The organism is Sphingopyxis granuli (assembly GCF_001559015.1).
Taxonomy (GTDB): Bacteria; Pseudomonadota; Alphaproteobacteria; order Sphingomonadales; family Sphingomonadaceae; genus Sphingopyxis; species Sphingopyxis granuli.
On the sequence record NZ_CP012199.1, the window covers coordinates 221,413 to 279,083 of the forward strand.

Annotated in this window: 45 protein-coding genes (2 of these 45 only partly in view); 22 read left to right on the top strand and 23 right to left on the bottom strand. The window is 67.0% G+C overall.

What is annotated here, in order from left to right; genetic code table 11:
* From SGRAN_RS01070 to SGRAN_RS01085, 4 genes are all read right to left on the bottom strand, one after another.
* Positions 1-1,834, bottom strand: partial view of a hypothetical protein gene (locus SGRAN_RS01070; RefSeq protein WP_037485793.1) — the 5' portion only. It extends 374 nt beyond the left edge of the window; only the first 1,834 of its 2,208 coding nucleotides appear in the window; its start codon is at positions 1,832-1,834; its stop codon lies beyond the left edge, outside the window.
* Complete coding sequence (locus SGRAN_RS01075) at positions 1,831-3,618, bottom strand: hypothetical protein (protein WP_067179944.1); 1,788 nt, start codon at positions 3,616-3,618, stop codon at positions 1,831-1,833. Before SGRAN_RS01075 ends, SGRAN_RS01070 begins: the two co-directional genes overlap by 4 nt.
* Positions 3,615-5,006 (bottom strand): tyrosine-type recombinase/integrase, encoded by a 1,392-nt coding sequence (locus SGRAN_RS01080; RefSeq protein ID WP_081796380.1) that lies wholly within the window; start codon positions 5,004-5,006, stop codon positions 3,615-3,617. The genes SGRAN_RS01075 and SGRAN_RS01080 overlap by 4 nt, the downstream gene beginning before the upstream one ends.
* 154 nt (positions 5,007-5,160) lie before the next feature.
* Positions 5,161-5,928: an ArdC family protein gene (locus tag SGRAN_RS01085; RefSeq protein WP_455363799.1), complete on the bottom strand. Its 768-nt coding sequence runs from the start codon at positions 5,926-5,928 to the stop codon at positions 5,161-5,163.
* Positions 5,929-6,209: 281 nt separating this feature from the next.
* On the opposite strand from SGRAN_RS01085, the gene SGRAN_RS01090 reads away from it, so the two are divergent.
* The 10 genes from SGRAN_RS01090 (at position 6,210) to SGRAN_RS21425 (ending at position 19,536) form a co-directional block, all read left to right on the top strand.
* Positions 6,210-6,806, top strand: coding sequence for an AbiEi antitoxin N-terminal domain-containing protein (locus SGRAN_RS01090; protein WP_013912751.1), 597 nt, complete (start codon positions 6,210-6,212; stop codon positions 6,804-6,806).
* Positions 6,799-7,815 carry a nucleotidyl transferase AbiEii/AbiGii toxin family protein gene (locus tag SGRAN_RS01095; protein ID WP_012561404.1) on the top strand — a complete coding sequence of 339 codons (1,017 nt, stop codon included), beginning with the start codon at positions 6,799-6,801 and terminating at the stop codon, positions 7,813-7,815. Before SGRAN_RS01090 ends, SGRAN_RS01095 begins: the two co-directional genes overlap by 8 nt.
* 16 nt (positions 7,816-7,831) lie before the next feature.
* Positions 7,832-8,614 (top strand): HamA C-terminal domain-containing protein, encoded by a 783-nt coding sequence (locus SGRAN_RS01100; protein ID WP_067179946.1) that lies wholly within the window; start codon positions 7,832-7,834, stop codon positions 8,612-8,614.
* Positions 8,601-12,119 (top strand): DEAD/DEAH box helicase, encoded by a 3,519-nt coding sequence (locus tag SGRAN_RS01105; protein WP_067179949.1) that lies wholly within the window; start codon positions 8,601-8,603, stop codon positions 12,117-12,119. Before SGRAN_RS01100 ends, SGRAN_RS01105 begins: the two co-directional genes overlap by 14 nt.
* A gap of 172 nt (positions 12,120-12,291) precedes the next feature.
* Positions 12,292-13,146, top strand: coding sequence for an RNA polymerase sigma factor (locus SGRAN_RS01110; RefSeq protein ID WP_237233670.1), 855 nt, complete (start codon positions 12,292-12,294; stop codon positions 13,144-13,146).
* Positions 13,143-13,721: a hypothetical protein gene (locus SGRAN_RS01115; protein WP_067179952.1), complete on the top strand. Its 579-nt coding sequence runs from the start codon at positions 13,143-13,145 to the stop codon at positions 13,719-13,721. The genes SGRAN_RS01110 and SGRAN_RS01115 overlap by 4 nt, the downstream gene beginning before the upstream one ends.
* Position 13,722: 1 nt before the next feature.
* Entirely contained in the window at positions 13,723-17,124 is a 3,402-nt protein-coding gene (locus SGRAN_RS01120) for a UvrD-helicase domain-containing protein (protein WP_067179955.1), read from the top strand.
* A gap of 81 nt (positions 17,125-17,205) precedes the next feature.
* Positions 17,206-17,952, top strand: coding sequence for a multiubiquitin domain-containing protein (locus SGRAN_RS01125; protein ID WP_067179958.1), 747 nt, complete (start codon positions 17,206-17,208; stop codon positions 17,950-17,952).
* Complete coding sequence (locus tag SGRAN_RS01130; RefSeq protein WP_020697697.1) at positions 17,927-19,099, top strand: ThiF family adenylyltransferase; 1,173 nt, start codon at positions 17,927-17,929, stop codon at positions 19,097-19,099. The genes SGRAN_RS01125 and SGRAN_RS01130 overlap by 26 nt, the downstream gene beginning before the upstream one ends.
* Complete coding sequence (locus SGRAN_RS21425; protein ID WP_237234044.1) at positions 19,099-19,536, top strand: DUF6527 family protein; 438 nt, start codon at positions 19,099-19,101, stop codon at positions 19,534-19,536. The genes SGRAN_RS01130 and SGRAN_RS21425 overlap by 1 nt, the downstream gene beginning before the upstream one ends.
* A gap of 125 nt (positions 19,537-19,661) precedes the next feature.
* On the opposite strand, the gene SGRAN_RS01135 is transcribed toward SGRAN_RS21425, so the two are convergent.
* The 5 genes from SGRAN_RS01135 to SGRAN_RS01155 form a co-directional block, all read right to left on the bottom strand.
* Positions 19,662-21,017: a tyrosine-type recombinase/integrase gene (locus tag SGRAN_RS01135; RefSeq protein WP_067179962.1), complete on the bottom strand. Its 1,356-nt coding sequence runs from the start codon at positions 21,015-21,017 to the stop codon at positions 19,662-19,664.
* Positions 21,018-21,278: 261 nt separating this feature from the next.
* The gene (locus SGRAN_RS01140) at positions 21,279-22,421 is read right to left on the bottom strand and encodes an alpha/beta hydrolase family protein (protein ID WP_067179966.1); all 1,143 of its coding nucleotides are present in this window, start codon (positions 22,419-22,421) and stop codon (positions 21,279-21,281) included.
* A 12-nt stretch (positions 22,422-22,433) separates the two neighbouring features.
* Complete coding sequence (locus SGRAN_RS01145) at positions 22,434-23,006, bottom strand: VOC family protein (protein WP_067109407.1); 573 nt, start codon at positions 23,004-23,006, stop codon at positions 22,434-22,436.
* A gap of 22 nt (positions 23,007-23,028) precedes the next feature.
* Positions 23,029-24,309, bottom strand: a complete 1,281-nt coding sequence (locus tag SGRAN_RS01150; protein ID WP_148650770.1) for a cytochrome P450 — start codon at positions 24,307-24,309, stop codon at positions 23,029-23,031.
* A gap of 16 nt (positions 24,310-24,325) precedes the next feature.
* On the bottom strand, positions 24,326-26,500 hold the full coding sequence (locus tag SGRAN_RS01155; RefSeq protein WP_172709597.1) for a TonB-dependent receptor: 2,175 nt from the start codon (positions 26,498-26,500) through the stop codon (positions 24,326-24,328).
* Between the two features lie 316 nt (positions 26,501-26,816).
* Between SGRAN_RS01155 and SGRAN_RS01160 the strand changes: the two genes are divergently transcribed.
* Positions 26,817-28,205, top strand: coding sequence for a sulfatase-like hydrolase/transferase (locus tag SGRAN_RS01160; protein WP_148650771.1), 1,389 nt, complete (start codon positions 26,817-26,819; stop codon positions 28,203-28,205).
* Positions 28,206-28,230: 25 nt separating this feature from the next.
* Positions 28,231-29,034, top strand: coding sequence for an enoyl-CoA hydratase/isomerase family protein (locus tag SGRAN_RS01165; protein WP_067186778.1), 804 nt, complete (start codon positions 28,231-28,233; stop codon positions 29,032-29,034).
* On the opposite strand, the gene SGRAN_RS01170 is transcribed toward SGRAN_RS01165, so the two are convergent.
* The 4 genes from SGRAN_RS01170 to SGRAN_RS21430 all read right to left on the bottom strand — a co-directional run bounded on the left by SGRAN_RS01170 (position 29,025) and on the right by SGRAN_RS21430 (position 33,493).
* Positions 29,025-29,495, bottom strand: a complete 471-nt coding sequence (locus SGRAN_RS01170) for a MarR family winged helix-turn-helix transcriptional regulator (protein WP_067109418.1) — start codon at positions 29,493-29,495, stop codon at positions 29,025-29,027. The genes SGRAN_RS01165 and SGRAN_RS01170 overlap by 10 nt on opposite strands.
* A 118-nt stretch (positions 29,496-29,613) precedes the next feature.
* Positions 29,614-30,855 (bottom strand): cytochrome P450, encoded by a 1,242-nt coding sequence (locus SGRAN_RS01175; RefSeq protein WP_067179975.1) that lies wholly within the window; start codon positions 30,853-30,855, stop codon positions 29,614-29,616.
* 28 nt (positions 30,856-30,883) lie between these two features.
* Positions 30,884-32,395, bottom strand: a complete 1,512-nt coding sequence (locus tag SGRAN_RS01180) for an AMP-binding protein (protein ID WP_067179978.1) — start codon at positions 32,393-32,395, stop codon at positions 30,884-30,886.
* A gap of 120 nt (positions 32,396-32,515) precedes the next feature.
* Positions 32,516-33,493, bottom strand: a complete 978-nt coding sequence (locus SGRAN_RS21430; protein ID WP_082737032.1) for a flavin reductase — start codon at positions 33,491-33,493, stop codon at positions 32,516-32,518.
* Positions 33,494-33,588: 95 nt separating this feature from the next.
* On the opposite strand from SGRAN_RS21430, the gene SGRAN_RS01190 reads away from it, so the two are divergent.
* Positions 33,589-34,824: an acyl-CoA dehydrogenase family protein gene (locus SGRAN_RS01190; RefSeq protein WP_148650772.1), complete on the top strand. Its 1,236-nt coding sequence runs from the start codon at positions 33,589-33,591 to the stop codon at positions 34,822-34,824.
* Between the two features lie 385 nt (positions 34,825-35,209).
* Here SGRAN_RS01190 and SGRAN_RS01195 read toward each other — a convergent pair whose 3' ends face one another.
* Positions 35,210-35,875, bottom strand: a complete 666-nt coding sequence (locus SGRAN_RS01195; protein WP_067179984.1) for a TetR/AcrR family transcriptional regulator — start codon at positions 35,873-35,875, stop codon at positions 35,210-35,212.
* A gap of 199 nt (positions 35,876-36,074) precedes the next feature.
* Here SGRAN_RS01195 and SGRAN_RS01200 point away from each other — a divergent pair, with 199 nt between their 5' ends.
* Positions 36,075-38,402: a TonB-dependent receptor gene (locus SGRAN_RS01200; RefSeq protein ID WP_067179987.1), complete on the top strand. Its 2,328-nt coding sequence runs from the start codon at positions 36,075-36,077 to the stop codon at positions 38,400-38,402.
* A gap of 54 nt (positions 38,403-38,456) precedes the next feature.
* On the opposite strand, the gene SGRAN_RS01205 is transcribed toward SGRAN_RS01200, so the two are convergent.
* The 4 genes from SGRAN_RS01205 to hemC form a co-directional block, all read right to left on the bottom strand.
* Positions 38,457-39,596: a CaiB/BaiF CoA transferase family protein gene (locus tag SGRAN_RS01205; RefSeq protein ID WP_067179990.1), complete on the bottom strand. Its 1,140-nt coding sequence runs from the start codon at positions 39,594-39,596 to the stop codon at positions 38,457-38,459.
* An 82-nt stretch (positions 39,597-39,678) separates the two neighbouring features.
* Positions 39,679-40,593 (bottom strand): mitofilin family membrane protein, encoded by a 915-nt coding sequence (locus SGRAN_RS01210; protein ID WP_067179993.1) that lies wholly within the window; start codon positions 40,591-40,593, stop codon positions 39,679-39,681.
* 9 nt (positions 40,594-40,602) lie between these two features.
* Entirely contained in the window at positions 40,603-41,301 is a 699-nt protein-coding gene (locus SGRAN_RS01215; protein WP_067179996.1) for a uroporphyrinogen-III synthase, read from the bottom strand.
* Entirely contained in the window at positions 41,298-42,251 is a 954-nt protein-coding gene (gene hemC, locus SGRAN_RS01220) for a hydroxymethylbilane synthase (protein ID WP_067180000.1), read from the bottom strand. The genes SGRAN_RS01215 and hemC overlap by 4 nt, the downstream gene beginning before the upstream one ends.
* A 467-nt stretch (positions 42,252-42,718) precedes the next feature.
* Here hemC and tsaD point away from each other — a divergent pair, with 467 nt between their 5' ends.
* The 3 genes from tsaD (at position 42,719) to SGRAN_RS01235 (ending at position 46,374) form a co-directional block, all read left to right on the top strand.
* Positions 42,719-43,753, top strand: coding sequence for a tRNA (adenosine(37)-N6)-threonylcarbamoyltransferase complex transferase subunit TsaD (gene tsaD, locus SGRAN_RS01225; protein ID WP_067186782.1), 1,035 nt, complete (start codon positions 42,719-42,721; stop codon positions 43,751-43,753).
* Positions 43,750-44,742, top strand: coding sequence for an NAD(P)H-dependent glycerol-3-phosphate dehydrogenase (locus SGRAN_RS01230; protein ID WP_067180003.1), 993 nt, complete (start codon positions 43,750-43,752; stop codon positions 44,740-44,742). The genes tsaD and SGRAN_RS01230 overlap by 4 nt, the downstream gene beginning before the upstream one ends.
* Positions 44,743-44,832: 90 nt before the next feature.
* Positions 44,833-46,374, top strand: a complete 1,542-nt coding sequence (locus SGRAN_RS01235) for a lipopolysaccharide biosynthesis protein (RefSeq protein ID WP_404950391.1) — start codon at positions 44,833-44,835, stop codon at positions 46,372-46,374.
* An 18-nt stretch (positions 46,375-46,392) separates the two neighbouring features.
* On the opposite strand, the gene SGRAN_RS01240 is transcribed toward SGRAN_RS01235, so the two are convergent.
* The gene (locus SGRAN_RS01240) at positions 46,393-47,391 is read right to left on the bottom strand and encodes an adenosine kinase (RefSeq protein WP_067180006.1); all 999 of its coding nucleotides are present in this window, start codon (positions 47,389-47,391) and stop codon (positions 46,393-46,395) included.
* 107 nt (positions 47,392-47,498) lie between these two features.
* Here SGRAN_RS01240 and SGRAN_RS01245 point away from each other — a divergent pair, with 107 nt between their 5' ends.
* Both SGRAN_RS01245 and SGRAN_RS01250 read left to right on the top strand, forming a co-directional pair.
* Positions 47,499-48,194 (top strand): EI24 domain-containing protein, encoded by a 696-nt coding sequence (locus SGRAN_RS01245; protein ID WP_067180009.1) that lies wholly within the window; start codon positions 47,499-47,501, stop codon positions 48,192-48,194.
* Complete coding sequence (locus tag SGRAN_RS01250) at positions 48,191-48,568, top strand: hypothetical protein (protein ID WP_067180012.1); 378 nt, start codon at positions 48,191-48,193, stop codon at positions 48,566-48,568. Before SGRAN_RS01245 ends, SGRAN_RS01250 begins: the two co-directional genes overlap by 4 nt.
* A gap of 118 nt (positions 48,569-48,686) precedes the next feature.
* On the opposite strand, the gene queG is transcribed toward SGRAN_RS01250, so the two are convergent.
* The gene (queG, locus tag SGRAN_RS01255) at positions 48,687-49,751 is read right to left on the bottom strand and encodes a tRNA epoxyqueuosine(34) reductase QueG (RefSeq protein ID WP_067180015.1); all 1,065 of its coding nucleotides are present in this window, start codon (positions 49,749-49,751) and stop codon (positions 48,687-48,689) included.
* A gap of 67 nt (positions 49,752-49,818) precedes the next feature.
* Between queG and SGRAN_RS01260 the strand changes: the two genes are divergently transcribed.
* The 3 genes from SGRAN_RS01260 (at position 49,819) to SGRAN_RS01270 (ending at position 53,895) form a co-directional block, all read left to right on the top strand.
* Positions 49,819-50,775, top strand: coding sequence for an ABC transporter ATP-binding protein (locus tag SGRAN_RS01260; RefSeq protein WP_067180018.1), 957 nt, complete (start codon positions 49,819-49,821; stop codon positions 50,773-50,775).
* A complete protein-coding gene (locus SGRAN_RS01265; RefSeq protein WP_067180021.1) occupies positions 50,772-52,010 on the top strand; it encodes an ABC transporter permease in 1,239 nt (412 codons plus the stop codon). The genes SGRAN_RS01260 and SGRAN_RS01265 overlap by 4 nt, the downstream gene beginning before the upstream one ends.
* 628 nt (positions 52,011-52,638) lie before the next feature.
* A complete protein-coding gene (locus SGRAN_RS01270; protein WP_067180023.1) occupies positions 52,639-53,895 on the top strand; it encodes a cytochrome P450 in 1,257 nt (418 codons plus the stop codon).
* Between the two features lie 36 nt (positions 53,896-53,931).
* On the opposite strand, the gene SGRAN_RS01275 is transcribed toward SGRAN_RS01270, so the two are convergent.
* The 3 genes in view from SGRAN_RS01275 to SGRAN_RS01285 are tightly spaced (at most 4 nt apart) and all read right to left on the bottom strand, a layout consistent with a single transcriptional unit that may run on beyond the window.
* The gene (locus SGRAN_RS01275; RefSeq protein ID WP_148650773.1) at positions 53,932-55,725 is read right to left on the bottom strand and encodes a hypothetical protein; all 1,794 of its coding nucleotides are present in this window, start codon (positions 55,723-55,725) and stop codon (positions 53,932-53,934) included.
* Between the two features lie 4 nt (positions 55,726-55,729).
* On the bottom strand, positions 55,730-56,152 hold the full coding sequence (locus tag SGRAN_RS01280; RefSeq protein ID WP_067186785.1) for a GtrA family protein: 423 nt from the start codon (positions 56,150-56,152) through the stop codon (positions 55,730-55,732).
* 4 nt (positions 56,153-56,156) lie between these two features.
* Positions 56,157-57,671, bottom strand: the 3' portion of a protein-coding gene (locus SGRAN_RS01285) for an NAD(P)/FAD-dependent oxidoreductase (protein WP_067180030.1). 12 nt of this gene lie beyond the right edge of the window; only the last 1,515 of its 1,527 coding nucleotides appear in the window; its start codon lies beyond the right edge, outside the window; the stop codon is at positions 56,157-56,159.

The following is a 57,671-nucleotide window of genomic DNA, read 5'->3' on the forward strand; positions in this document are numbered from 1 at the left end:
GGTCGGCAATCATGGCTGGAAGCGGTGACAGATCGGCGGCGTCATCCAGCGCTGCTCCCACGCGGTATGCAGCAGGGCCGCCAAGGCGCGCGCCACCTTGCCGCTCGTCGAAATAGACAAGGATATCGTCGATCTGGCCGAGTGCCCGCTGCGCCTCGACTTCGCCGCGAAAACCCGACCGGCTGCTCCCGGCATAGCCTTCGAACGCGGCGACACTGGCGTGCTTGTACTGGATCATGCCGGCAATCGTGCCGAAGGGGCGGTTGGCGATATGCCAGGCGATGGTGCGGCGAAACTGCCGGGTGGTGATCCGCCATGGCACCCCGGCAGGGCCTAGGGGAATGACCGGGGCAATATCTGAACCGAACCGATCGTTGAGATGGTCGCGGAAGCGGTTCAGTTGCCGGACAATCTCCGAGGACACATGGGTCTTGGTGTTGACCCTGAGCGCGAGGACCGGCCACAGCGTCGTGGTCCCGCGTGCGCGTCCGGCCCGCGCGGACAGCTGCTCGAGCACGGCCACCGCTTCGGCGACCGGTGCAATCGTCACCCACTCGGCCTCCTCGCCGCGACCGAGCTTGCCCTTGTAGGCGATCGACCGGATGCGGTGGCGAAGGATGGCGCCGTCTTCGGCCCTGACCACTTGCAGGCAACCGCGCTGCATGGCCTGCAACTCGCTGTCGCGCATGCCCGAGAGGTAGGCGCAAACGACATAGGCCGCAGCCTGAAGCATGGCTTCCTCCAGCGCGAGCGCCTTCGCATCGAAGCGAGGCCGCCATGGCAAGCTGCTCGTCGGGTCGAGCGATATCGGCGTATCCATGCCGCCATCTTCCGTGCCCAGCTCGTCGATGGCAGCCGCAATCAGGTCCGGCGCACCGGTGGTCAGTCCAAGATGCATGGCCGGCTCGGACTGTGCATCGATGCCGGCGTGCAGGTGCATCAGATGGTAGTTTATCGGCGGCGTGACCTCGCCGGTCCGCTGATCGGTCCGCGTCGTACCATTGTGGGAGTTGGTCCAGATGGGAATACCGCGGCCTTGTCGCCGCAAGGTTGCTATGTATGCGTTGAGGCGCCGGCGCTGCCGCGCTCGCCGGATGATGGGATCGAGTCCGGCCTCCTGTGCGAGCAACCGGTTGCGCCTCGCTTCGAGGCGATCAAGCTCCCCGCGCGCGGCAAGGATATCGCCAGAAAAGTGGGTCACGTAGCGCAGCGACCAGGCCAGAAGCGGCGTGATGATCTCTTCGGGAATGCGCGGCGTCCGGTTCTCGCCGGCGATGTGCCTGGCACCTGCCACAGAGTACGTGTTGCGTTCCGGCCATGGCTCAAAGGAAAGGCGCGCAGTCGGCAGGTGCCGACGCAGTTCGTGGAGGTCGAAGATCACGCGCAGCAAATCTGCAGCTGCCACCGGACGCAGCCCGGCGGTGCGCAACGAGCGCGCAAAGCGGTCGACGAGTGGCTGATCGACCGGTGAAAGATCGAAACGGCCAAGCTCCGCCTTCACGAAGTTGAAAAAGCGCAGGGCCCGGTTCGCCTCGCCCCGCACCGCCGCCGGCTCAAGCTTGCGGCGATGCCCTGGCAGGTCGGTGTTGAGCCGTGCATGGAGGAACTGGCGCAGCGCATCGGCAATGGCGGGATCTTCGATGCCGCCGAAATGCACGGTGACGTGGCAGCGCCTTGCATTGTCGCGAAACACGCCGGGCGAGAGGTCCCAGCTCGGATCGCCGTAGCACGAGAGGTCCGCACGATCGAAGCCGGGGCGCAGGGCCCCGGAAATAAGCACCGGCAAGGCATCACGATCATCGGTCGCTGTGGTCTGTGACGCGATGGCAGTCATGCCCGTGCCTCAGGCGGAAGGTAGAGCGCGGGAGGATGAGTTGCGATCTGCGTGCGGGCCTGCGCCACAACGTCATCGCCGAAAGCGGGCAGGATCTGACGGGCGATGCGTGCATGGGCATGGCCGAACTTGGCGGCCCACTCGGCCTGGCCCATCGCGGTGCGTTGCTCGTCGATGAAGGCCAGGAACGCGAGGATGGCGGGCAGCTTGCGCGCGGTAATGACGGCGTTGCGGCAATCGAGGCAGCCCCAGAACGGTGTCGGGCATGGCGATCCGGCGGTGCTAAACGGACTGGTATAGAAACCGGCGCAGCTCGCGAGCCAGACGTCCTGCTCGCCGTCGAGCAGCGCAATGGTATCGTCAGTGCCGCGGAAATCGGGGTCTGTAACGGAATCGCGTAGCTGCGCTTCCTCAAGCGGTGGCAGTAGCCGCGGACCTGCAACAGCTTCCTCAAGAGCATCTACGACGGTCTGCTCGTGCAATGGCCGCAGCGACGGGACATCGGCGTAATGCCGCGCGGCAATCTCGACCGTATGCCCGACAGCAAAGCGGGTCATGTGTCCTTCGGTCTTGAGGTACCAAAGGGCCTTGTGCGTCTTGCGCAGCTGGGAGAGGCGCAGATAGAGCGGCGTGCCTGCATCATCGACGATACCGTGCCGAGCAGTCCAGGCGTCGATGGTCGAGCGGGGATGGCGAATGCCGTCGGCGATCTCGCCGTGCTGATAATAGACCCACAGGCAATCGGAAGGATTATGCGCCCGCGCCTTGGCCGAGTGTGCAATGATGCGCCGGATCAGGCCGCCCGGCGTGGTCGAGCCGCCGTCGCGCACCCGGATAGTCTTGTGTTCAGCGCCGTGCGCGCGAAGCTTGATATAGGCGATGTCCACGGTTCCGCCCGAGGCATTGCGCAGGCAATCGATGGTGAGCGTCTTGCAGCACTCGAGTTCAAGCCCGGTCTCCAGCGAGAGCAGAACGAGCAGCGGCACGATATCGGCAGCCGTGAGGTGATGGGCTGCGTGAAGGCTGATGTTCATGTCCGGAGCCGGCATGTTGCGGCTCCGGAATCGCCGGTGGAGCGCCTGCCACTCGGCATCGCGATAGTACAGCACCCCGCGTGCTTCGATGGCCGTATGGGCTCTTCGGGTCGCAGCCTCGATCTCAGGAACTTCGTCGAACCGGGGGCCAGCACGCAACCGCGCATCGATGGCGGCAAGGTCGGCGCGTGCCGCGTCGCGGAGCTGGCGGGCGACTAACGGGCTGTAAGCATCGCGCGGCCGCGGCCTCACATGGGGGTGCGAACTGACGTAGCGCAGCCGCTCGCGAAGCTCGGGGTGGATGGCACCCGCCGTATCGGTAGCGATCCGGCGAAGGACGGCAACGATCTTGGCGACCACGGTGGGAAGATGCACCCGCGACTTGCCCGCAGCTTCGAGCCAGGCCTCGAAGCCGTCGATATGACGGGCGCGCAGGTCCGCAGGGCCATCGATCCGGTCCGTTGTCGTCGCGAGGTAGGCGAAGAAGCGCGGCAGTGTGTTGGTATAGGCCTTGACGGTCGTCCGCACGATGATCGGCCCGCGCGGCGCAACCAACGAGAACAGGCCGCGGGCAAAGGCGAGCGCGAGGCCACGCGGGCGCAGGGTGGTGAAATCGACCAGCACCCCGCCGCCGTATGGGGGATCGATAGTGAAGCGCAGCGCACTGACCTGATCCCAGGGATCGGCACCCTGCGTTGCACCGTCTTGCTCAAAGCTGACCTTGCGCCCCTTCCTGGGTGAGCCGGTCATGCCGGGAGGTATCCCGGCACGCGCGCAAGCAACTCTTCGACCGCCGCATCGACGGTATCGGCGCGGGTAGCAAGATGATCGAGATAGATCGACGTGGTGGAAAGACTGGAATGGCCGAGCAGGCGTTGCACCTGCTGAAGCGGGTCGCCGAGCAACTGGCGATAGCCTTCCATGGCGCCTGCCGGTGCGGCTGCTTCGGCGAGGCGGCGCTGGATCAGCATCGCCAGCATGTGAACAGCGAAGGAATGCCTGAGTTGATGGGGGCTGACGCGAACGGGAATGCCCGCATCCGCGCAGCGGCGGCTCGCCCGGGCGAAGATCGCTTCCCATGAGTTGGGGAGCACAGGATGCCCGACCTCGGTAAGCCACAGGACGGCAGCTTCACATGGCGTGCCATCGTCGGCGCAGATGACAAACCTTGCCCGCTCGTCGGGGGTGACGACTTCCATATCCATAGTGCCGCCGCCAACCAGATGCATCACGGTCGGCAGCAGTGGTGGGCGATGTATGAAGATCGGGCGTTCGATGGCATCCCAGCCTCTGCGCGCCGTGAACTTGGAGACGGCCGAAGCGCGCTCAACCGCCATGTAGGCATCGAATGCCGACAGCAGTCGGCGTGGCAGCAGGATGGTACGGCCGCGATCACCCTTGGTCAGCGCCGCTGGAAGCTCGACCCGGCGTTGGCGCTCTGCGCGCGCATCCCCAACGGGAATCTCGGCGGCGAGCAGGAAGGAAGCTTCTTCGAGCCGCAATCCGGTCGTGACCAGCAGGTCCGCGAAAAGCGCGTTGCGCGCACCATTGCGGTCGCGTGCTCCGGGGCGCTCGGCTCCCTCGACGGTCAGGCCACGCAGTCCGACGTCCCGAAAGGCCTGGTAGTCGGCCAGATCGACAAAGCGGACATCGGACCGGCGGGCAGCGCGCTCGTAGGCTTCGTTGCGACCGGCAATGGCAGCGCGACGGCCCCCGTATGATCTTCGCCACACCTGCCGGTGGGTAAATGGGGTGCGTTCGACCAAGCCTTCGACTGCGGCCCAGCGGTATAGCTTGTCCAGCGAGGCAATCGCCCGGTTCCACGTCGATGCGGAAATCCGGAACTCCGCATCGCTGCGCCGGCGCGCGCGATAATAAGCACCGACATCATCGGCATCGGCTTGCCAGACAGTCTTGCCACGGACCGAGCCCAGGAAACGAACCCAGACCAGAATATCGTAGCCATGCGCGCGCAGCGAGTGGCGCGAACGCGCGCCGTTCAGCGGCAGGTCCAGGAAGAAGCGATCGAGGTCCGGATCATAGATCGCCTCCTCGCGCAGGATCACCGGAATGTAGGCGTCCAGGCCATCCGCTGCGCGGCGTTCCTGGATAACGATCAAGGCCCCTGAAATATCCACAGCTTGCCAGTCCCTCCCCCGGACCCCCTCCCCGAATCCAGAACGCACCCGTTGCGCGCCTGCGGGACGGTGGTCATCAGGCCGGATTACGCCAGCTTATGGATAGCGCTTCATCCGGCCTGATGCCCCCCTGCGTTGCGCCAAATCATACCGTTCAATGGTGCGTCAGGCACGGTGCAGACTGTCCAGATAAGGCCACCAATTCCTCGAACGCGTACTTTTTCGTTCCGAACGCGCCGGAGAAATCACGTCCGAGGCGGGAAGCATGGCCTGTGGCGTGGCCGAGTTCATGCAGCGCGGTCCGGTGCCAATTGATCGGCTCGAAATAGGCCTGGGGCGGCGGCACCTGCACATAGTTGTGGGCGGGAACGTAGAAGGCACGGCTCCCGCCGATGCGGAAGTCGATTCCCGTTGCCCGGATCAGCGCCTCGACCCTTGGCTCGATCATGCCCGACGCCGGGGGCGGCGCTTCGACGGCAAGATTCTCGGGCAGCCCCTCGCACTGCGCCGCATTGAAGACCGTGAACCGCTTCAGAAATGGAATGGCGGTCGCCTCTTCGCCGGCCTCGCGCGCGCGGCGCTTTTCATCGTCAGGCACAAAGCGGTCGGCGTAGACGACGGTCGTGCCATGCTCGCCCTTCCGGACGTTCCCGCCGAGCGAGAGCGCCTGGCGAAAGGTGAGCCACTGCTGGGAAGGAAAACCGTGCTGGATGACGGCGCCCCAGAGGATCAGGACGTTGATGCCGGAATACTGGCGCGAGGTCGCCGCGTTCCTCGGCATGGCGAGCGGCGCCTTGGCCGCGGCCGTGCCCCAAGGCTGGACCCAGGGAAGCCGACCATCCTCCAGCTCGGCGATGATCTTGTTGGTGACGTCGTCATAGAAATTGGTGCGGTCGCCGGTACGACGCGCGGCGCGATCCATTCTGGCCATCGGGATAAACTCCACGACGGGCGCCGGGAGCCTCTCTCCCAGCCCTCAACCCGTCACGGAAGATCCGTCCGCACTCTCACTCTCGGGGCGTTGCGGGGTGTCCCCGCAGAAGGGGTCGGCCGAGACCGTGGCTCGGCCGCAGGGGAAGGCTTTCCCCCTTCAATCGATCCCTCGTGGCGACCGGAGCTACGAAGGACGGTTGGGTTGAGTTTGAAAGCTTTGTGGCCGTTGAAAAATGTCAGAAACTCGCATATATTTCTGACAGGAGAATGATGGTGCAACGTCTGACCGAACAGATCCTGGCGCTCGCCGAGACGCTGCCGGAAGGAACGCCGCTGGCGGCAAAGAGCCTTCTCCACCTCGGCAGCCGCGCTGGGGTGGACCAGGCTTTGTCGCGTCTTGCAGAACGAGGGCATCTGATCCGTGCCGGGCGCGGCGTGTATCTGCGTCCGATCAAGAGCCGGTTTGGAGCACGCGCGCCTTCGGTGGAACAGGCCATCGAGGCGCTGGCGGTGCAGCGCGGGGAAGTCATCGTGCCGAACGGCGCGGCTGCCGCAAATGCGCTGGGGCTGACGACGCAGGTGCCGGTTCGCTCTGTTTATCTGACGTCGGGCCGGAGCCGCACTATGACCTTGGGCAAGCAGCTCGTGGAATTGCGCCATGCGCCACGCTGGCAGCTTGCGCTCGCCGATCGCCCCTCAGGCCAAGCGGTTCGCGCTCTAGCCTGGCTTGGGCCGGAGAAAGCGGAATCGGCGCTGAAGGCTCTGAAACGAAAGCTCCCACCGTCGGCGTTCGGCGAACTGGTGGCCGCCGCGCCGCAGTTTCCGACCTGGCTTGCCCGAAGCGTCGGCAAGGCGGCCCATGGCTGATCCCTTTCTGTCCCTGTCGGCGGCGGACCGTCGTGACGCGCTGGGCGTGGCCGCCGATCGTTCAGGGCGGCCCGCCCATCTGCTCGAGAAGGACGTTTGGGTCGTCTGGGCCCTTCAAACCGTTTTCGGCTCCGCGCTCGGCGACCATCTCGTTTTCAAGGGCGGGACATCGCTTTCAAAAGCCTACGGCGTCATTCAGCGCTTCTCGGAAGATGTCGATCTGACCTACGACATCCGAGCGATCGCGCCCGATCTGGTGGGCGACAATGGCGAGGCCCTGCCGGCAACGCGCAGCGAAGAGAAGCGCTGGTCGAAAGCGGTGCGCCACCGCCTGCCGGAGTGGATTTCGGGCACGGTGCAGCCCCTGCTCATCGACGCCATTGGAGCGCAGGGCGTGTCGGCCGCGACCCGGGTCGACGGCGAGAAACTCTTCATCGACTATGAAGCGACCTCTACCGGCTCCGGTTATGTCGCGCCAAGCGTCATGCTGGAATTCGGCGCCCGCTCGACCGGCGAACCGGCCAGCGTGCGTGATGTGGTCTGCGATGCGACGGGCCTGGTCGAGGGCGTGACGTTCCCCGCGGCGTCGCCGCGCGTGATGCACGCCGAGCGGACCTTTTGGGAAAAGGCAACCGCGATCCACGTCTTCTGCTTGCAGGAACGGCTTCGCGGGGAGCGGTTCGCTCGCCATTGGCATGACGTGGTCCGCCTGGATGACGCCGGGATTGCCGACGCGGCCGCGGCTGATCGAGATCTCGCCCTGGCGGTAGCACGGCACAAAAGCATGTTCTTCGCGGAGAAGGCGGCGGACGGCGCGCCCGTCGACTATGAGGCCGCCGTCAACGGATTGTTGCGGCTCGTGCCGAGCGGCGAGGCGCGCACGGCGCTGGCCTCGGATTACGAACATATGGTGGAAGACGGGCTGCTACTTAAGGACGCCGAGCCCTTTGAGAGGCTGATCGAGCGATGCGCAGACATCGCCGACCGGGTAAATCGCGCAGCAAAATAAAGAAGTGGGGGGAAGCATGGGGCTGTATGAGCGGTGGTGCGAATCCACCAAGGAAAAAGACAAGCGCAAACACTACTGGACCTATGTCGAGAAGGATGGCGGCCGCGACGAGATCAGCGGCGACCTCGCCGAGACCATTCGTTCCCACTATGATCGTCTCGAGCGTATCGCCGAGGATGTCGAGCGCCTCGGATACACGGTTGCCGCCAAGATTCTGAGCGAGGCGATGCCTCAGACGGCCAAGGGCCGCTCCGGAGACCTGGGGGAGATTCTCGCGACCGAGCTGGTGGAGGAAGAGATCGGCCTGCGCGTCCCCGTGCGCCGGCTTCGCTACAAGGACGGCCGCAACATGGCCATGCGCGGCGATGATTTCATCGGCGCCGGCTATGGCGGCCAGGACGAGAAATTGTGGCTTCTGAAGGGGGAAGCCAAAAGCAACATGAAGCTCGGCAAATCCACCGTGACAAGCGCTCGCAAGGTGCTTGATCGCGACAATGGCCGCTGCACGCCGGACTCGCTGCTGTTCGTCGCCAACCGTCTCCTGGAGAGCAACGATCCCGACGAAAACGCGCTGGGCCGCGACCTCCGCGATGAGGTGGGTTTGAGGTCGCTGCGCGCCGATCGCATCGACCACATGCTTTTCACCGTTTCCGGCAACGGCCCCCATGCCTCGCTGAAGGAAGATCTCGAGACCGCCGGGACCAATCGCGACCACTACGTCGTGAACATCCACGTCGAAGATCATCAGGACTTCATCGCGGCCATGTACGAAGGGGCGCACGATCTTGGAGACGCCTGATGAACTGACCGCCTTCCTAGCCACCGCGACCGTCGACGGCATCCTTGGCCGATTGCTCTATCGTGGCGCTGCATGGTCGCTGATGCGGGAAGCGGGCGTATTGCCTCAGACTTCCCCGCCCTTGGGCGCCACAATCGAAACCGACCTCGCCGAACACGGCTTTGCCTTGCTTCGGGGCGCCATGGCCTTGCGTGCCCAGACCGGCGCGTCAGACCTGACGAACAAGGCTTTCGAACGGGCGGCCAACGCCTTTGAGGCGCTGGTGAGAAACGGTGATCCCGAGGCACCCGATCGCGGCTTCCGCCGCACCATCGCGGCTGCCGCCTATCACCTGGCCGGCTTCTCGGCCGTCGCCTATTCGCTGTTCAACGAGACGGTTGAAGATCTCAACGCATCGCCCGGCGAAACGGCGATCCGTCATCTCATCCTGCGCGATCTCGATCAGTTGCGCGGCTTCGTTCGCGACTGGCTTGGCGACGAGGCCCACGGCGACGAGCAGATGGGCGAAGCGCTGGGCGGCGATGAGCCCGACATCGACGACGTATTGTCGACCATTCTGAATACGACGATTTGTCGGGCTCTGGCCTACTTCGACTTCGCGCTGGAAACAGGGGAAGAGGAGCCGATCGACGCCGCGCGCGATCTACTGGCCACTGCGGTCAGCCTAGCCGGCAACGCCGGGAATGTACCGTTGTGGTGGATCTCGAATCTTTGCCGCCATCTGATCGACGACCTCTGGCAGCATTCATTGCACCGGAGCCTGCCGACGGAGCCACCCGCTGGAACGGAGGAGCGATACCCCGACCTCCGGCGGCTGTTCATCGGTTCGCTGTACGCGCGCAAAACCTCCGAAGTGGAGCTATGGCCTTCTCAGCGCGAGGCCGCGCAGCGGTCGACCGATGTCACCGACGACCTGGTCGTGGCGCTCCCCACGAGCGCGGGGAAGACGCGCGTTGCGGAAATCGCCGCGTTGATGACCTTGTCATCGGCGCGTCGGGTATTGATTGTCACGCCGCTGCGCGCGTTGTCGGCCCAGACAGAACGCTCTTTCCGCAAGACCTTCGCGCCCCTCGGGTTCAGCGTCTCCTCGCTTTACGGCGCCAGCGGCCTTTCGGCAGGCGACGAGGATGCCCTGCGCACCCGCGAGATCATCATCGCCACACCAGAGAAGCTCGACTTCGCGCTTCGAAGCGACGCTTCCCTGATCGATGATGTCGGGCTGATCGTTCTCGACGAAGGGCATATGATCGGGCCCAGCGAGCGTGAGATCCGCTACGAGACGCTAGTGCAGCGTCTGCTGCGCCGCCCCGACGCGGCCAACCGCCGGATCGTCTGCCTCTCCGCGATCCTGCCGAGCGGCGACGAGTTGGATGACCTCACCGCCTGGATACGTTCCGACGAACCCGGCGAGCCCGTGCGTTCCGACTGGCGCCCCACGCGTCAGAGGTTCGGCGCCCTAACCTGGCGCGGCAAGGATGCGCTGCTGCGGCTCGACCTCGACGATGGCGGTCCCTTCCTCGACAAGTTCGTCGAGGAGAAGCCTGCACGCGGAAGGGAAAAGAAGCCGTACCCGCGCAAGAACTCACACCTGGCCCTCTTCGCGGCGTGGGAATTCGCCGGCCAGGGGAAGCGCACCCTGATCTTCTCCACCCAGGCCAACTGGGTCGAGAGCTATGGCAAGCAGGTCGTTGATTTATGCAAGCGCGGCTATCTCAGCTCTCTGCTGGACGACGAGGCGCCGATCGCGCGGGCGCTGGAGGTCGGCAAGGAATGGCTGGGAGAGGACCATCCGGCGGTCGCTAGCCTTAAGGCCGGCGTCGCCATCCACCACGGCCGTCTGCCGAGCCCGTTCCTGCGCGAGCTGGAGGTACTGCTCTCGGAGGGCGTTCTCAAAGTGATCGTCGCCTCGCCGACGCTCTCCCAAGGGCTCAACCTGAACGCCGCTGTCCTGCTCGTGCCCGCGCTCTATCGCGCCGGTGAGAAGATCAAGGGCGAGGAGTTTGCGAATGTCGCAGGCCGGGCCGGGCGCGCCTTCGTCGATGTCGAGGGCCTGATCGTCCATGTCATGTTCGACAAGACCGATTGGCGAAAGAAGGAGTGGAGGAAGCTGGTTGCCTCCGCCAAGGCCCGCACGTTGAAAAGCGGCCTCATCCAGATCGTCGCCGAGATCCTCGAGCGCCTGTCGCGAGAGGGTGTGCTCGATCGCGATGACGCCTGGGAGTATCTCGCCAATTCCCGGGAGGCGTGGCGATCGCCCGACGAGGAGGCCGAAGTGGCTGAACGCCTTGCCGCCGCCGTGGAATACGACGCCGACGGCGACGAGAACGATGACGAGGACGAGAGCGAGGCTGACGAAGAGGAAACGATCGACGAAGAGCCGTTGTCGCAGATTGTCGAGCGCCTCGATGCGACCGTGTTCGGCCTGATCGAAGCGCTGGATGCGGATCGCGCCGATCTCCCGAAGTTGCTGGACGAGGCCCTCAAGGGATCACTCTGGGCTCGTCAGATTGCGCGCGAGGAAGAGGACGTCGCACCCCTGCACAAGAAGGTCTTCGAAGCACGCGCCGACCTTATTTGGAAGACCACGACCGAGCAGGCGCGCCGCGGTCATTTCGCAATGGGCGTTGGGCTCGAAGCGGGGCTCTCCATCGACGCGATGGCCGACGTGCTGGCCGAGCTGGTCGACCGGGCCGATGGCGCTGCCCTGAGCGGCGACGTCGACGAACTCGCCGACGCTCTCGGCGGTCTGGGCGAACGTCTGCTGTTCATGCGCCCCTTCATCCCCGACAAGAAGAACGCGCTGCCAGCCAATTGGAAAGCCATCCTGCGCGCCTGGATTTCCGGGGAGGAAGTCTCCAAGATCGGGCCACAGAATATGCGGGCGGTCGAAGAGGCCTTCACTTATCGCCTGGTTTGGGCGCTCGAAGCCATTCGCACCCGGCGAATGTCTCTCGGCTGGTCGCCGGAGACGGTGGCGGGCGGCGCGGCGGCAGTAGTCGAAACGGGCGTACCGCAATTCATGATGGCGATGCTGATTCGCGCCGGTCTACCTTCGAGGACAGCAGCCATGGCCTCCATCAACGAAACCAAGCCAATGTTTGTGACTCCGGCGGAAATGCGCGCATGGCTTGAATCCGATGAAATCACAGCCTTCACGGATTTGGGCGATTGGCCAACGCCCGAAACGGCGGCATTGTGGGCCCGTTTCAGGACTGAGGCGCTCAGTGGTGGGATTCAGAAATGGTCAATCTATCGCAACCGACGTTTGCTCGATGTTCCCGTTGAATCAGCACCTCGCGCAGGGCTTTACCGAATTATCACTGATGAAGGAGATGGGAGGACTTGGCTAGCGACGCCCGACTATCAGCGGCTCGCTGCGTTTAGGAAGCATGCTGTTGATCCGAAGCCTAGCTTGCTTTCAGGTAGGCTTCCAGAGGGCGTCAATCTTGTCGACGTCTTGCGCGTTGGCCGGGGTAAAATGCGATGGCCACCCGCGAATGCTTGAGGTGGTGAATTGCTCTGGTGCAAACAGGCAAGAGAAAAATGCGGGATCTGTGGGTCAGTAGCCAAAGAAACGCCCGCCGCAACAGAAGAGTAGCAAGACATTCCGGACGCATTCGATAAAAAATAGTCTAGAGGACGCCGGAATGTGAAGGCATTATAAAAGTGGGGGCGGCATGATGAAACATTGGGAGGAAGCCGTCGATGCGCAGGAAACGACAGCTTCGATCCGATCAGGAGTAGTAATAAACGGACTGCGCAAACGACGCCTTAGCGGCGAACTTTACGAACGCGACCCAAAGATAGAAGCGCTCATCGCCGAATTGGCGGTCCTGCCGCGCGACGAGTTGATCGCCAGGGCAGGAATCATGAAGCGCTCGGACCCGACCTACGTCCCTAGCGAATGTCTCGTGTACTTCATTCGCGCGAGCCGTCGCGACAACAACGAGGCGTGGTTCGAGCGCCTCTATCGGATTCTGATTGAACGGGTGCTACGCTGTTTACCCAGGCCGGAAAGCTCCGACGGCAAAACTGAATCGCTGACGCGCGGGATTGTGCGAGACAAGGTTTTCAGCAGGTTCGTCGAGCTCCTTTCAGCGGATCGCGCCACCTATATCGACAAGCTCGACTACTTCGAGGTGCGCTTTGACGGCGCGGTTGCCAGCCTGCGGCGCGACGCGCAGGAGCAGGCTTGGCGCGACGAGAACCGTTCTCAGGCCCTCGAATATGACGACAGCGGTGAGCTATCCCCCGAAGTCGAGGCGGCCGCAGGGGCACACGACCCCTTCGCCGCGTCGGATTTGGACGATGCGGCTTACCGGTTGCGCCTGGATGCAGCGATTGAGGCTCTACCGACAGAACAAAGCAGGATCATTCAGATGATGAGACAGGGCTTCCCCATCGACTCCAAGGAGCCGGACGTCATGACCATCTCCAAAGTCTTAGGCCGCTCCGAAAAGACCGTCCGAACCTACCGCGACAAGGCCTTCGCCGCCCTTCGCGCCGCCATGGGCGACGGAGAAGAACGGTGAACCCCGCCGGCGAACGTCCATCACGCGAGTCCGTGCTCGACGCGTTTGCGGTCGAGAACGACCCTGGCCGGTCGACCCTTGAACGCTATTTGGGACTTTACCCGGAATATGCCGGGGAGCTCATAGACCTGTCGCGCGAACTCAGCCGCGAAGTATTTGACGACACAGCTCCGCTTTCCGATGCCGATCAGGCCTTGATCGATGCTGCTTGGTTGCAACACTCAAAGGCGGTGCCGGGAGCGACAGCCGACCCTTTCGCGGCACTGACGGTCGATGACTGGCGCACCGTCGCCCAGCGTCTGGACCTGCCCCGGCAGGTTGTGACTGCGCTGCGCGAGAGACGGATTTCTCTCGCTAGTATCCCGCGACGCTTCCTGGCGATGTTGGCAGAGGCGATGCGCAGCTCTGTCGCGCAGTTGGAGTCGTCCTGGGGCTCGGCCCAGTTGGCCGGGGCGCGCAGCTATAAGGCTGACGATAAGCCGACCGCCGGCGGGCAGGTCACCTTCGAGGAAGTGTTAATCGACGCCGGCGTCCCGGCCGACAAGCGCGCCCGGCTGTTGGCGGAGGCAGACTGACATGGACGGGGTGGAGCTCGCCAGGCAGGTCGCCGCCGAGCTTCATGCTCGTCTCGTCGCCTCGGGTGCCGATCCTTGGTCGCCCTATGACTTTGCTGTCGCCGAAGCCAAGCGGCGTGGGATCGATGTCGAACCGACGGCCGTCGGCGCGGCCGTCCTCAACGGCGGCCGCGCGACCTTCGTCGCCGCCGACGATCTGATCCTTCACGAGAGTGCGGGGTCTCGCTTCGAGCAGGCCTTCCTCGTGGCGCACGAGATCGGACATGTCGAGCTCGGCGACGATCCCGATAGCGAGGCGGCGCCAATGATCGATCTGGCCCGCGCGGCCGAGCCATCGCCGGTTGGCATGGATCGGGTGGTCGATTACGGACGCCGGCAGCGTCGCGAGGTCCAGATGGACCTGTTCGCGCGCGAGCTCTTGCTTCCCCGCAACGTCGCGCGAGCGCTGCATGTCGACCAAGGGTTATCCGCCTCGGCGATCGCCGCGAAGCTCGGCGCGCCGTTCGAGGTTGTCGCCCAGCAGATGTTTGACGCCCTGCTCCTCCCAATCGTGCCGCCCGTCACGGCCGCGACGCATGCAGAGCGGCCGCTCAACCCACTCCAAGCCGCGGCCGCGGCGCACCGCGGCGAAGCCTATCTGCTCGAGGCGGGCCCCGGCACCGGCAAGACGCAGACGCTGATCGCGCGTGTCGAAGGCCTTCTGGAGGAGGGTGTCGACCCGCGGCGCATCCTGCTGTTGACTTTCTCGAACAAGGCGGCGGGTGAGATGGCTGAGCGGATTGCGCGCAAGCGGCCCGAGGCCGCGGCTGCAATGTGGATCGGCACCTTCCACGCCTTCGGCCTCGACATTATCCGTCGTTTCCATGCGGAGCTCGGCTTGCCGAAAGACCCGCGGATGATGGATCGAACCGAGGCCGTCGAGCTCCTCGAGGAGGAGTTCCCGCGCCTGAGGCTCGCCCACTACCGTAATCTCTACGATCCGACTCAGATCATCGCCGAGATGCTGGCCGCCGTCTCGCGGGCGAAGGACGAGGTGGTCAACGCCGAAACCTACGCAGCGCTTGCCGACGCCATGCTTGCCAAGGGGGCGGACTCCGGTACACGCGAGGCCGCCGAACGTGCCGGAGAGGTGTCCCGCGTCTATGCCGCCTATGAACAGCTCAAGCGCAACGCGCATTGCGTCGACTTCGGAGATCTTGTCGCCTTGCCCGTCAAGCTGCTTGAGGCTGAGGCGGCCATCCGCGCAACGCTGCAGGCGCAGTATGACCACGTCCTGGTCGATGAGTACCAGGACGTGAACCGCAGCAGCGTGCGCTTGCTGAGCGCGCTGCGGCCAGACGGGCGCAATCTCTGGATGGTCGGCGACGCCAAGCAGTCGATCTATCGGTTTCGGGGTGCGTCATCTTTTAATATGACCCGGTTCGGGAAGGAGGACTTTCCCGGCGGTAAGCGTGGGCGATTGAAGCGCAACTATCGCTCGGTGCCGGAGATCGTCGCCAACTTTTCCAGTTTCGCGACCACGATGCGCGCGGGCGACGCGGACAGCGGTCTTGAAGCCGATCGCAACGGCAATGGCCAGAAGCCCGAGCTGCGCACGGTGCAGCGCGCCGAGCAGCAGCAAGTGGCCCTGGCCGACGCGATCGAGGCGCTTCGCCGCGAGGGACATGCCTATCGTGACCAGGCGGTGCTCTGCACCGGCAATGAGAAGCTTTCGACCATCGGGCAGGACCTCGAACGGCTCGGCGTGCCCGTGCTGTTTCTGGGCAGCCTGTTTGAGCGGGCTGAGGTCAAGGATCTCCTGGCGTTGCTCTCCGTCCTTGTCGATCGGCGCGCCATGGGCCTAGTGCGCATCGCCTGCTGGCCCGATTTCAGGATGTCCTTCGCGGACGTAGCGACGATCTTCGAGTATCTGCGGGCGGCCGACCAACCTTCAGGCGGTTGGCTCCAGCACATCGAGTCGATCCCCGGCGTCAGCGACGCCGGGCGCCAGGCCCTCGTCAAGCTCGCGGCCGCACTCAGCGGCTTCGACCAAACGGCGTCGCCCTGGACCGTGCTCGCGACACTGCTGCTTGATCGCACCCGTGTCGCAGCGCGCCTTGGCGTGTCGGAGGATCTCGCCGATCGCACGCGCGGCATCGCGATCTGGCAGTTCCTCAACTTCCTGCGGGTCCAGCCGGCCGGCCGCGGCCTGCCGATCACGCGTGTGCTCGATCGCGTGCGCAGGCTTGTCCGTCTCGGCGATGATCGCGACCTGCGCCAGTTGCCCGCGGCCGCCCAGCATCTCGACGCCGTGCGTTTGATGACGATCCATGGCGCCAAGGGCCTGGAGTTCGGCGGCGTCCATCTTCCAGGGCTCAACAGCGACACCATCCCGCGCACGCCGCCGGCGCCACCCTGTCCGGCGCCCGATGGCATGATCGCGGGCGCCGGAGGCAGTGCGCTGGAGGCCTTTCGCGCGGGCCAAGCCGAGGAGCAGGAGTGCCTGTTCTATGTGGCTCAGTCTCGCGCCCGCGACCGCCTGATCCTTTATGCGCCGACCGAGAAGAGCAACGGCCACAATCGACCGCTGTCGCCCTTCCTCGACCGTCTCGGAGCCACCCTGACGCGGGGCTCGGTCGTGCCGGCGCGGCCGCTTCCGATGGCGGCGGAAGCCCACGGCATCGAGTTGATCGTCGACGGACGGCTGCAGTTCGGGGCACCACAGATCGCCCTTTATGAGTCCTGCCCGCGCCGCTTCTTCTACACGCATGTCTTGCAGGTCGGCGGGCGCCGGACCGCGACCGCCTTCATGCACCTGCACGAGGCGGTTCGCGTGATGGTCGAAGGGGTGATCGCCTCTGATAGCCCCGTAACCGAGCGGGACCTGGAGGATCGCACCGACGTGGCGCTTGCCGGTCAGGGGCTCGGCGACCATGGCTATCGCGCGGAATTCCGCGATCTGGCCCTGGCGATGCTGCGCTTCCTCCTGGCCAATCGCGCCGACGCGGTCGCCGAGGCGCCGGTCGCGCTCAGCCTCAATTTCGGCGGCGAAGAGATCATCGTTCGGCCGGATGAGGTGCTGGTGCGGCCGGACGGGGTCCGGACCGTCCGCCGTATCCGCACGGGCCATAGGCGGTCGGCCGAGAGCAAGGATGTCGGCGCGGCGGCGCTGATGCTGGCGGTCCAGCAGGCCTTTCCAGGCGCCGTCGCGGAGCTCGTCCATCTTTCCGATGGCGAGACGCATGCGCTCGCCTTGTCGGATCGGGAGTTGAAGGGGCGCAAGGACAAGCTCGCCAAGTTTCTCGGCGACATCCGCGCTGGGCGGTTTCCGGCAGAGGTGTCGTCGCGCACCTGCCCGAATTGCCCGGCCTTCTTCATCTGCGGGCAGACCCCCGATGGCCCTCTGCGAAAAAAGTTCGCCTGACCTTACCGGTCGGCGGATCTCGCCCCGATTGGACCCTTAGAGCCGCTGCATCGCCGCGGCAGAACCTAAGGACCCAATCTTATGAACACCGAAGAGCTTCTTGAATACGACGACCTCGGCGACGCCCTGCGCGAAGGCCGGGCGCTGCGTCCGGCGCGGGGGTATCGCTTCCTCCTCGCGCAGGGCGACCTCAACTTCCAGTCCCGTCAGGTGAGCGACCCCATGCCGCTCGGCCGTCAGTTGCTCGAGGCCGGCGCCCTGGACCCGCGGGAAGGCTACAGCCTGTTCGCGATCCTGCCCTCGGGCGACTTCGAGGACGTGCGGCTGAACGAGCCCTTCGACCTGCGCGAGCACGGCGCCGAGCGGTTCGTCGCCTTCCTGACGGATCGCGACTTCAAGCTCACCTTGAACGACGGCGAGTTGCGCTGGGGCAAGCCGGTCATCAGCGGCGCGGTGCTCTACGGGCTCGCCAAGGCGGGCGAGGGGGAAGGCGTTTTCCTCGAGGTCCCCGGCGGCGAAGATCGCCTGATCGAGCATGGCGAGCTGATCGATCTGGCCGAGCCCGGCATCGAGCGGTTTATCACCGCGCGGCTGACGTTCGAGATTATCGTCAATTCGCGGCCGCGCACGGTGAACGCCCGCACGGTCACGTTCGAGCAGATCGTCCAGCTCGCCTTCCCGGGCCAGCATGAGCCGAACGTCGTCTTCTCGATGACCTATCGGCATGCGGCTTCGACGCCGCACGCGGGCGAACTCGGTGCCGGCGGCTCGGTCGACGTCAAGAAGAAAGGCACGGTGTTCAATGTCACGCGAACTGTTCAGTCGTAATCCCGACCTCAAGCGGCTGCGGGACGAAGGCTATTTCGTCCTGCGGCAGGGCGGGCATCTCGTCATGCGGGAGGTGCCCTATGTCGATGCGCGTCGCGAGGTGCGCATCGGCACCCTCATCTCGAGCCTCACGCTGGCCGGCGATGCGACGCGCAGGCCCGACACCCATGTTGTCCATTGGGACGGCGACTTTCCGTGCCGCGCCGATGGGACGCCTATCCAGGGGATCTCGCATCAGGCCGGCGCCTTCGACCTCGGTCACGGTTTGAAAGCCACGCACAGCTTCTCGAGCAAGCCGGATGGCGGCTACACGGACTACCACCACAAGATGACGAGCTACGCGAACATCATCGCGGGCCCGGCCGCGGTGCTGAAGCCCGGCATGACCCCCCGCACCTTCCGCGAGCCGGAAGAGGAGGAGGACAGCGTCTTCAACTATGTTGAGACCGCCTCCGACCGTGTCGGTATCGGCATCCTGACCGAGCGGCTCGTCAACGAGCGGGTCGCCATCATCGGCTGTGGTGGCACCGGCGGTTACATCCTGGACTTCGTCGCCAAGACGCCGGTCCGCGAGATTCGGCTCTTCGACAGCGACGAGTTCCTGACCCACAACGCCTTTCGGGCGCCGGGCGCGCCGACCCTGGAGGGGCTGCGCGAGGCACCGAAGAAGGTTGACTATCTGAAGCGCATCTACAGCCGGATGCACCGCAACATCGTGGCGCACGATGTCGAGCTCGGGGCCGACAACCTGCACCTTCTCGAGGGCGTCACCTTCGCGTTCCTGTCGCTCGACGCCGGCGAAGCGAAGCGGTTGATCGTCGAGAAGCTCGAGGCGAGCGGCGCCGCATTCGTCGATGTCGGCATGGGCCTCGAACTCGACGAGGGATCGCTCGGCGGTATCCTGCGGGTGACCGCCAGCACGCCGGAGAAACGGGATCATGCGCGCCAGCGCATCTCCTTCGTCGGCGGTGGCGCCAAGGACATTTACGCATCCAACATACAGGTCGCGGATCTCAACGCTTTGAATGCTGTCCTCGCGGTCGTGAAGTGGAAGAAGATTCGTGGCTTCTACCGTGACCTCGAGCGCGAGCATCACTGCACCTACACCACCGACGGCAACATGCTCATCAATGGGGACCTCGCGTGATGAGGCACAAGCGACTCGATCATCGTTTCGTCGAACACATCCCTGAGCGCCTGGACCCAGGCATTCTCTATGTTTCGATGGAATATGCGACATCAGCCCATAGCTGCTGCTGTGGTTGCGGCGAGGAGGTTGTCGCGCCCTTCACGCCGACGGATTGGAAGATGACGTTCGATGGCGAAACTATCTCGCTTCGGCCGTCGATCGGCAATTGGACCTTGCAGTGCCGGTCACACTACTTGATCGACCGCGGCAAGGTGATCGAAGCCGGCCCTTGGAGCGACGAGCAGGTTGAAGCTGAGCGTCGTCGTGATCGCGTTGCCAAAGCGCGATATTATGGACAGTCGCCGACGGTCGAGCCTCCTATTCAGGCCGCTCCGACCAGCGCAACACCAAACTTCTGGCGCCGTGTCCGGGACTGGTTGTCTCGTAAGTTATAGCGCCAAGCCCGGCGGCGGACATGCCGTCGGGCTTAGCGCGTTTCTGGTGTTAAGCTTGCCCCGGCCGATGGCACGAGCCGGAAAAGTAACTAGGGTTTGGAGGTCGGATGCGGTGATTGCGAACGCTAGGCAGCTAAGGGAATGTCCTCTCGTTGCATTTCCGCGCCCTTGGCCGCATTGTTCAGGAAGCGTGCAAGTGCTTGCTTCCGAGAATCTCGATCAAGAGCGTACGCGGTCTGCTTGAACTCGACTCCATCAAGCAAGCCTTGAATGTAGCCGGAGATCGTATCAGCTGCCATGATCAGAGTCGTGTCGAGCGTATGTATGTACTTGCTCGTGACCGAGCCTTTCGCGTGTCCGACGAGTGCCGCGATGGTCACCTCGGTGAAGCCCAGATCGTTGGCGATGCTCGCGAAGCTATGGCGCAGGACATGCGGCGTAACGTCGGCGAGCGGCGAGTCCTTGAATAGCTGCTCCCAATGGTTCGGAAAGCTGCCGAAGGCATTGTCCTCGCCTTGGCCGGGGAAGACGTAGGTGCCCTTCGCATTCTCGCGGCGCTGCTCCAGATACTCGACCACGGGAAGACCGATGGGTCGGATGGATTCACCCTCTTTGCTATCCTCCAGTCGCAGGCAACTCGCCTCAGTATCGGCCTCGGACCACATAAGCGAGATCATCTCCGACCGGCGACAGCCGGTCAGGGCGATCTGGCGAACGATCTCGACGGTCATCGCATATTTCTCGTTCTCTGCCGCTTCGCGCAGCATGTTGCCAAGAGTGTGATACTCCGCCTCGGAAAGCCTGCGCTTGCGGACATTGTCCTTCGGTTTCTTGATGCCGTGCGCCGGGTTGCGATCGATGATGCCGGCATCGACGGCGTAGGTGAGGATGCCGCCGAGGAGGCCTACCGTGCGTGTCGCCGTGCCGGCGCCGCCGCGCACGATGGCTTTGCCCCTTAGCTTCTTCGTCTTGACCGACACTCGCGTCTTGCCGGCCATGATGTCCTTGAGCACCTTGTTGATGTCGGCTTTTGTCAGGTCCTTCACCCGCCGCGCGCCGATCAACGGAATGATATGGCGTTCGATGCGGCCAGTGTCGGTAACGATGGTGGTCGCCTTCTTGGGGCGACCGCCTTTGCCGAGGATCAGGCCTGCCTTGAGGTCTTTGAGATAGAGCGTGCATAGCTCCTTGACCGTCATGGCCTGGTGATCGAGCTGGCGTTCCTCAGACGGGTTGTCGCCGCGAGCGACGCGCCCGAGCTGGGCCTTCGCTTCCTGTCGTGCGGTTTCTGGCGTCCAGATTCCGTGCAGGCCGATGGTGTAGCGACGGGTTCGACCGAGCGCGCGATATTGGATGAGATAGCTGCGCTTGCCTGATGCGAAGACGCGGAGGCCGAAGCCAGGAAGCTCATCGTCCCAGATAAAGTAGTCCTTTTCCCGGACGTCGGCGGCGTCGACCACTCGTTTCGTGAGCTTTGTCATCAGGCGATCCCCCCGTGATGGAGGGGCTGTTTCCGCGGAAGCACCACGGAAGCAGCCGGGCGAATATTGGAGCGAACTTGCGGATATGGATTTCGGCGGAAAAATCCGAATAGTCTAGCGGTTTCAGTAGGTTGTAGTGTCATGGCGTGCCCTAGCGTGCTTTTAGGACGGGGTGCCTAAATTGCTCCGAAGGCAGAGGTCACAGGTTCGAATCCTGTCGGGTGCGCCATACCGCCGAACGCCATCCCGAAATATCGGCCTTCACCGCTGCGCCGCGATCCAGTCGTGGACGATGTCGGCGGCCTGCTGCGCCAGTTCGGGCTGCCCGAAATAATAATGGTTGGCGCCCTCGATCACATGATGGTCCTTGGTGCAATGGACCGCGGCGTCCATCAGCCGCGCCGCGTGGCTGGGCGTGCAGGCGTCGTCGGCGCTGTTCTCGATCACCAGCATCGGGCAGGCGATGCGCGCGGCGCATTTGAGGCCGTCGGCGTTGGATTCGTCATAGGCCCATTGCGACAGCCAGCTGCGCAGCGTGGTGAAGCGGGCGAGGCCCACCGGGCCGTCGTTGACGACCTTCGGGTCGCCCAGCATGCACCAGTTCGGCCTGCGGTCGCTGGGGTCGAGCGTCGGGTCGAGGAAGCGCGGATCGGCCATCGTCCCCTGCACGGTGAAGCAGCGTTCGTGATCGGCGAGCCCCGCCGCCTTAAGCGCCGCCAGTTCCTGTTTCGCCCACGCCGTGATGCGCCGGTTGCGCGCGATCTGTGCCGCGCGATATTCGGCGACGAACGCCGCCGAATAGGGCGGCCTGGGTCCATCCTCGGCATAGAGGTCGAGCCGGGGATCGCGGTCGAAGGGCCGCGTCTCGTCGGTGATCGACGGATCGAGCCATTCGGTGAGCGTCAGGTTGCGCGACAGATGCGCGGCGAGCAGCAGCACGCCATCGGCGGGAATGAACTTCGCCGCGGTCAGGTCGTAGGGATCGCCCGCGGGCGTGTGCGTGACGCGCGGGTCCTGCGCCTCGGCCTGGTAGAACATCGACAGCGCGCCGCCCCCCGACCAGCCGCCGAGATAGACCTTGCTGTAGCCCAGCCGTTCCTTCGCATCGCGGATGCAGGCGGCGAAATCCATGACCGCGCGTTCCATGATCAGCGCCGTGTCGTTGCCACGATAGCGGGTGTTGCAATAGATGGTGTGGACGCCGCGCTTCGCCAGCGTGCTGACCAGCGGCAGCCAGGCGCCGCCGCCGATCGGGTGCGAGAAGATGACGACGCTGTCCGACGGCACCTCGGGCCTCAGCAGATGCGCCTCGATCGCGACCTTGCCGATCTGCCCGCCATAGGTGTCCTTGAAGGCGCTGACCTCGTCGAAGACGACCAGATAGGGAATGCGTTCATATTTCATGTCGGGTCCCCCTCACGCGTCGCCGCGGCTGCGGCGGTCGAGCGCCTCGGCGCCGAATTTCGCTTCCTTGGCCGCGCGCGTGCGCTCGCTCCACCGGGCGAGCGTCTGCCCGAAGTTGCGCTGCTCCTCGTCGAGGATGCGGTCGTGATCGGCGGTGCGGTAGGTCAGCTCGATCTGGATGCCGTTGGGGTCGTACATGTAGATGGAGCGGACGAAATGATGGTCGATCGGTCCGTGCGCGGTGACGCCGTGGGCGCGGATGCGGTCGCGCATCGCGATCAGGTCGTCCTCGCCCCCGACCTCGAACGCCCAGTGCATGTCGAAGCTGTCCTTGCGCGCGAACCACGCCGGATCGGCCGATCCGGGGGCGTCGAAGAAGGCGATATGTTCGCCGTTCCGCATGCGGAAGAAGACATGCAGATAGGGATCGTCGGCGCCGCTGCCGGGTACCTCCTCGACGATGATGCCGGTCGGATCGGCGAGCCCCAGCACGTCGCGGTAGAACCAGATCGTCTGTTCGGCATCGCGGCAACGGAAGGCGGCGTGGTGGACGCCGACGATCGGCCTGGGTTCGATGGATGTCATAGGGCCTCCTTGCGCGATGCCGTCAGCGGCCGCCCGGCGACAGCGATATGTCCAGCCGCTTCATGGCGAGGACGAAATTGGAACGGATATAGGCGGGGTCCGACACGACCTCGTAGCGGGGAAAGCGGCGCAGCAATGCCTCGAGGATCAGCGCGAGCTGGAGCATCGCAAGCCGCGAGCCGAGGCAGTGGTGGATGCCATAGCCGAAGGCGATGTGCCGGTTGGCGTTGGCGCGGCCGACGTCGAGCGCATAGGGATCGGCGAACAGCGCGGGATCGTGATTGGCCGCGCCATAGAGCATCGCGACGCGCTCGCCCGCCACGACCTGCGCCGGTCCGACCTCGACGTCCTGCGTCGCGGTCCGCGCCATGTGGATGACGGGACTGAAGCGGCGCAGGATCTCCTGCACCGCGCGCGGGATCAGCGCCGGGTCGTCGACCAGCGCGCACCGCTGGTCGGGATGGTTCGCGAGCAGCCAGATCGCGCCCGACAGCGAACTGCGCGTCGTCTCGTTGCCCGCGGCGATCAGGTTGGAGAAATAGCTGACCTGCTCGGTGCGGCTGAGCGGCCGTCCGTCGGGCAGCGTCGCGTGCGCGATGCAGCTGATCACATCGTCGCGCGGTTCGCGGCGGCGGCTTTCGAGCAGCGACCAGCCATAGTCGAAGATGGCGAGGTAGCGCTCGTTCGCCACCGCCTTCGACGGCGCGAGTTCAGGATCGTCGGTGCCGAAGACCGCGTTGGTGAATTCGAAGACGCGCCATTCGTCCTCGGGCGGCACGCCGATGATCGCACAGATCGTGCTGATCGGCACCCGCGCGCCGATCTCTTCGACGAACTCCACCCGGTCGCGGCCGGCGAGCCCGGCCATCAGCCGGTCGACGCCCTGCCGCACGAGCGGTTCGACCGCGGCGATGCCCGACGGCATGAAGAAGGGCGTGACGAGCCGGCGGAACGGCGCATGCTCCGGCTCGTCCATCGACAGCATGAAGCGGCTGAGCACCTTGCCGATTTCCGGGTCCATCGACGCGCGGTGCGCGGTGTGGACGCGAAAGCCGCGCGCGGTGCTGAAATGCGCGCTGTCGGCGCTGATCGCCCGGATCGCCTCGTGATCGGTGGCGAGCCACAGCCGCTCGCCGTCGGCGCCTTCGACCGGCACGACGGGCCCCTGCCGCCGCAACGCATCATAGGCGGCATGCGGGTGGCCGGCGCGGAAGCAGTCTGGATCGACCAGGTCGAAGCGCCCGGTCGCCCCCGCCGCCGCGTCTGCCGAAGGAGCCGGCGATGGAGCCGCCGCGACCGTCACGTCCACCCCCGCCGCGTCAGAAGTTGAGTTTCGCCTGGACGGCGATCGTCCGCGGCGGATTGATGAACTTGGAAATGATCCCCGCCGCCAGCGGCGTGTTGAAGGCGTGCGAGCCGGTCAGCTTGTTGGTCAGATTCTTTCCGACCAGCGCCAGTTCCCACGCCTTGTCCGACGAGCGGACGCCGAGGCGCAGGTCGAGCTTGGCGAAGCTGCGCTGGACCGCGTCGGGGTTGTAGCTTTCCTCGAGATAGGTGTTGCTGCGGAAGGTCATGCCGCCGTTGGCGATGAAGTCGATCGCGCCGCTGACGGGCAGCGCGATATCGGCGAACAGCGTTCCGCTCCATTTCGGCGCGCGCGGTAACGGGCGGCCCGCGGCGTTGTTGTTCGCCGGGACGCAGGTCGGATTGTCGAACGGACAGGGCGCGCCGAGGAAGTCGAGATAGGTCGAATCGAGATAGGCGAGCGAGCCGGTGAGCGAGACGCCGTCGGCCACGTCGAGGATGAAATCGCTTTCGAAGCCCTGGCTGCGCGCCTTGCCCGCATTGGTCGTGATGAAGGCGGTCGAGACCGCGTCGAACGAACTGACCTGGAGATTCTTGAAGATGGTGCGATAGGCCGAGATGTTGAAGCGCAGCCGGCGGTCGAACAGCGCCACCTTGGCACCCGCCTCGATCGTTTCGGCGCTTTCGGGCTCGATCTCGAACTGCGCCGCGGTCGTCGTCGACTGCGCGCCGATGAAGCCGCCCGCCTTCGACCCCTGGCCATAGGAGAGATAGAGCATCGCATCGGAACCGACGTCCCACTGGATCGCGGCCGACGGATCCCATTCGCGCTCGATCCGCTTGCCCGACAGCGGCGTGGCGAGCCAGGTCGGCTGCACGGCGCCGGTGTTCGCGCGCGTCTGATCCGCGATCTTGCGGTCATAGGTGTAGCGCAGGCTGCCGATCAGCCGCAGCGTGTCGCCGATGTGCCAGGTCGCGCTGCCGAAGCCCGACCATACGACATTCTCCTGCCGGAAGACGCGGTCGGCGCGGCCGTCGAACGGGCCAAACGCGATCAGCGTGGTCTGGAACAGGTCGTAGTCGTTCACATGGAAATAGCCGCCGACGATATATTCGAGCGCGCCGTTCGTCGGCGACGCGAGCCGGATTTCCTGCGACAGCTGGTCGAAATTCTCGCCGAAGGACGAGGCGAAGCTGGGGCTGGGACCGAAGTCGGCGTCGAGCCGCTTCTCGAAGCTGTAGGCGGAATAGCCGGTGATCGAGGTCAGCACATGGTCGCCGATCTCGATATTGGCTGTCGCCGAGGCGTTGAAATTCTTCGTGTTGTCGTAATCCTTGTCGACGAAGCCCGGGAAGCCGCTCGTCGAGCGTTCGAGGTCGGGGTCGTTGGGGGTCAGGAAGCGTTCGACGGGATTGCCGGTCAGGTCGACCTTGCCGCCCTCGACCTTGACCAGCACATCGACCGGCCCGCCCGAATCGAGCAGCACCGAGGCGCGGCCGAACCAGGCCTCGCGCTTGGTCTCGTTGCCGCCCTGGATCAGGTTCCGGACATAGCCGTCGGACTTTTCATACTGGCCGGCGAGGCGAACGCTGACGAGGTCGGACACCGGGCCGGACACCATGCCGAACAGCCGCCCGCCGCCCAGCTCGAATTCATAGCTGGCGTCGATCTGGCCGCGGAAATCGCGCGTCGGCTTCGCGCTGACGACGCTGATCGCGCCGGCGCTGGTGTTCTTGCCGACCAGCGCGCCCTGCGGTCCGCGCAGCACCTCGATCCGCTCGACGTCGAGGAAGGGGGCCTGGAACTGGCGCGCGTGGCCGCCGTAGATGCCGTCGACGAACAGGCCGACGGTCTGTTCGAAGGCGAGGTTCCCGGGCTGCGAGCCGATGCCGCGAATGTAGAAGGCATTGTTGCCGGGCGTCGTCTGGACATAGAGGTTGGGGACGTAGCGATCGAGCTCGTTGAAATCCTTGATGCCCATGTCGGCGAGCTGTTCGCCGCCGACGACTGACATCGAGATCGGCACGTCCTGGATGTCCTGCTCGCGCTTCTGCGCGGTGACGACGATGACATTGTCGCTGCTCGCCGCTCCGGGGGCAGCCTGCTGCGCGAACGCGGGCGCGCCGAGCGCGACCGAGCCGACCGAAGCAATCAGAAGAGCACGACGACGAACCGTGCGGACAGTCACTCCCTGCATCCCTCATCTCCCTTTTCGGAACCGGCTCCTTCGATCGGGCCGCCCCTTCGTTGCACGACTGCCCGGGGGCGGACCCCTCTGGCATTCCTGTGCGAGAAGCTTAGATTGAAGTCTAAGTATTGTAAAGTAGCTTGACATTTTTTACAGTGGTCCGCACGTTGGACGAGCGGCATAAACGCCGGAAATCCGACATATTTGGCGAGATATATCAATCGGATCGCCATGACGTATGTGAAAGTTTTTTACGTTATCCCGTGCGGCGATCGGAGCCGGAAAGACACGGGGATCAACGGGAAGAGGAGGTCTTATGTGGTCGCGGCGCAACATGGTGAAGGCAGGCGCGGCATCGGTCGTCGCCGGCATGGCGAGCGCGACCGGTTTCGCGCGATCCCCCCGGCGCAATGCGCCCAACATCGTCTTCATCCTCGCCGACGATCTGGGCGTTGCCGATCTCGGCTGCTTCGGACGCGAGGATTTCCAGACGCCGCATCTCGATCGCCTCGCCGCGGGCGGGATCGCGCTCGACCGGGCCTATTCCAATTCGAGCGTCTGTTCGCCGACGCGCCTCGCGCTGATGACCGGGCGCTATCAATATCGTCTGCCGGGCGGGCTCGACGAGCCGCTGGGGGTGCATCCCGACCTCGGCCTGCCGCCGTCGGTCGCCACCCTGCCCAGCCTGCTGAAGCGCGCGGGCTATGCGACCTCGCTGGTCGGCAAGTGGCACCTCGGCGGCCTGCCGCAATATGGCCCGCTCAAGAGCGGCTACGACCGCTTCTTCGGCATCTATCAGGGCGGCGCCGACTATTTCCAGCACGGCATGACGATCCGCGGCAAATTCATCCACGACCTGTGGGAGGATGAGACCGAGATTCATCGCCAGGGCTATCTGACCGACCTGATCACCGCGCGCAGCGTCGACGAGATGGCGCGGCTGTCGCAGGCGAAGCAGCCCTTCCTGCTCAGCGTCCATTATACCGCGCCGCACTGGCCGTGGGAGGGGCCCGAGGACGAGGCGGTCGCGAAGACGATCCGCGATTCCTTCCATTATGACGGCGGCAGCAACGCGGTCTATGCGGCGATGGTCAAGAGCCTCGACGACGGCGTCGGCCGCATTCTCGAGGCGATCGAGGCGAGCGGACAGGCCGGCAACACGATCGTCGTCTTCACCAGCGACAACGGCGGCGAGCGCTTCTCGAAGGTCTGGCCGTTCCGCGGCATGAAGGGCGAATTGCTCGAAGGGGGCATCCGCGTCCCGGCGATCCTCCGCTGGCCGGGCCACGTCCCCGCCGGCACCCGCAGTGCGCTGACCAACATCACCATGGACTGGGTGCCGACCCTGCTCGCCGCCGCCGGGGCGGAGGCGCCTGCCGGGCTCGGGCTCGAAGGGCGCGACCTGCTGCCCGATCTGGCCGCCGGAAGCGCCGGGCCCGACCGCCTGCTCTTCTGGCGCCATAAGGCGCAGGACCAGCGCGCGGCGATGCGCGGCGCGATGAAATATCTGGCGATGAGCGGGCACGAGTTCCTGTTCGACGTCGCCGCCGACCCGCGCGAGGTCGCCAACCTCCGGACGGTCCGCCCCGACGTCTTCGACGCGCTCAAGGCCGAGTTCGCGGCGTGGGACAAGCAGATGCTGCCCTATCTCGATTCGACCTTCAGCTACGAACTGCGCGGCAACGGCCATCTCGCCGGCTATTGAGCGGACCGGCCGACAGGATATGGGCATGACCAAGGATGCACCCCTGCTGATCGAGCGGCGCGGCGACGTCGAATGGGTGACGCTCAATCGGCCCGGGCGGCTCAACGCGCTCGACGACCGGCTGACGGCCGAACTGCGCGACTATTTCGAGCGGCTCTATCGCCGCCGCGACTGCCGCATCGTCGTGCTGCGCGGCGCCGGCCGGGCTTTCTGCGCGGGGCTCGACCTGGCGAGCGACCAGGCGCGACGCTTCGCCGAGGGCGGGCTCGCCGAGGCGATGGATGTCCAGCGCGACATCCGCGACATCATGCTGGCGATGCGCCGCTGCCCGCAGCCGATCCTCGCGCTGATGCACGGCGCGGCGGCCGGCGGCGGCTTCGTCCTCGCGCTCGCCGCCGACATCCGCATCGCGACCCCCGACACGCGAATGAACGCCGCCTTCATCAAGGTCGGTCTCGGAGGCTGCGACGTCGGGGCGAGCTATCTGCTGCCGCGGCTGATCGGCGCCTCCCCCGCCGCTTCGATCCTGTTCACCGGGCGCGACCTGTCCGCCGACCGCGCGCTGACGCTGGGCCTGCTGTCCGACGTCGTCGCGCCCGAGGCGCTGGAATCGACCGCCGAAGCCTATCTCGCCGCGATGCGCGCGACCGCGCCGGAGGCGCTGCGGATGACGAAGCAATGCTTCAACCACAGCCTCGACGCGCCGAGTTTCGAGGCGGCACTCGCGATGGAGGACCGCAACCAGCTGTTGCTGGGGAACGAGCCCGCCTTTCGCGAAGGCCGGGCCGCCTTCCTCGAAAAGCGGGCGCCGCGCTTCGATCAGCCCTGATCGCGCGGCGCTTCGGGGTCGGGCTTCGAATCGAGCGTGACGGGGTCGCCCCACGGCTGGCGGAAGGCGCTGCGCAGCGCATCGATCTGCTGCTGGCCGATGCGATAGGCCAGGACGTCGGTCACTTCGCGCACGATGCGGTTCGCATTCTTGCGCATCCAGCGTCCCTTTTCGGTGAGCGCGACGATCTTGACCCGCTTGTCGCCGGGATCGGGGCGCAGCTCGAAAACGCCGCGCTTGACGAGCGATCCGATGGTCAGGTGGACCGCCTGCCGCGTCAGGCGCAGGTTGCGCGCGATTTCGGCGGGGCGCACGATGTTCATCTGGACGTGGATCATGATCATCGATTCGGTTCGCGACAGTTGCGGAATGCCCGCCGCCTTCAGGCTGCGCTGCAGGCTTTCGTCGAACCATTCGAACCCCTCCATCAGGGATACGAACAGAAATTCGGTTTCGATCACGACGCAAGTCCCCTGCCGCCCGGCCCGGCCCGGCGATACACGGCAGCCGCCGAAAGGTTAAGTCGCTTGACGAGACGCGGGGCGGGCTACCGCGACGCCGCGGAAGCCGGTGCCCCCTTCAGCGCCGCTCGGGGCCCAGATGAACGGCGAGATGCTTGATCCCGCACACGAAATTGCTCTGAAGATAGGCCGGGTCCCGCACCGCGCCGATTTCAGGGAACCGGCCCAGCAGCGCGCGCAGGATCGCATTCAGCTGCAGCGCCGCGATCCGCGCGCCGAGGCAATGGTGGATGCCGATTCCGAACGACAGGTGGCGCGCCGCGTTCGGCCGCGCGATGTCGAGCCGGTGCGGATCGTCGAATATTTCGGGGTCGCGATTGGCCGCGCCATAGAGCATGGCGACGCGGTCGCCCGCCGCGATCGGTTGCCCGCCCACCTCGACGTCCGACCGAGCGACGCGCATCATCTGGATGACCGGGGTGACGAAGCGCAGCAGCTCGGGGATCGCCCGTGCGATCAGATCGGGATTTTCGGCGAGCATCCGCCGCTGGTCGGGCGCGGCGCTCAGCGCGACGATGCTGCCCGACAGCGAATTGCGCGTCGTTTCGTTGCCCGCTGCCAGCAGCAGGGTGAACATCCCGCGCCGGACGTTCCGCATCCCTGCCTCTTCGCCGCCGAACATCTGCGCCACCACGCTCAGCAGGTCGTCGCCGGGCTCGGCCGAACGGCGTTCGAGAAGCCGGGTGCCATAATCGAAGACCTCCTCGAACACGGCGTTCGAATCCTCGGCGCTCGCGCCATATTCGGGGTCGGAGGTGCCGACCAGCCGGTTCGTCCAGTCGAAGACGCGCGCCCGGTCGGCCTCGGGAATGTCGAGCAGCAGGCACAGCGTGCGAATGGGGACCACCGCCGCCACCCGCGTGACGAATTCGATCTCGGCGTTGGCGGGCAGCGCCGCCACCATGTCGCGAACGAAGCTGTCGATCCGGGCTTCGAGCCGGTGCAGCGCCGACGGCAGGAAATGCGCCTGCATCGGCCGGCGGATCCGCGTGTGGTCGGGCGGATCCATGGTCAGCAGCGTGCTGGTGATCGCTTCGCGGATGTGCGGTTTCAAGGCCGCGACACCGCCCTGCTCGAAGACCCGGAAACCCTGGGTCGAGGTGAAATTCGCGGTGTCGCGCGAAACGGCCTCGACGTCCCGGTGCCGCGTCAGGACCCAGATCGGCGGCGATCGGCCGTCGCCGGGATTGCGATAGACCGGCTCCGCCGCCCGGATCGCGTCATAGACGGCAAAGGGATGACCGTCGCGGAAGGTTTCGGACCGGGTAAGATCGAACGGCCTCGTCCGTGTGTCGAGCATGGGTCGCTTATCCTTTCCGTGGTCGTGGTCATGGCGCATCGCCGACCCGCGCATCGCGGAGCGCCCGCTTCAGCACCTTGCCGGCTGCGGACCGCGGAAGCGGTTCGGCAAGGAATTCATAGCTTTTCGGAATCTTGTAGCCGGCGATCCGTTCGCGGCAGATGCTGTCGAGATCGGCTCCGGACGGGGGTTCGGCGCCTTCGGCCACCACCAGGATCGCGTGGACGCGCTCTCCCCAGTCGGGGTCGGGCAGACCGATGACCGCGCTTTCGATGACCGCCGGGTGATAGGACAGCGCATTTTCGACCTCGATCGAATAGACATTCTCGGCGCCCGAGACGATCATGTCCTTCAGCCGGTCGGTGATGAAGAGATAGCCGTCGGCATTGCGATAGCCCGCATCGCGCGTGTGCAGCCAGCCGTCGCGCAGCACTTCGGCGGTTTCCTCCGGCCGGCCGAGATAGCCCATCATCACATTGTCGCCGCGCCCGACGATCTCGCCCACCTCGCCCGGCGCGCATTCGCGGCCCTGCGGGTCGAGGATGCGGATGTCGTACCCCACGCAGGGCCGGCCGCACGAGCGTAGCAGCGCGGGGTCGGCGTCGGCGGCGTGATCCGCGGGCGACAGGAAGGTCGCGGCCGGGAATTCCGTCTGGCCATAGCCCTGGACGAAGCGAATCCCCGGAAACTGGCGCCGCGCCCTTTCGAGCGAGGCGGCCGCCATCGGCGACCCGCCATAGCCGAGGTAGCGCAGCTGCGACAGGTCGAGCCCGCGGTCGGCGGCTTCGCGGGTCAGCCGCTCGATCATCACCGGGACGGTGAAGCAGTGGGTGACGCCGAAGCGCGCGAAATCGGCGAGCATCGCCCCGCAATCGAAGGCGGGGCGAAAGACATGGGTGCCGGCGGCCATGGTGCCGAACAGCGTGCCGATGTCGGCGAGGTGGAACATCGGCGCGGCGTGGAAGAGCACGTCGCCCGGGGCGAAATCGATATGCGCGAGAAGGTTCATCGCCATCGCGGTCAGATTGCCGTGGCTGAGCATCACGCCCTTCGGCAGCCCGGTCGTGCCGCCGGTGTAGAAGATGCCGGCGAGTTCGCCCGCGCCGTCATGTTCGGCGCGCGGCTCCGCCGCCGCGGCGAGCGCCGGCAACTCCGCATCGAGCGAAAGGGTGCGCGCGACCGCGCCGCGTGCGCGCAGTTCCGCCGCCGCGCCCGCGAACGCCGCATCGTGAAGCAGAAGGCCCACCTGCGCATCGCGGAGCTGGAAATCGAGTTCGGCGACGGCGAGCCGCGTGTTGAGCGGCACGAGGACGCCGCCGCACCACGGCACCGCGTACCAGGCCTCGAAATAGGCGATGCCGTTGTGCGCGAGGACGGCGACGCGCCGCTCGGGACCAATTCCCGCATCGGCGAGGACGGCGGCGATGCGCGCCACGCGATCGGCGATCTCGCGCCACGTCAACGCGCGCTCCCCCTCGATTGCGGCGATCCTGTCCGGCGCCGCCCGCGCGGCCCGGACGAGCGCGTTGCTCACCCTCATCCCATGATTCCTCTTGTCAATTTAATTGACAATATTATCGGGACGGCGCGACGTGTCAATGACGGCGCGGCGCAGCAGGCGCGCGCGACCGGCAAGCAGGATATTGGCTGGAGACCGGCGCTAGGCGGGCAGCGCGCCCCAATCCTGGCCGAGCGCGGCGCGCAGCGCCTTCAGTGCGCGGGCGCCGATGCGCTCGCCGATCGTGCGTTCGAGCTGCATGAGAATCTCGAGCGCGTCGGCGCGCAGTTGCGCGGACTTTTCGCTGAAACCGACGAGCGAGGCCCGCTTGTCGTCGGGGTCCGGTTCGACGGTGATCAGCCCCTGTTCGCCCATTTCCTGGAGCATCTTGCTCACCGCCTGGCGCGAGATGCCGAGGTTGCGCGCGATGTCGGACGGCCGGTGGATGCCGAGCGCGATATTGGCGAGCGTGAACGATTGCGATCGCGAGATGCTCTGCCAGCCGCGCGCCTTGAGCGCCGACTGCAGCCCTTCATCGAACCAGTAGAAGGCGCGCATCAGATCCATCATCAGATAACCATCGTTCATCCCGTCCGCTTCGCCTGTTTTGCGCGATTGCGCAACCAGGTTGAGCGCGGCCTGCGTCAGCGGGAAGAAATAGGCGCCGTCGTGAAAGGCCAGCGGCGCCGGGGCCGCACCGTGGGCGATATCGACGATCTCGCCGATCACCACGACATGCGTGCCGTGGTCGACGCATTGGGCGATGCGCAAGACCATCGCCGCGCAGCCGTCGGCGAGCCGCGGCGGCTTGCCCGCCTCGAGCAGCCATTCGCCGACCGCGAACTTGTCCTCGCCCGCCGCGCCGCCGCCGCAGCGGCGCGACACCTCTTCCTGCTCCTCCGACAGCAGGCTGAGGCCGATCTCGGTTCCTTCGGCCACTGCGGTATAGGTGGCATTGGACCGGTTGATGCACACCAGCATCGACGGCGGATCCATGCTCACCTCGCAGAAAGCGGTGGCGGCCATGGCATGGCGCACGCCGCGATGCTCGGCGGTGAGCACCGCGACGGGACGCACCAGCCCGCGCAGCGCAAGGCGCAGCGCGGCGGCGATCTCCTGAGCGGTTTGCGGCTTTTCCATCGCGCTCCCTTGCCATCCCCTATAATATTAGTCAACTAAGTTGACATTATAGCGCGCGTGACTATGACTCGCTCCGGAATTGGAAGGAGAGGATGATGACCGAACCCCTGGCCGATCGCCGCATTCCGGCGGGCGACGATTATCTGAGCCGCGAGGAGCTGGACGCGATCACCCCCGAGGGACTGATCGAGCGCACGCGCGCGCTGAAGCCGCTGGTCGCCGAGCGCGCGGCCTCGGCCGAGCGCCAGCGGCGCCCCGACGACGAGGTATGGAATGCACTGCGCCGCAGCGGCTATTTCTATCTTTACGTGCCGCGGCGTTTCGGCGGGCTGGAGTTCGACCCCGACACCTATATCAGCGCGACGCTGCCGATCGCCGAGGCCTGTCCCTCGACCGGCTGGACCGCCTGCTTCGCCGCCGAGCATAACTGGCTGATCGCGCAGCTGCCCGAAGCGACGCAGGCCGAGGTGTGGGGCAGGACCCCCTATGTCATCGCCCCCAGCGTCGCCGCACCGCCGGGAACGGCGACCCCGGTCGAGGGCGGCTATCGCCTGTCCGGCCGCTGGAAATGGGGCACGGTGGTGATGCACGCCGACTGGGTGCTGCTCAACGCGCTGGAGGCGCGGGAAGGCGCGCCGCCGATCGTGCGCATGATGCTGCTTCCCGCCGATCAGGTGCGCGTGATCGACACGTGGCACATGGCGGGCATGGCGGCGACGGGAAGCAACGACATCGTCGCCGAGGACGTCTTCGTCCCCGCCGGCTATCAGTTCGCGGTGCAGCCGGTCCGTTCGGGGCGCGGCAACGGCCGCGCGCTCTACGGCCCCGGCCTTTACGGGTCGCCGATGCTGCCCAATCTGTGCGTGACCGCGTCGATCCCGGCGCTCGGCGCCGCGCGGCAGGCGATCGCGCTGTGCGGCGAGCGGCTGAAGAACCATGTCAAGATGGGCAGCGGCAACGCCAGCGTCGAAAAGCCCGCGGCGCAGATGCGCCTCGCGCGCGCCGACCTGCTGGCGCGATCCGCCGAGCGCACGATCCGCTGGGCCGCGAAGGAGAATCTGGCGATCGGCGAGATCGACGAGCCCGAACAGACGACCGAGCGCATCCGCCTTCGCGCCGAAATCGCCATCGCGGTCCAGCAATGCGTCGAGGCGGTCCGGACGTGCTGCGAGGCGGTGGGATCGAGCGTCCATGCGCTCGACAACCCGATGCAGCGGCTGCTGCGCGACGTGCAGGTCATGCAGAGCCACATCGTCTATGACCTCGACGTCGCGACCGAACTGCATGGCCGCGCGCTCGTCGGACTGCCGCCGAACTCGCTCCTGCTTTAAGACCCGTGGGGATTCGGATTTCGGCACGGTTTCTCTTTTCCGTCACCCTGACCTTGTCCGGCAATGATCCCTTTTCGACAAGTCACCGTTCCCCGGCGAAAGCCGGGGTCCATGTGGGGCAGCGCTGTGTCGTCTGGACCCCGGCTTTCGCCGGGGAACAGTTTCTGACTTGCCTGAAGGGCATATGTGCCAACCTGTTTCAGAGCCTGCCCCGGGCCCGATGGGGGGTCCATGGTCCGCCCTCGTCTGAAAGGCGGCGCAAAAGGGAAGGTCCGGCCATGGATGCTGAAACAAGTTCAGCATGACGAACCGATGAGGCAGCGTGCCGAACGCCGAATCCCCACAGGCCTTAAAGGATGCGCCGCGCGCGGACCGCGCCGGCGCGTCAATCGCGCTTCGCCAGCCCGTTCGCCAGCAGGTCGTTCGCGGTCCGCGCGACCGCCTCGATATCGGCGTCGGCGTCCCACAGGCCATAGCGCATGCCGAGGAAGACGTTCATGCCGGCGATCGCCCAGGCGGCGACCTCGCCGGCGTCGGCGCGGATCTCGCCGCGCGCCGCGCCGCTCGCCAGCCGCTGGCGGATACGCTCGACCGTCGTTTCATAGTGGCGGCGGTAACTGGCGTAATCGACGAATTCCGCTTCGTCGATGATGCGATAGATTTCCCGATGCTCGCGCACGAAGCCGAGGAAGGATTCGAGGCCGATGCGCTCGGCGGCGATCTCGTCGGGGGCGGCCTGGACGATCGGCGTGACATGATCGCGCAATTGCTCGCTCATGTAACGGACGAGCGCCTGGAAGATCTCCTCCTTCGAATCGAAATAGGTGTAGAAGCTGCCGAGCGCGGTTCCCGCGCGGCGGGTGATGCCGCTGATCGACGCGTCGTGGAAACCGCGCTCGCCGAACTCGACCGCCGCGGCGTCGAGCAGCTTGCGCAGCGTGCGCCGGCCGCGCTCGGTGCGCGGCGCCTTATCCGGATTGCCCGGATTGCCCGGATTGCCCGGGTTATCCGGATTGCCGGCTTCGGCTCCCGCCGTCTGCGCCCGATCCATGACTGCCTTCCATCTCCCCATTCTCCGGCCTTTCTGCATCGTGGCTTTTATGCATCGCTGACAAGCAAAAAAACCGGGACCGAAGTTCAAAGTTGAAACCCGGTTCAACTTTCATTATTGGGTAGCTCGCGGCTTGGCAAGCGCCAGCCCCGAAAAATCAAACGGACGGCAAGGGGCCGTCCGTCCATGGGAGAGTCACATGCGTCCGTTCGCCCGCCGCCTCCGCACTGCTATCTGCGCGACCAGCGCGCTGTCGCTGCTCGCCTTCACCCCCGCCGCCTTCGCGCAGCAGGACGAAGGCGCGAGCAACGACGACAGCGCCGAAATCATCGTCACCGCGCGCCGCCGCGACGAACGGCTGATCGACGTGCCGATCGCCGTCACCGCGCTGTCGGCGGACACGCTGTCCAAGGCCGGGGCGATCGACATCACCGACGTCGCCAACATGGCGCCCAACACGACGCTCGAAAATTCGCGCGGCACCAATTCGACGCTCACCGCCTTCATCCGCGGCGTCGGCCAGCAGGACCCGGTGCCGGGGTTCGAGGCGGGCATCGGCATCTATCTCGACGACGTCTATCTGAACCGGCCGCAGGGTGCGGTTCTCGACATCTATGACGTCGAGCGGATCGAGGTGCTGCGCGGTCCGCAGGGCACGCTCTATGGCCGCAACACGATCGGCGGCGCCGTCAAATATGTGACGCGCGCGCTCAACCCCGATTCGCCCGAACTGCGCATCCGCGGCACGCTGGGCACCTACAAGCAGGCCGACCTCGTCGTCACCGCAAGCGCGCCGATCAGCGACATCGTCCGCGTCGGCGGCTCGGTCGCGCGCCTGTCGCGCGGCGGCTTCGGCGACAATCTGAACATCAAGGGGCTGGAAAACTACAACAAGGACGTCTGGGCCGGCCGCGCGACGGTCGAAATGGGCGGCAACGGCGCGCCGGTGCTCATCCGCATCTCGGGCGACTACACGCGCGACAAGTCCGATCCGCGCAACGGCCACCGCCTGATCCCCGGGCTCGTCTCGGGCGCGCCGGTGCTCGACAATGTCTACGACACGCGCGCCGGGCTCAACGACCCCAGGCAGGACGTCAAGGCCTATGGCCTCGCGATGAACGTCTCGGCCGAACTCAGCGACACGGTGACGCTGCGGTCGATCAGCGCGTGGCGCAAGGACACCAGCTTCACGCCGATCGACTTCGACGCGCTGCCGTCGGTCGACGTCGACGTGCCCGCCGTCTATCGCAACGAGCAGCTCAGCCAGGAATTCCAGCTTCTCTATGAGGGCGACCGGCTGCACGGCCTCGTCGGCTTCTATTATCTCGATGCCAAGGCGGCGACCTCGTTCGACGTGCTGCTGGGGCTGTCCGGCGACCGCCTCTATGGGCTTCCCGGCCTCAACGGCTACACGGCGGGCGACGTGCGGACGAACACCTGGTCGGTGTTCGGCGACGCCACCATCGACTTCACCGACCAGCTCAGCCTGTCGGTCGGCGGCCGCTATACGAACGACAAGCGCAATGCCTTCATCTACAAGGCGAACCGGATCACCGGCCTGTCGCCCGAATTCGGCGGCACGCTCGACCCGATCGCGATCGCGGTCGCGACCGATTTCCGGGGCGAGCGCACGTTCAAGGAATTCACCCCGCGCGCTTCGCTGAGCTTCAAGCCCGACGCCGACAACATGATCTACGCCTCCTATTCGAAGGGCTTCAAGGGCGGCGGCTTCGACCCGCGCGGATCGGGCACGTCGGCGCCGATCAGCAATCCTTCGGCGGGCCGCACCTATGAGGATATCTACAACTTCCTCGCCTTCGATCCCGAAAAGGTCGACAGCTACGAAATCGGCTACAAGGGTTCGCTGCTCGACCGCCGCCTGACGCTCAGCCTTGCCGGATTCTACATGGACTATAAGGATGTGCAGATTCCCGGCTCGGTTGGCTGCACCGTCGGCGGGGTACAGACCTTCTGCGGCATCACCACCAATGCCGCGAAGGCGCGGCTTCAGGGCATCGAGGCCGAGGCGAACGCCATCCTCGCGCGCGATTTCGCGGGTGCCGGCTCGACCTTCCGCTTCAACGGCGGATTCGGCTATATCGACGCCAAGTACAAGCGCTTCATCGGCCCCACCGGCGACGATGTCGCCAACCAGCGCACGTTCCAGAACACACCCAAATGGACGGCGATGGGCTCGCTCGCGGCGGGCATTCCCGCGATGGGCGGCATAGTCGATGCCTCGACCGGCCTCACCTATCGCAGCAAGACGCATCAGTTCGAGGTGCCGATCCCGGCGCTCGACCAGCCCGGCTATGTGCTGTGGGACGCGAGCCTCGTCTGGACCGCCGACGGCGGCGATTATTCGATCGGGCTGCACGGCAAGAATCTGACCGACAAGCGCTATATCACCTCGGGCTATAATTATCAGAACGCCGCCGGCGTCTCGACGCTGGGCGACGAGGGCGTGCTGACCGCCTTCTACGGCAACCCGCGGCAGGTCTTCGTCACCGGCACGGTCAAGTTCTGACCCGCCGCACCGTCAAAAAGGGGGAAAGGGGCGTCCATAGCGGCGCCCCTTTTTCTATGGGCGTCCGCCGAGCGGCGGCGCCCCCGTCGCTGCGACCATGCGTTCGCCGTCGATGACGATCGGGCTCGCGACGCCGTCGATCGACGCCCCCTCGGGGCGGAAGCGCAGGCCGCGCGCGATCACCTGCGGGTCGGCGAAGACGCCGGCGAGGTCGTTGATCGGCCCGGCGGGCACGCCTTCGGCCTCGAGCGCGAGCGACAGCGGCTGCGCTTCCCAGGTCGCGATCTTCGCCGCGAGCAGCGGGATCAGCTCGGCACGGTTGGCCAGCCGCGCCGCGTTGGTCGCAAAACGCGGGTCGTCGCCCCATTGCGGCTCGCCGAGGATCGCGCAGAGCTTGCGATACTGCCCGTCGTTGCCGACCGCGACGACGAGCTGGCCGTCGGCGGTCGCGAACGCCTGATAGGGCACGACATTGGCGTGGCCGTTGCCCATGCGCTTCGGCGCCACGCCGCTCGCCAGATAATTGGCGGCCTGGTTCGCGAGCACCGCGACCTGCGCGTCGAGCAAGGCCATATCGACATGCGCGCCCGCGCCGGTGACGTCACGGCGCCGCAGCGCTGCGAGGATCGCGACCGTCGCATACATGCCGGTGAAGATGTCGGCATAGGCGATCCCCGCCTTCTGCGGCGCTCCGTCGGGCTCTCCGGTCAGCGACATGAAGCCGCTCATCGCCTGGACGATGAAGTCGTAGCCGGCGCGGTGCGCATAGGGCCCGGTCTGGCCGAAGCCGGTGATCGAACAGACGATCAGGCGCGGGAAATCGGCGCGCAGCCGCGCGGGATCAAGCCCGTATTTGACCAGCCCGCCGACCTTGTAATTCTCGATCACGACATCGGCGTCGGCGAGCAGCGCGCGCACCTCGGCCTGCCCCCGTGCGGTCGCGATGTCGATCGCGACGCTGCGCTTGCCGCGGTTGCAGCTGTGATAATAAGCGGCGCCCAGATTCGCGCCGTCCTCGTCCGTGACGAAGGGCGGCCCCCAGTGGCGCGTGTCGTCGCCGGCGCCCGGCCGCTCGACCTTGACCACCTCGGCGCCGAGGTCGGCGAGCAATTGCCCGCACCACGGCCCCGCGAGCACGCGCGCCAGTTCGACGACTCGCAAACCCCCCAATGGTTTAGAAGCGCGCGGCCTCATCTCAGACCAAAGCCCCGATGCTGGGGATCGGCGGGTCGGCGAGAGCCATGGCGATGTTCCTTCGGAGTGCGGCCCGGAAATCCTAGGGCGTGGTTTCGGCCTGCTTGCGGACCATCGCGGCGGCCTGGCCGTCGCGCGGCTCCAATATCGCCGCGGTTTCGATCAGGTCGAGTGCGCGGCGCGCCTCGTGATAGCGGCGCGCGTCGATCAGCCACTCGGTCGCCGCCTCGGCACCGGGCAGCGCCTGCACCTCTTCGATCGCCTTGTCGACCTGCCCGCCCGCCAGATAGCGGCGCGCCCGGTCGAGCCGTTCCGACGCGCGCGTCGACTGGCTGCCCGCCGGCCGCACGACGAACAGTTCGCCGAACTCGCGCTTGATGCCGGTCCACAGATTGCCGTTGCCGTCGCTCCGCCCGACGAGCTGCGGCGCCAGACCGTCGAGGTCGCTGCGCAGCTGTTCGAGCGTGATCGGGTCGCGCGAGGTGTCGATGATCGTCTTGACCGCATTGGGCTGATCGTCGCCGAAGCGCAGGCGCAGCTGCGCGTCGAGATAGCCGAGCGACAGGCCGCGATCGAGTGCGCGGCGCACCGCGAAGGCGACGAGCAGCCCCTCCGCGCGCGAGGCGTTGCCCGATGCCGACGCCGCCTCGATCGTGATGCGCGACAGTCTTTGTTCGAGTTCGGCGACCCGCGCCGCGAGCGCATTGGCGCCGTCGACCGGCGCGACGACGAGTGCCGGCTGGCTCGCCGCCGCGGCCGGCGCAGCCGCCTCGTCGGCGCCGCCCGCCACCGGCACGCCGCCGGGAACGGGCGCTTCGAGAACCTTCGCCACCGGCGGCGCCTGCCGGCCGGTCATCAGCCGGCTCATCGCCCAGCCGCCGCCGACCAGGCCGATCAGCAGCAGCAGGAGCGCCCCGACCGCGAGCATCCGCAACGACGGCCCCCGGCCCTGGACACTCGGTTCGGCGCGCGCCATTTTGTCGCTGTCGATTGCCATATTCTTCTTTCAGACGACCCTGTGTGCGCCCTTGTGGCACAAAGCATGCGCCTCTGCCAACATCGCGGCGTCATCGGGCCGCGCGGCCAACGAAACCGCGCGCCATCCCCGGCCCGCGCGCGCCGCGACCGATTCGCTGATCGCAACCAGCGCCAGATGATCGCGCGCGCCCTCGGTCAGCGCCGCGATTCGCTCGGCCGCGCGCCCCGAATAGGCGAGCAGCACCGCCGGCCGTGCGATCAGCGCCGCCCATTCGGACGGCGGATCGACCGGATCGACGGCATAGCAGGGAAGCGGCGTCAGCACGGTCGCACCGGCGACCAGCGGCGAATGATCGCGCCCGCACAGCCACAGCACGCGCCGGACGCCCCGTGACGGCATGGCATCGATCAGCGTCTGCCCGTCGCTGTCCCCCGTGACCGCGACGTGCAGGCCCGCCGCCGTCGCGGCGGCGGCCGAGGGCGCCCCCACCGCATGCACCGGCAGCGCGGAAAGCCGCGCCAGCCCGGGGCCCGCCAGCCGCATCGCCTGCGCGCTCGTCACCAGCAGCGCGTCGAAATCGTCCGGATCGGGCACCGTCCAGCCCAGCGCGCGCGCCGCGAACAGCGGCAGGTGCCGGGCGTCGAGCCCCATCGCCCGCGCGCGCGCCACGGTCGCCGCACCGCCGGGGTCGGCGCGCGTCACCAGCAGCGGCAGCGCGGCCGTCATGCCGCGAACAGCCGCCGCACCGCATCGGGCGCCTCGTCGAGCAGGCGCCGCGCCAGCGCCGCGGCATCGGCGGCGCCGGTCACCTGCGTCGAGCCCGCGACATGATCGGCGCCGTCCTCCGAATAGATTTCGGCATCAAGGCGCAGCGCGCCATCGTCCAGCCAGCGCGCATGCGCCGCGACCGGCGAGCGGCAGTCGCCACCCAGCGCCGCGAGGAACGCGCGCTCCGCGGCGACCGCGGCGTGCGTCGGCGCATGATCGACGGCGGCGATCAGCCCGCGCAGCGGGGCATCCTCCGCCCGGCATTCGATGCCGATCGCGCCTTGCGAGGCCGCGGGCAGCAGCAGGTCGATCGGCTGCGCCGTCCCGATCGCGTCCATGCCGAGCCGCGCGAGTCCCGCCGCGGCGAGCAGCGTCGCATCGGCATCGCCCGCCGCGAGCTTGGCGAGCCGCGTTGCGACATTGCCGCGCAGCAGCGGGGTTTCCAGGTCGGGCCGGATACGCCGCACCTGCGCCGCGCGGCGCGGGCTGCTCGTCCCCAGCCGCGCGCCGTGCGGCAGGTCGGCGATCGTCCGCGCGGTGCCGTCGTCGGGCACCACCATCCGGTCGCGCGGATCGGCGCGTTCGAGCATCGCGGCGAGGAAGAAGCGCTCGTCGCGCAGCGTTTCGACATCCTTGAGCGAATGCACCGCCATGTCGATGACCTTCGCGTCGAGCGCGATGTCGAGTTCGCGCGTCCACAGCGCCTTGCCCCCGACCTCGGCCAGCGCGCGGTCCTGGATCTTGTCGCCGGTCGCGGTCATCGGCAGGATTTCGAGCGCGCGCGGGTCGAGGCCGTGCGCCGCGACGAGCGCCGCCGCCGCGAGATTCGCCTGCGCCATCGCCAGCGGCGAGGCGCGGGTGCCGATACGCAGCGGGCTGGCGGGCGTGGGAAGCGGGATCGAAGTCATGCGGCCTGCTAGACCATGATGACATCGAATGGAAACGTCATTGCGAGCCCGGATCAGGTCCGGGGAGACGATGAGGACAAGAACCTTGATTCCACCATATCGGGGCCTGTGGGGATTCGGGTGCTTGCGGACGCATAGGGACGTGTCCCCGCGAAGGCGGGGACCCGGTGCGGTGGGACGCAAACCTCGATTTCATCCGCTCCGGGCTCCCGCCTTCGCGGGAGCACGTGATTTTGTTTTGCGAAAAAACTGAATTCCCACAGGCCATAGACCATGATGACATTAGAAGGATTCGTCATTGCGAGCGGCGAAGCCGCGCGGCAATCCAGAGCGTGCGCAAACCGCTCTGGATTGCTTCCTCCGGATCAGATCCGGGGCCCGCAATGACGAAGGGAGTCAATCCAAGGTCATCGGTCTGGCGCGGCTTGCCCTGCCGATAAAGGGGCGGGTATGGGTTGCGCAGCAATATGACCCTGATCCTCGGCCTCGAATCGAGCTGCGACGAAACCGCGGCCGCCCTGGTGGACACGAACCGCCGCATCCTCGCGCATCGCGTCGCCGGGCAGGAGGCCGAGCATCGCCCCTATGGCGGCGTGGTGCCGGAGATCGCGGCGCGCGCGCATGTCGACCGCCTCGCCCCGCTCGTCGAAGCCGTGCTCGCCGATGCGGGACTCGCGCTGGCGGACGTCGACGCGATCGCCGCGACCGCCGGTCCCGGCCTGATCGGCGGGGTGATGGTCGGGCTCGTCACCGGCAAGGCGCTCGCGCACGCGGCGGGCAAGCCGCTGATCGCGGTCAATCATCTCGAAGGCCATGCGCTCAGCCCGCGCCTCACCGATGCGGAGCTGGCCTTTCCCTATCTGCTGCTGCTCGTCTCGGGCGGCCATTGCCAGCTGCTGCTCGTCGAGGGCGTCGGCGCCTATCGCCGCCTCGCGACGACGATCGACGACGCGGCGGGCGAGGCGTTCGACAAGACCGCGAAGCTGCTCGGGCTCGGCTATCCGGGTGGACCGGCGGTCGAACGCATCGCGCAGGACGGCGACCCGCACGCGGTGCCGCTGCCGCGTCCGCTCGTCGGCAGCGCCGAGCCGCATTTCTCCTTCGCCGGGCTCAAGAGCGCGGTCGCGCGCGCCGCGGCTTCGGGCGAGCATCGCACCGCCGACCTCGCCGCCTCCTTCCAGCAGGCGGTCGTCGACTGCCTCGTCGACCGCAGCCGCATCGCGCTCGCTGCCTGCCCCCGGGCCACCGCCTTCGTCGTCGCGGGGGGCGTCGCCGCCAACGGCGCGATCCGCACCGCGCTCGCCGACCTCGCGCACCGCTTCGACAGGCGCTTCGTCGCGCCGCCGCTGTGGCTGTGCACCGACAATGGCGCGATGATCGCCTGGGCGGGCGCCGAGCGCTTCGCCGCCGGGCTGACCGATCCGCTCGACGTCGCCGCGCGCCCGCGCTGGCCGCTCGATCCCGCCGCCGAGGCCGTGCGCGGCGCCGGGGTGAAGGCATGACGTCCTTCGCCCGCTTCGGCGTTGTCGGCGGGGGGGCGTGGGGGACCGCGCTCGCGCAATTGCTCGCGGCCGACGGCGCCCCGGTGCTGCTGTGGGCGCGCGAGGCGGAGGTGACGGCGGCGATCAACGCCGAGCATCGCAATCCGCTCTTCCTGCCCGGCGCGCCGCTCTCGCCGTCGCTGCGCGCGACCGGCGATCTGGCCGACCTCGCCGGCCTCGACGCGCTGCTGGTCGTCGTGCCCGTGCCTTATCTGCGCGCCGTCCTGGCCGACCTGCCGACGGACACCGCGCCGCTGATCTTCTGCAGCAAGGGGATGGAGGCGGGCAGCTTCGCCTTTCCGGTCGACATCGCGCGCGCCCTGTTTCCCGAACGGCCGCTCGCCGTCCTCTCGGGCCCCACCTTCGCGCATGAGGTCGCCGCCGGGCTGCCGACCGCGATCACGCTGGCCGCGGCCGATCCGGCGATCGCCGATGCGCTGGCCCGCGCGCTCGCGCGCCCGCATTTCCGCCCCTATGCCTCGACCGACATGATCGGTGCGGAGATCGGCGGCGCGGTCAAGAATATCCTCGCGATCGCCTGCGGCATCGTCGACGGCGCTGGGCTGGGGCTGAACGCGCGCGCCGCGCTGATCAGCCGCGGCTTCGCGGAGATGACGCGCTTCGGCCTCGCGCGCGGCGCCCAGGCCGAAACGCTCGCGGGACTGGCCGGGCTCGGCGATCTCGTCCTCACCTGCACCTCGTCCAATTCGCGCAATTTCGCGCTCGGCCAGGGGCTCGGGCGCGGGGAAAGCGCCGCCGTCCTGATGCGCGACCGCCGCACCGTGGCCGAGGGCGCGTTCAGCGCGCCGGTGATCGCCGAGGCGGCCCGCGCCGGGGGCATCGACATGCCGATCACCGACACCGTCGCGCGGCTGGTCGCGGGCGAGACGGGGGTTGCCCAGGCCATTCAGGCTCTGCTCAGCCGCCCGCTGCGACGCGAAGGCGCGTGAGACACCGCCGATGACATACCGCGCGCAATTGCCTGCCCCGCCGCGGCGCGCTAAACGGACGGGCGGGGAAAAGCAGAAGGGGCGCCAGGCTTGAGCCAGACGGACAGTGCGGCAACGCGCACCCCCGATTCGGCCGCGCCGCCTGCGCCGCTGGCCGATGCCGACGCCGCGGCGCTCGCCAAGGGCGGGCGGACCAATTTTCTCGGCTTCCTCCTGCGCCTCGTCGCGCGGCTGCCCTTCCTCTATTTCGCGGGCCGCTGGTACGGACCGGAGGCGGTCGGGCGCTTCGCCTTCGCCGTGCTCGTCATCGAACTGGTCGCGCAGCTCGCGACGCTCGGGCTCAAGCGCGGGCTCGCCGAACAGCTGAGCGCCCCCGGCGCCGACCATCGCATCGTCGTGTGGGACGGCATGTTCGTCGCCTTCCTCGCCTCGGCGGCGGGCTCGGCAATCCTCTTCGCCTTTCCGCAGCTCATGTTCCCCGCGGGCGACGTCGCGGGCTGGGATCGCTGGATGGCGACGACGGTGTTCGCGATCGCCGGCGCCGACATCGCGCTCGCCGCCTGCGCCTATCGCTACGACATCGGCGCGACGGTGCGCGCGCGCTCGGTCGTCGAGCCGTGGGTGATCAGCTTCGCGGCGTTCGGCTTCGCCTTCTATTCGCTGCGCGACGGGCTGATCCTTTCCTACGCCGCCGCGATGATCGCGACCTTCTTCACCGCGCTCGTTCCGATGGTTCGCCATTATGGCGGGCCCGGCGTCTGGCGGCCGCACCCCGCGCAGCTCATCTCGCTGGCGCGCCGCAACGCGCCGCTCGCCGCCGCCGACGCGATCGAATGGGGCACGCGGCGGCTCGATCTCTTCATCCTCGGCCAGTTCACCTCGCCCGCCATCTACGGCATCTATTACATGGCGCAGCAGGTCGCCTCGCTGCCGCAGAAGCTCAAGACCAGCTTCGAACCGATCCTCGGCCCCGTCATCACCCGCAACCTCGCCGAAAAGCGGCTAGGCGCCGTCGCCGCGCAGGTCAGCCAGGTCGGTTTCTGGATCATCGCCGCGCAGGCCGGGGTCGCGCTCGCGCTCGGCATCCCAGGCGAGGCGGTGATGGGGCTCGTCGGCCCCGAATTCGTCAGCGGCACCACCGCGCTCGCCTTCCTGCTCGCGGCCGAGGTCGTCGCCGCGACCGCTGTGGTCAGCGAGGCGGCGCTGGTCTATGTCGCGCGGCACCGCAACCTGGTGATCAGCCTCGCGACGCTGGCGCTCCAGGCGGCGCTCAGCGTGGCGCTGATCCTCGTCGCCCGGTCGATGGGCCTCGCCCCGATCCACTATGCCGCCGCGGTCGCGCTCGCGCTGATGCTCGCGCTCGGCTTCGCGTCGGTCGCCAAGGCGTGGCTGCTCGCGCGCATCCTGCACGCGCCGGTCAACAGCCTGCGCTGGGCGCTCGTCTGGGCGACCGCGGGCGCGGCAATCCTCGGCTGGGGGGCGACCAAGCTGCCAGAGTGGGCCGAACTGCTGTTCGGCATCCCTTTCATCCTCGGCATCTACGGCTGGCTGATCTGGACGCGCGGCTTCGGCCCCGCCGACCGCGCGCTGTTCCGCAAGCACCCCGAGCCGGCGGAAGCGCCCGCCGGCTGAATCTGCCGCGCCCTCGGCTTATGCCAGGCGTTCGGCGACCTTTGCCTTGAGGTCGGTCTGCGCGCGCGGGCCGACCTGCGCGATGATCTCGCGCGCGCAGACCGCGCCCATCGTCAGGCAGTCGGCGACCGGCCGGCCCCCGGCATGGCCGGCGAGGAAACCCGCGGCGAACAGGTCGCCGGCGCCGGTGGTGTCGACCACCGCGTCGATCGGTTCCGCCTTCACCTCGGTGCGCGCGCCGCCGGTCAGCGCGATCGCGCCCTTTTCGCTGCGCGTCACGACAAGCAGCGGCACCTGCGGCGCGATGCGCGCGACCGCGGCCTCGAAGTCGGTCTCCTCCGCCAGCGCGCAGATCTCGACCTCGTTGGCGAACAGGATGTCGAACAGCCCCTCGGCGATCAGCGCGCGGAAATCCTCGCCGTGGCGGTCGATGATGAAGGCGTCGGACAGGGTGAAGGCGACCTTGCCCCCCGCCGCGCGCGCCACGTCGATCGCGCGCCGCATCGCCGCGCGCGACAGCGGCGGATCCCACAGATAGCCTTCGAGATAGAGGATGTCCGACGCGGCGATCAGCGCCTCGTCGATCATCTCGCGGCCCAGCAGATGGCTGGCGCCGAGGAAGGTGTTCATCGTGCGCTGGCCGTCGGGGGTGACGAGGATCAGGCAGCGCGCGGTCGGCGCCCCGCCCGCCAGCGGCGGCGTGTCGTAGGCGACGCCCAGCGTGCGCAGATCGTGCGTGAAGACGCCGCCGAGCTGGTCGTCGGCGACCTGCCCGATGAAGGCGCACCGGCGCCCGAGCGCCGCCATGCCCGCGAGCGTGTTCGCCGCCGAGCCGCCCGACATCTCGACCGCCGGCCCCATCGCTTCATAAAGGCGCGCGGCCTCCGCGGCGTCGATCAGCCGCATCGATCCCTTGGCCAGGCCCTCGGCGGCGATCAGCGCGTCGTCGGCGCGGGCGATGACGTCGACGATCGCGTTGCCGATCGCAACGACGTCGAAACGGGCGGTGGAGGCCATGGATGATCCTGTCTTGCGGGGAAAACTGCGCGCGCCTTAAGCGGCTGCGCGGCGCAAGGCAAGCGCGGCGCTTGACGCGGCCCGCCGCTCCGCGCCATCGCTGCGCCATGGCCCGCGCCGTCCAAGCCTTTCTGCTCGCGCTCCGCGACCTGCCGAACGCGCGCGTGCTGCGCATCCTCGCGCTCAGCCTCGCCCTGACGCTGCTGCTCTTCGTGGCCGCCGGCGCCGCGATCCTGTTCGCCGCGCGCCGGCTGCTCGATCACGGGCGGTGGCTCGGCGAAAGCGGCACCGACATGGCGAGCGCGCTGCTGGTGCTGCTGCTCGTCGCCGGAAGCTGGCTGCTGTTCCGCGCCGCCGCGATCGTCGTCGTCGGCCTGTTCGCCGACGGGATCGTCGCCGAGGTCGAGGGGCGCCACTATCCCGCCGCCGCGGGGCGCGCGGTGCCGGTCGGCTGGGGCCGCGGCCTCCGCCTCGCGCTCGCCTCGCTCGGCCGGCTGATCGCCGGCAACCTCGTCGCGCTGCCCTTCTACATCCTGCTGCTGGTCACCGGGGTCGGCACGGTGCTGCTCGCGCTCGGCGTCAACGCGCTGCTGCTCGGCCGCGATCTCGAGGCGATGGTGCTCGCACGCCATCCGGACCGGCCGCGCTTCGATCGCGGCGCGCGCTGGACGGCGGGCCTGCTGTCCGCCGCATCTTTCCTGGTCCCCGTCGTCAACCTGTTGGCGCCGATCGCGAGCGCGGCTATGGCCGTCCACCTGCTCCACCTGCCCCGGCGGGCGCCGACCATGAAGGACCGAGGATGATCCGCAGCCACCGCCCGTTCGCCGCCGCCGCGCTCGCCGCCACGCTCTCCGGCTGCGCCGCCACCGCGGTGCCGCGTCCGGCCGCGCCCCCGACGCCGACCGTCTTTCCGCCAAGCACGCCCCGCATCACCCAGAACAACAACCTGGTCGGCCGCGACGCCGACAGCACGATCCGCCTGTTCGGAAAGCCCCGGCTCGACGTCACCGAAGGCGCGGGCCGCAAGCTGCAGTTCGCCGGATCGGCGTGCACGATCGACGTCTATTATTATCCGCCGCGCGTCGGCGCGACGCCGGTCGCCACCCATGTCGACGCGCGCACCCCCGACGGGCGCGACACCAATGTCGACGGCTGCATCGGCGCGCTGCGCCGCTGACGCGTCAGCGTGCGTCCGGTTTTGATCGGATCAGAACCGGCACCCTGGATTCTTGTTTTGCCGTGTTTTCCGGGTCGTCAGGCGGTTCCGCCCGACTTGCCAACACGCCGGTGCGACGTCACGACGCCAGCGCCGCGAGCGCCCACGCCGCCGCCTCGGCAACCACGGGCGAGGCATCGCCGGTCAGTTCGGTCAGGCGCGGGCGAAAGCGCGGGTCGCCGCTGTTGCCCGCCGCGATCGCGGCGTTGCGCACCATGCGGTCGCGCCCGATGCGCTTGATCGGCGATCCCGCGAACACCTGCCGGAACCCCGCATCGTCGAGCGCGAGCAGGTCGGCGAGCGACGGCGCCGCCAGCTCGGCGCGCGGCAGGAAGGCGCGGTGGCGGTGCGCGGTGTCCGCGAACTTGTTCCACGGGCACACCGCGAGGCAATCGTCGCAGCCATAGACGCGGTTGCCGATCGCCCGCCGCAGCGCGACCGGGATCGGCCCGGCATGCTCGATCGTGAGATAGGAGATGCAGCGCCGCGCATCGACGCGATAGGGTGCCGGAAAGGCCTGCGTCGGACAGGCGTCCTGGCAGGCGCGGCAGCGCCCGCAGCGGTCGCGCCCCGGCGCGCCGGGCACGAGCGCCAGCGTCGTATAGATGGCGCCGAGGAACAGCCAGCTGCCATGGTCACGGCTGACCAGATTGCTGTGCTTGCCCTGCCAGCCGAGCCCGGCCGCGGCGGCGAGCGGTTTTTCCATCACCGGCGCGGTGTCGACGAACACCTTGACCTCGGCCCCCGGCACCTCGGCGACCAGCCAGCGCGCGACCGCCTTCAGCGCCTTTTTCACGACGTCATGATAGTCGGTGCCCTGCGCATAGACCGAGATGCGCCCGCGATCGGGATGCGCCGCCAGCGCCAGCGGATCGGCGGCGGGGGCATAGTTCATCCCGAGCGCGATCACCGACCGCACCTCGGGCCACAGGCCGCGCGGCGACCCACGCTGGGCGGCGCGCCCCTCCATCCAGATCATGTCGCCATGGCATCCGTCGGCCAGCCAGGCGTTCAGCCGCGCGGCGGTCTGCGGCGCCGCCCCGGCGTCGGCGATGCCGAACGCCGCGAAGCCGTGCGCGCGCGCGACCGCTTCGAGCCGGTCTTCGAGCCGTCCTTCGGGCGTTGGCAAGGCGTCTGAAACCATTGCGGCCCTATACGACAGCCGACGCGCCATGCCATAGTGTCGCGGCATTGGGATCGGGGACCGGATTTTGAGCGATTGCAGCGTCGAGGCGACCGGCCTCACCAAATATTTCGGCGCGTTCAAGGCCGTCGACGGAGTCGATCTCGCGGTGCCGGCGGGCAGCATCTACGGCGTGCTCGGCCCCAATGGCGCGGGCAAGACGACCAGCCTGCGGATGATGCTGGGCATCATCGATCCCGATGCCGGGGTCAGCCGGCTGCTCGGCGGCCACACGCCGCAATCGGTGCGCCACCGCATCGGCTACCTGCCCGAGGAGCGCGGGCTCTATCCGGGCATGAAGGCGCGCGAAGCCATCGCCTTCATGGGCGCGCTGCGCGGGCTCGACTGGTCCGAAGGGCGCCGCCGCGCCGCCGCCTTCATGGCCGAACTCGGCCTCGAACGCGTGATCGACGAAAAGATCCGCAAGATGTCGAAGGGCATGGCGCAGATGGTCCAGCTCATCGGCTCGATCGTCCATGCGCCCGACCTGATCGTGCTCGACGAGCCTTTCTCCGGTCTCGACCCGGTCAACCAGGAGCGACTCGAAGCGCTGGTGCGGCGCGAGCGGGAGCGCGGCGCGACGATCCTCTTTTCCACCCATGTGATGGCGCATGCCGAGCGGCTGTGCGACCGGATCGCGATCATCGCGCGCGCGCAGCGGCGCTTCGAGGGCAGCGTTGACGATGCGCGCGCGCTGCTGCCGATGCAGGTGCGCTACACCCCGCGCGTCGCGGCCGAGGCATCGGCGATTCGCGCGCTGCTCCCCGCCGCCGCCGAACCGCACGGCGATGCGTGGCATTTTGCGATCGGCGATGCCGACGTCGAACCGCTGCTCGCCCGCATCACCGCGAGCGGGTTCGGGGTGACCGGCCTGTCGATCAGCCGCCCGGCGCTGCACGACGCCTTTGTCCACATCGTCCGCCAGGTCGATGCCGGCTTTCACGCCGACGCGGAGGATGCGGCGATCGAGGAGGCCGCCGCATGACCCCCTTCCTTCGCACGATGACCGTCGTTGCGCGGCGCGACTTTCTGGCGATCGTCGCGACGCCGACCTTCCTGCTCTTCCTGCTCGCGCCGCTGTTCATGCTCGGCATGGGGCTGGCGGGGGGCATGGGCGCGTCGCAGCTTGCCGACAGCGCGCGCGGCACCGGCCGCATCGTCGCGGTGGCGGATGCCGCCGATCTCGAAGCGCTGCGCGCCGCCGATGCGCGCCTGCGCGCCGCGATGCCGCGCCCGCCGGCGACGCTCGAACTGCGCGCCGCCACGCCCGCGAACGCCGACCCGGTCGCGATCGCCCATGAAAAGGGCAGCGATACCTATGCGGTGATGATCGGCGCACTTGCCGCCCCGCATATCGTCGAGCGCGAGGCGGGCGGCAGCGCCGGCCGTTATCTGGCGCTGCTCGCCGGCGAGGCACTGCACAGCCGCGCGGCGGGCCCGCCGCCGCCCGTCACGCCGCGTTTCGAGGCGCTCGCCAGCGGCGGCACCAGCGTCGCGCTGCAGCAATCGATCGGCTTTGCCGCAGTGTTCGTGATCTTCCTCCTGACCCTGCTGCTCGCCGGACAGACGGTGAGTTCGCTGGCCGAGGAAAAGGGCAACAAGGTGATCGAGATCCTCGCCGCCGCAGTGCCGCTCGAAGGCGTGTTTCTCGGCAAGCTGCTCGGCATGCTGGGGGTCGCGATCCTCTTCATCGCCTTCTGGCTGGCGATCGCGGTGGTGGCCGGGCTGATCTATGCGGCCGGGCTCGACCCCGCGGCGCTCTCCGCCGCCGGCGCGGCGCCCGTTCCGGCGCTGGCGACCGCGCCGGCGACCGGCTGGCCCTTCTTCCTCGCCATCGGCTTCGCCTATTTCGTCATGGCCTTCCTGCTGCTCGGCGCGGTGTTCCTGGGGATCGGCTCGCAGGCGGGCACGGTGCGCGAAATCCAGATGCTCAGCCTGCCGATCACCATCTTCCAGGTCGCGATGTTCAGCCTGTCGTCGGCCGGGGCCAGCGCGCCGGGCAGCGGCCTCGCGACCTTCGCGCAGATATTCCCCTTCTCCTCGCCGCTGGCGATGGCGGCGCGGGCGGCGACCGACGAGGCGCGCGGCATCCACCTGCTCGCGCTCGGCTGGCAGGCGCTGTGGGTCGCGCTCGTCGTCTATCTTTCGGTGCGCCTCTTCCGTTCGGGGGTGCTCAGCGGGCGCGGCGACTGGCGATTCTGGAAGCGCCGGCTGCGGTGACTTTAGCGCGACGTGCGTGAAATCTGACACACCCTCTCAGCCGTTCGTGCTGACCCCGGATCGAGTCCGGGGGAAGCACCGTCCTTCTTCTTGCGTCCGCGAAAGAAAGAACGGCCCCCTTCGACTGCCTTGCAGGCGCTCAGGACAGGCTTCGACAAGCTCAGAGCCTGCCCCCGCGAAAGCGGGGGGCAAACGGTTCAGATATAATGCTCTATGGCCGGTGGAGATTCAGTTTTTTTCGCAAAACAAAACCACGTGCTCCCGCGAAGGCGGGAGCCCAGAGCGTATGAAATCAGGGTTTGCGTTCCACCGCACTGGGTCCCCGCCTTCGCGGGGACACGCCCCTATGCGTCCGCAAGCACCCGAACCCCCACAGACCCCGATATGGTGGACTCAAAGTTTTGTCCTCATCGTCCCCCCGGGCTTGACCCGGGGTCCCGCTTTTCCTCCGTCCGTGCGCGAAAGGAAGCGGGATCCCGGGTCAAGCCCGGGATGACGGAATCGATGGGGCAAACGTCAGATTCAGGTAACTAGGGTCTTTCCCCCAGGGTCGTTGACAAAGCTGTAAACAGTGGCATTCTGCAACCCGATCGGCCGCGCGAAGACGGCCGCGAGAGGAGCTGCCCCCATGGCCACCGTGATCCGCGAAGCCCCCGAAACCGTGAATCCGCTCGACGTCTCCCGCGCCGAATTGTGGCGCGAGGATCGCTGGCAGGAACCGATGCGGCGCCTGCGCGCCGAATCGCCGATCCATTATTGCGAGGATTCGAAGTTCGGCCCCTATTGGTCGGTGACGACCTACAAGCCGATCCAGCATGTCGAGGCGCTGCCCAAGATATTCTCCTCCTCGTGGGAATATGGCGGCATCACCGTCGCGGGCGACGGCGTCGAGCATCTGCAGGAGGGCGAGGTCCCGATGCCGATGTTCATCGCGATGGACCCGCCGCAGCATACCGCGCAGCGCCGCACCGTCGCCCCGGCCTTCGGCCCCTCGGAAACCGAGCGCATGCGCGCCGATACGCTGAAGCGCACCAGCGACGTGCTCGATTCGCTTCCGGTCGGCGAGCCGTTCGACTGGGTCGAGAAGCTGTCGATCGAACTGACGACGCAGATGCTCGCGATCCTCTTCGATTTCCCGTGGGAGGAACGCCACAAGCTGACCGCCTGGTCCGACGCGCTGGGCGACATCGAAAGCTTCAACACCGCCGAGGAACGGCAGCAGCGGCTCGCCATCGCCTATGAAATGGGCGCCGCCTTCAAGGAGCTGTGGGACCGCAAGGCACAGAATCCGGGGCAACACGACCTGATCTCGATCATGCTCCAGTCCGACGCGATGAGCCACATGAGCCACGAGGAATTCATGGGCAACCTGATCCTGCTCATCGTCGGCGGCAACGATACGACGCGCAATTCGATGTCGGCCTATGCCTATGGCCTGCACCAGTTCCCCGAGGAACGCGCGAAGCTCGAGGCGAATCACGACCCCGATCTCGCGGTCAATGCGATGCACGAAATCCTGCGCTGGCAGACCCCGCTCGCGCACATGCGCCGCACCGCGACCGAGGATACCGAACTGTTCGGACACCAGATCCGCAAGCGCGACAAGATCGCGCTCTGGTACGCCTCGGCGAATCGCGACGAGAGCGTCTTTCCCGACGGCGACAGAATCATCGTCGATCGCGAGAATGCGCGCCGCCACCTGGCCTTCGGTTACGGCATCCACCGCTGCGTCGGCGCCCGCGTCGCCGAACTTCAGCTCACTGCGCTGATCTCCGAGATGCAGAAGCGGCGCCTGCGCGTCAACGTGCTGGCCGAGCCCGAGCGGGTGAATGCCTGCTTCGTCCACGGCTATCGCCACATGCAGGTCGAACTCGAACGCTACTGAGGGGCGAGGGGCGTTCCGCTTCGCTTCGTCGGGGCGTCAGCGCAGAATGCGGTAGACGCGGAACGTGCTGTGGGACAGCCCCGCCTCATAGGTCAGCCAGGGAATATCTTCTCCGCGCGCGAGCCGCGCCGCAAGACTCCGCGGCATCCCCCGCGCGAAATTCCTGATTTCAGGCAACCGCGTGCAGAGAACGAGCCAACGTGCGCCACTGTCCTGGACGATTGGCCGTGCTGCCGCAGGATCGGACAGAAAGGCGGTGATCACGCGATTCATCGCGACATGGTTGCGGTGGTGGCCTGTCGCAACGACGCTGTGCGGCGTTCCCACCAGGATCGATGGCCCTATGTCGAGCGGTGCGAAGGCCAGCGCCGCCGGTTCCCGCGCGAATGCGGCGAGGGCAGAGGACGAAGGGCAGCCTTTTTCGGCTTCCGTTGCCTTGTCCGCGTTGAGAATCGCTGCATTTTCGGGAGAAATCGCTCCCAACGCCTTATCGACCAGCATCACATCAACAGCCGGGATCGCGGTCAGCGCAACCATCGCGCCCCCCACGCGGGCGAGCGCAGAGCGGCGCGCGCGGCTCCAGTCCCATAGCGCGACTCCCATCGCAGCAAAGACCGGGATCAGATAGGCGTGCGCCGCGGCGCTGGTGCGCAGCACCAGCAGCGACAGAACAGCGCTGCAAGGCAGCACGAACAGCATGCGGTGCCAGTCGGCGGCGCGTTGCGTATCGCGCGCGCGCCGCCACGCCCAGAAGGCGGCGCCTATTCCGACCAATGTCGGCGTCAGGAAAAACGCGGCTACGCCGCCCCTTTGCCGCCAGATCGGCCGCCCCTCCATCACCATGTCGTACCAATAGGATCGCACCAGCGGTTCGAGATCACCGAACGGCCCGTCGAGACACGGCCGGCCGAATATCAGGAAAGCGCCCGCCCCCGCCGCACCCGCGATTGCGAGCAGCAGGGCGCGGCGCTGCCAGCATCGAGTGAAGCCGGGCAGTCGGAAGCCGACGAGCAGCACCAGTGCCGCCGCGGCCACTCCGGTCGCATAGGGCAGCGAGAAGGAATCGCAGTGGACAGCACGAAACGAATCCCGACCGCGAAAGATCAGCAACCACAATGCCGGAAAGACGATCAGCCCCGCTGCCAGCCCCTCAAGCCGCCGCTCTGCCGCCGGATTGCGCAGCCATTCGAGCGAGAACAGCGCGCCGAAGATCGCAAGATAGGGAAAGCCCTCGAGGGAAATCTCGACATGCGCAGCCATCACTAGCGCCGCCGCCAGCCCGCGCCGAAAGGTAGGTTCGCCCAGCGCCAACCACAACATCGCGACCGAAAGCACCAGTTGCCAATTGTGATGGTCGATGCGTAACGGAGCAAAATAATGGAGGAAAGTGACTCCAGTCGCCGTCAGGAACAGACCGGCGATCATCTGCCACCGGTCGCCCAGACGGTCCAGGACGCGCCGCATCAGCAGCAACAGCGGCAGGACCAGCAGGGGTGGATAGAGCGCCACCGCCCATCGTTCCGCCGCCTCCGGGGAAAGAAACAGCCCGAACAGCCAGATCAGCGCCGCGATCTGCACGTCGATGAAACGCGACCAATGCATCATCCCGCCGCCATCTGCGGGGTTGATCCGATACTGGGTGATGTCAAACCAGCTCTGCCCCGCCATCAGGTCGCGGACTTGCGCCAGTCGCAGATAATCGTCGGCGTCGCGCAGGTCGAGCGTGGCGATGCTGTCGCGATAGATGGCAAGGCTGACGGCCACGACCGCGAGCCACAACAGCACTGCGATCCGGTCGGCGACGGGCACGCGCGGCGCTCTGGGCATCATTTCGTCAGGCCGCCGCGAAGACGAGCGTCTTGCGCAGGATATAGGTCACGACAAAGGAGAGGCCGACAGCAATCAGTTTCGACAGCATCGGATCGATGCCCCCCATGTCACCGGCCCAGACAATCGCCACGGTCAGCCCCAGCCCAACGAAGGCCGAGCCGAGGAACAGACCCTTTTGCCGGACACGCTTCATGCCTTCGGTTCGGGCACCCTCTACGAAGACGAGGCGCGAGCTGGTCAGCCAGTGAATGACAATCCCCGCGGCATAGCTTGTCGCCGCAGCCGCCGCGGGCAGCCAGCCCGCCGCCACGAACAGCATGAACAGCCCCATATCGCCTGCCAGCGCAATCGCGCTGGCGCCGATATAGCGCAGAAAAGTCGCCTTCATCAGCCGCTGCGCCACGGGAAGAAGGGGCATCGCCATCATGGCGTCAGGCCGCCCGCGCGGCGCGGACCGGCACGGCACGGACCGAGGCCAGGGCCGCGCCTTCGCCCTCGGCGCCGCTCTCGTGATATTCGGCGTCCTCGTTGACGCCCCAGATGTCGTAGACGCGCGCGCCGGCGGCGATGTTGCGCACCGTCAGCATCGCGGTCATCATCGCATGATCCTGGTTGTTGTAGCGGTGCATGCCGTTGCGCCCGACCATGTGCAGCGTCGGATAGCGCGCCTCCAGCTCGGTGCGCAGCGCCGCGACATGCGCGGCATAATCATCGTCATAGACCGGATAGGCCTTTTCCTGCCGCACCACGACCCCGCCGACGACATCCTCCGCCCTGCACAGGCCGAGGATCGCCATCTCGTCGGTCGCGAGGCGGACGAGATCGGCGTCGCTCGACGACCACAGCCCGTCGCCCTCGAAGCAGAAATATTCGAGGCCGACGCAGGCAAGGTCGGGATCCGGCACCATCTCGGGCGACCAGCTGCGGAAGTTCTGGACCCGGCCCACCCTGACCTTGCTGTCGTGGATATAGATCCAGTTGTCGGGAAACAGGTCCTTCGACCGGATTTTCAGCGCGACGGTCAGGAAGTCGCGATATTTGAGGCTGGGCGCCGCGGTCAGCGCGGCGGCCGGAAGCGGATGGAGACGCGCCGCGAGTTCGCGCAGCGGCGCCGAACTGATCACATGATTGGCGTCGATCACCACATCGCCGTCGGGACCGGTCGCGGTCAAGCGCCAGCGGCCGGTCTTCTGGTCCTGGGAAAGCTGTTTGAGGCCGTGGCCCATCAGCACATGGTTGCCGCCGGCCATCACCTTGTCGCGCGCCGCTTCCCACATCATGCCGGGGCCGAGGCGCGGATAGCGGAAGGTTTCGAGCAGGGTCTTGGCCGCCATGCCGTCATTGGGCGCCTTGCTGAGGCCAAGGCTGCGCTTGAGTCCGTCGAGCACCGCGGCACCGAGGCTGAGCCCCTTGATGCGCTGCGCCGCCCAGTCGGCCGACATCTCGTCGCACGGCATCCCCCACACCTTTTCGGTATAGGTCTTGAAGAAGATCGAATAGAGCTTGTGCCCGAACTGGTTCACCGTCCAGTCTTCGAAGCTGCGCACGGTGCGGTTGGGCAAGAGCTTCGCCTTCGCATAGCTCGCCATGCACAGCGCCGAGCGGACGATGCCGAGGTTGAACAACGCCTCGAAAGCGCGCAGCGGGTAGGAATAATAGCGGCCCTCGTAATAGATGCGGCTCATCCGCGGGCGCTGGATGAAATCGTCGGGCAGAATCTCGTTCCACAGGTCGACGACCTCCTGGGCTTTCGAAAAGAAGCGATGCCCGCCGATATCGAAGCGAAAGCCGTCATGCTCGACGGTGCGGCTGATCCCGCCGACATAGACGGGGTCCTTCTCGATCACCGTCACCCGATAGCCCTGCTTCGTGAGCAGATAGGCGGCGGTCAATCCCGCCGGCCCGGCGCCGATGATCGCGACGTCGGCGCTAGTCGGCCCGTTCTG

Coding starts and splice junctions, on each gene's coding strand:
- hemC (WP_067180000.1), bottom strand. CDS start 42,251: ATGACTTCGATCCCGCTTCCCACGCCCGCCAGCCCGCTGCGTATCGGC.
- SGRAN_RS01280 (WP_067186785.1), bottom strand. CDS start 56,152: ATGATGGCGATGCCCCTTCTTCCCGTGGCGCAGCGGCTGATGAAGGCG.
- SGRAN_RS01245 (WP_067180009.1), top strand. CDS start 47,499: ATGGCCCGCGCCGTCCAAGCCTTTCTGCTCGCGCTCCGCGACCTGCCG.
- SGRAN_RS01100 (WP_067179946.1), top strand. CDS start 7,832: ATGGGGCTGTATGAGCGGTGGTGCGAATCCACCAAGGAAAAAGACAAG.
- SGRAN_RS01200 (WP_067179987.1), top strand. CDS start 36,075: ATGCGTCCGTTCGCCCGCCGCCTCCGCACTGCTATCTGCGCGACCAGC.
- SGRAN_RS01160 (WP_148650771.1), top strand. CDS start 26,817: ATGTGGTCGCGGCGCAACATGGTGAAGGCAGGCGCGGCATCGGTCGTC.
- SGRAN_RS01120 (WP_067179955.1), top strand. CDS start 13,723: ATGGACGGGGTGGAGCTCGCCAGGCAGGTCGCCGCCGAGCTTCATGCT.
- SGRAN_RS01270 (WP_067180023.1), top strand. CDS start 52,639: ATGGCCACCGTGATCCGCGAAGCCCCCGAAACCGTGAATCCGCTCGAC.
- SGRAN_RS01215 (WP_067179996.1), bottom strand. CDS start 41,301: ATGACGGCCGCGCTGCCGCTGCTGGTGACGCGCGCCGACCCCGGCGGT.
- SGRAN_RS01190 (WP_148650772.1), top strand. CDS start 33,589: ATGACCGAACCCCTGGCCGATCGCCGCATTCCGGCGGGCGACGATTAT.
- SGRAN_RS01195 (WP_067179984.1), bottom strand. CDS start 35,875: ATGGATCGGGCGCAGACGGCGGGAGCCGAAGCCGGCAATCCGGATAAC.
- SGRAN_RS01265 (WP_067180021.1), top strand. CDS start 50,772: ATGACCCCCTTCCTTCGCACGATGACCGTCGTTGCGCGGCGCGACTTT.
- SGRAN_RS01135 (WP_067179962.1), bottom strand. CDS start 21,017: ATGACAAAGCTCACGAAACGAGTGGTCGACGCCGCCGACGTCCGGGAA.
- SGRAN_RS01165 (WP_067186778.1), top strand. CDS start 28,231: ATGACCAAGGATGCACCCCTGCTGATCGAGCGGCGCGGCGACGTCGAA.
- SGRAN_RS01210 (WP_067179993.1), bottom strand. CDS start 40,593: ATGGCAATCGACAGCGACAAAATGGCGCGCGCCGAACCGAGTGTCCAG.
- SGRAN_RS01240 (WP_067180006.1), bottom strand. CDS start 47,391: ATGGCCTCCACCGCCCGTTTCGACGTCGTTGCGATCGGCAACGCGATC.
- SGRAN_RS01205 (WP_067179990.1), bottom strand. CDS start 39,596: ATGAGGCCGCGCGCTTCTAAACCATTGGGGGGTTTGCGAGTCGTCGAA.
- SGRAN_RS21430 (WP_082737032.1), bottom strand. CDS start 33,493: ATGGAAAAGCCGCAAACCGCTCAGGAGATCGCCGCCGCGCTGCGCCTT.
- SGRAN_RS01250 (WP_067180012.1), top strand. CDS start 48,191: ATGATCCGCAGCCACCGCCCGTTCGCCGCCGCCGCGCTCGCCGCCACG.
- tsaD (WP_067186782.1), top strand. CDS start 42,719: ATGACCCTGATCCTCGGCCTCGAATCGAGCTGCGACGAAACCGCGGCC.
- SGRAN_RS01125 (WP_067179958.1), top strand. CDS start 17,206: ATGAACACCGAAGAGCTTCTTGAATACGACGACCTCGGCGACGCCCTG.
- SGRAN_RS01095 (WP_012561404.1), top strand. CDS start 6,799: ATGGCTGATCCCTTTCTGTCCCTGTCGGCGGCGGACCGTCGTGACGCG.
- SGRAN_RS01130 (WP_020697697.1), top strand. CDS start 17,927: ATGTCACGCGAACTGTTCAGTCGTAATCCCGACCTCAAGCGGCTGCGG.
- SGRAN_RS01230 (WP_067180003.1), top strand. CDS start 43,750: ATGACGTCCTTCGCCCGCTTCGGCGTTGTCGGCGGGGGGGCGTGGGGG.
- SGRAN_RS21425 (WP_237234044.1), top strand. CDS start 19,099: ATGAGGCACAAGCGACTCGATCATCGTTTCGTCGAACACATCCCTGAG.
- SGRAN_RS01075 (WP_067179944.1), bottom strand. CDS start 3,618: ATGACCGGCTCACCCAGGAAGGGGCGCAAGGTCAGCTTTGAGCAAGAC.
- SGRAN_RS01275 (WP_148650773.1), bottom strand. CDS start 55,725: ATGATGCCCAGAGCGCCGCGCGTGCCCGTCGCCGACCGGATCGCAGTG.
- SGRAN_RS01175 (WP_067179975.1), bottom strand. CDS start 30,855: ATGCTCGACACACGGACGAGGCCGTTCGATCTTACCCGGTCCGAAACC.
- SGRAN_RS01140 (WP_067179966.1), bottom strand. CDS start 22,421: ATGAAATATGAACGCATTCCCTATCTGGTCGTCTTCGACGAGGTCAGC.
- SGRAN_RS01180 (WP_067179978.1), bottom strand. CDS start 32,395: ATGAGGGTGAGCAACGCGCTCGTCCGGGCCGCGCGGGCGGCGCCGGAC.
- queG (WP_067180015.1), bottom strand. CDS start 49,751: ATGGTTTCAGACGCCTTGCCAACGCCCGAAGGACGGCTCGAAGACCGG.
- SGRAN_RS01145 (WP_067109407.1), bottom strand. CDS start 23,006: ATGACATCCATCGAACCCAGGCCGATCGTCGGCGTCCACCACGCCGCC.
- SGRAN_RS01110 (WP_237233670.1), top strand. CDS start 12,292: ATGATGAAACATTGGGAGGAAGCCGTCGATGCGCAGGAAACGACAGCT.
- SGRAN_RS01085 (WP_455363799.1), bottom strand. CDS start 5,928: ATGGATCGCGCCGCGCGTCGTACCGGCGACCGCACCAATTTCTATGAC.
- SGRAN_RS01090 (WP_013912751.1), top strand. CDS start 6,210: ATGGTGCAACGTCTGACCGAACAGATCCTGGCGCTCGCCGAGACGCTG.